Source organism: Actinomycetota bacterium (genome assembly GCA_012837825.1).
Classification (GTDB): Bacteria; Actinomycetota; Humimicrobiia; order Humimicrobiales; family Humimicrobiaceae; genus Humimicrobium.
The window spans coordinates 1-49,965 of the sequence record DUQM01000008.1 but is presented as its reverse complement, the minus strand read 5'-3'; the positions used below and the strand labels follow the sequence as shown (position 1 = coordinate 49,965).

The 49,965-nt window shown below is 36.2% G+C and carries 39 protein-coding genes and 1 tRNA gene; 7 read left to right on the top strand and 33 right to left on the bottom strand.

Annotated features, from left to right (window positions below):
• From GXZ93_00780 to glgB, 5 genes are all read right to left on the bottom strand, one after another.
• Positions 1-790 (bottom strand): DUF362 domain-containing protein (locus GXZ93_00780; protein HHT78330.1); only part of this gene is annotated, 790 nt, incomplete at its 3' end.
• 182 nt (positions 791-972) lie between these two features.
• Positions 973-2,238 (bottom strand): glucose-1-phosphate adenylyltransferase, encoded by a 1,266-nt coding sequence (gene glgC / locus GXZ93_00775; GenBank protein HHT78329.1) that lies wholly within the window; start codon positions 2,236-2,238, stop codon positions 973-975.
• A 142-nt stretch (positions 2,239-2,380) separates the two neighbouring features.
• Positions 2,381-3,916, bottom strand: a complete 1,536-nt coding sequence (malQ, locus tag GXZ93_00770) for a 4-alpha-glucanotransferase (GenBank protein HHT78328.1) — start codon at positions 3,914-3,916, stop codon at positions 2,381-2,383.
• Positions 3,903-6,602, bottom strand: a complete 2,700-nt coding sequence (locus tag GXZ93_00765; protein HHT78327.1) for a DUF3536 domain-containing protein — start codon at positions 6,600-6,602, stop codon at positions 3,903-3,905. Before GXZ93_00765 ends, malQ begins: the two co-directional genes overlap by 14 nt.
• A gap of 33 nt (positions 6,603-6,635) precedes the next feature.
• Entirely contained in the window at positions 6,636-8,555 is a 1,920-nt protein-coding gene (gene glgB / locus GXZ93_00760) for a 1,4-alpha-glucan branching protein GlgB (protein ID HHT78326.1), read from the bottom strand.
• Positions 8,556-8,701: 146 nt separating this feature from the next.
• On the opposite strand from glgB, the gene glgA reads away from it, so the two are divergent.
• The 3 genes from glgA (at position 8,702) to GXZ93_00745 (ending at position 12,076) form a co-directional block, all read left to right on the top strand.
• On the top strand, positions 8,702-10,168 hold the full coding sequence (gene glgA, locus GXZ93_00755; protein HHT78325.1) for a glycogen synthase GlgA: 1,467 nt from the start codon (positions 8,702-8,704) through the stop codon (positions 10,166-10,168).
• 490 nt (positions 10,169-10,658) lie between these two features.
• Positions 10,659-11,018 (top strand): response regulator, encoded by a 360-nt coding sequence (locus tag GXZ93_00750; GenBank protein ID HHT78324.1) that lies wholly within the window; start codon positions 10,659-10,661, stop codon positions 11,016-11,018.
• A gap of 65 nt (positions 11,019-11,083) precedes the next feature.
• A complete protein-coding gene (locus tag GXZ93_00745) occupies positions 11,084-12,076 on the top strand; it encodes a flippase-like domain-containing protein (protein ID HHT78323.1) in 993 nt (330 codons plus the stop codon).
• Positions 12,077-12,122: 46 nt separating this feature from the next.
• Here GXZ93_00745 and GXZ93_00740 read toward each other — a convergent pair whose 3' ends face one another.
• Together GXZ93_00740 and GXZ93_00735 are read right to left on the bottom strand one after the other, a co-directional pair.
• Complete coding sequence (locus tag GXZ93_00740) at positions 12,123-13,403, bottom strand: ABC transporter ATP-binding protein (protein HHT78322.1); 1,281 nt, start codon at positions 13,401-13,403, stop codon at positions 12,123-12,125.
• Positions 13,404-14,441, bottom strand: a complete 1,038-nt coding sequence (locus GXZ93_00735; GenBank protein ID HHT78321.1) for an iron chelate uptake ABC transporter family permease subunit — start codon at positions 14,439-14,441, stop codon at positions 13,404-13,406.
• Between the two features lie 153 nt (positions 14,442-14,594).
• On the opposite strand from GXZ93_00735, the gene GXZ93_00730 reads away from it, so the two are divergent.
• Positions 14,595-15,785: an anaerobic nitric oxide reductase flavorubredoxin gene (locus tag GXZ93_00730; GenBank protein ID HHT78320.1), complete on the top strand. Its 1,191-nt coding sequence runs from the start codon at positions 14,595-14,597 to the stop codon at positions 15,783-15,785.
• 94 nt (positions 15,786-15,879) lie between these two features.
• Here GXZ93_00730 and GXZ93_00725 read toward each other — a convergent pair whose 3' ends face one another.
• The 8 genes from GXZ93_00725 to GXZ93_00690 all read right to left on the bottom strand — a co-directional run bounded on the left by GXZ93_00725 (position 15,880) and on the right by GXZ93_00690 (position 25,540).
• Positions 15,880-16,881, bottom strand: coding sequence for a dihydroxyacetone kinase subunit DhaK (locus GXZ93_00725; protein ID HHT78319.1), 1,002 nt, complete (start codon positions 16,879-16,881; stop codon positions 15,880-15,882).
• Positions 16,882-16,897: 16 nt separating this feature from the next.
• The gene (gene dhaL / locus GXZ93_00720) at positions 16,898-17,548 is read right to left on the bottom strand and encodes a dihydroxyacetone kinase subunit L (GenBank protein HHT78318.1); all 651 of its coding nucleotides are present in this window, start codon (positions 17,546-17,548) and stop codon (positions 16,898-16,900) included.
• A gap of 283 nt (positions 17,549-17,831) precedes the next feature.
• Positions 17,832-19,247, bottom strand: coding sequence for an AMP-binding protein (locus tag GXZ93_00715; protein HHT78317.1), 1,416 nt, complete (start codon positions 19,245-19,247; stop codon positions 17,832-17,834).
• A gap of 69 nt (positions 19,248-19,316) precedes the next feature.
• Positions 19,317-20,510, bottom strand: coding sequence for a hypothetical protein (locus tag GXZ93_00710; protein HHT78316.1), 1,194 nt, complete (start codon positions 20,508-20,510; stop codon positions 19,317-19,319).
• On the bottom strand, positions 20,507-21,409 hold the full coding sequence (locus GXZ93_00705; GenBank protein HHT78315.1) for a 1,4-dihydroxy-2-naphthoate polyprenyltransferase: 903 nt from the start codon (positions 21,407-21,409) through the stop codon (positions 20,507-20,509). The genes GXZ93_00710 and GXZ93_00705 overlap by 4 nt, the downstream gene beginning before the upstream one ends.
• Before the next feature lie 4 nt (positions 21,410-21,413).
• Positions 21,414-22,244 carry a 1,4-dihydroxy-2-naphthoyl-CoA synthase gene (gene menB, locus GXZ93_00700; GenBank protein HHT78314.1) on the bottom strand — a complete coding sequence of 277 codons (831 nt, stop codon included), beginning with the start codon at positions 22,242-22,244 and terminating at the stop codon, positions 21,414-21,416.
• A 51-nt stretch (positions 22,245-22,295) separates the two neighbouring features.
• Positions 22,296-24,080 (bottom strand): 2-succinyl-5-enolpyruvyl-6-hydroxy-3-cyclohexene-1-carboxylic-acid synthase, encoded by a 1,785-nt coding sequence (gene menD / locus GXZ93_00695; protein HHT78313.1) that lies wholly within the window; start codon positions 24,078-24,080, stop codon positions 22,296-22,298.
• Positions 24,081-24,103: 23 nt separating this feature from the next.
• A complete protein-coding gene (locus GXZ93_00690; protein HHT78312.1) occupies positions 24,104-25,540 on the bottom strand; it encodes an isochorismate synthase in 1,437 nt (478 codons plus the stop codon).
• A gap of 297 nt (positions 25,541-25,837) precedes the next feature.
• Between GXZ93_00690 and GXZ93_00685 the strand changes: the two genes are divergently transcribed.
• Positions 25,838-26,947, top strand: coding sequence for a hypothetical protein (locus GXZ93_00685; GenBank protein HHT78311.1), 1,110 nt, complete (start codon positions 25,838-25,840; stop codon positions 26,945-26,947).
• A gap of 29 nt (positions 26,948-26,976) precedes the next feature.
• Here the strand turns inward: GXZ93_00685 and GXZ93_00680 are convergent, their stop codons facing one another.
• The 7 genes from GXZ93_00680 to GXZ93_00650 all read right to left on the bottom strand — a co-directional run bounded on the left by GXZ93_00680 (position 26,977) and on the right by GXZ93_00650 (position 34,025).
• Positions 26,977-29,538 carry a hypothetical protein gene (locus GXZ93_00680; protein HHT78310.1) on the bottom strand — a complete coding sequence of 854 codons (2,562 nt, stop codon included), beginning with the start codon at positions 29,536-29,538 and terminating at the stop codon, positions 26,977-26,979.
• 102 nt (positions 29,539-29,640) lie between these two features.
• Complete coding sequence (locus GXZ93_00675) at positions 29,641-30,366, bottom strand: amino acid ABC transporter ATP-binding protein (protein HHT78309.1); 726 nt, start codon at positions 30,364-30,366, stop codon at positions 29,641-29,643.
• 1 nt (position 30,367) lies between these two features.
• Positions 30,368-31,051 carry an amino acid ABC transporter permease gene (locus tag GXZ93_00670; GenBank protein HHT78308.1) on the bottom strand — a complete coding sequence of 228 codons (684 nt, stop codon included), beginning with the start codon at positions 31,049-31,051 and terminating at the stop codon, positions 30,368-30,370.
• 9 nt (positions 31,052-31,060) lie between these two features.
• Positions 31,061-31,858 (bottom strand): basic amino acid ABC transporter substrate-binding protein, encoded by a 798-nt coding sequence (locus tag GXZ93_00665; GenBank protein HHT78307.1) that lies wholly within the window; start codon positions 31,856-31,858, stop codon positions 31,061-31,063.
• A gap of 388 nt (positions 31,859-32,246) precedes the next feature.
• Complete coding sequence (locus GXZ93_00660) at positions 32,247-32,609, bottom strand: P-II family nitrogen regulator (protein ID HHT78306.1); 363 nt, start codon at positions 32,607-32,609, stop codon at positions 32,247-32,249.
• Positions 32,602-33,333 carry a DUF1538 domain-containing protein gene (locus tag GXZ93_00655; protein ID HHT78305.1) on the bottom strand — a complete coding sequence of 244 codons (732 nt, stop codon included), beginning with the start codon at positions 33,331-33,333 and terminating at the stop codon, positions 32,602-32,604. Before GXZ93_00655 ends, GXZ93_00660 begins: the two co-directional genes overlap by 8 nt.
• Complete coding sequence (locus GXZ93_00650; GenBank protein ID HHT78304.1) at positions 33,330-34,025, bottom strand: DUF1538 domain-containing protein; 696 nt, start codon at positions 34,023-34,025, stop codon at positions 33,330-33,332. Before GXZ93_00650 ends, GXZ93_00655 begins: the two co-directional genes overlap by 4 nt.
• A 606-nt stretch (positions 34,026-34,631) precedes the next feature.
• Between GXZ93_00650 and GXZ93_00645 the strand changes: the two genes are divergently transcribed.
• Positions 34,632-35,411 (top strand): NAD-dependent deacetylase, encoded by a 780-nt coding sequence (locus GXZ93_00645; protein ID HHT78303.1) that lies wholly within the window; start codon positions 34,632-34,634, stop codon positions 35,409-35,411.
• A gap of 207 nt (positions 35,412-35,618) precedes the next feature.
• Here the strand turns inward: GXZ93_00645 and GXZ93_00640 are convergent, their stop codons facing one another.
• The 4 genes from GXZ93_00640 to glgP all read right to left on the bottom strand — a co-directional run bounded on the left by GXZ93_00640 (position 35,619) and on the right by glgP (position 41,137).
• Complete coding sequence (locus GXZ93_00640) at positions 35,619-37,253, bottom strand: DUF2779 domain-containing protein (GenBank protein HHT78302.1); 1,635 nt, start codon at positions 37,251-37,253, stop codon at positions 35,619-35,621.
• Complete coding sequence (locus tag GXZ93_00635; protein HHT78301.1) at positions 37,240-37,881, bottom strand: MBL fold metallo-hydrolase; 642 nt, start codon at positions 37,879-37,881, stop codon at positions 37,240-37,242. The genes GXZ93_00640 and GXZ93_00635 overlap by 14 nt, the downstream gene beginning before the upstream one ends.
• 32 nt (positions 37,882-37,913) lie before the next feature.
• Entirely contained in the window at positions 37,914-38,942 is a 1,029-nt protein-coding gene (locus GXZ93_00630; GenBank protein HHT78300.1) for a Gfo/Idh/MocA family oxidoreductase, read from the bottom strand.
• 482 nt (positions 38,943-39,424) lie between these two features.
• On the bottom strand, positions 39,425-41,137 hold the full coding sequence (glgP, locus tag GXZ93_00625; GenBank protein ID HHT78299.1) for an alpha-glucan family phosphorylase: 1,713 nt from the start codon (positions 41,135-41,137) through the stop codon (positions 39,425-39,427).
• Positions 41,138-42,198: 1,061 nt separating this feature from the next.
• Between glgP and GXZ93_00620 the strand changes: the two genes are divergently transcribed.
• Entirely contained in the window at positions 42,199-42,768 is a 570-nt protein-coding gene (locus GXZ93_00620) for a DUF21 domain-containing protein (GenBank protein HHT78298.1), read from the top strand.
• Positions 42,769-42,850: 82 nt separating this feature from the next.
• Here GXZ93_00620 and GXZ93_00615 read toward each other — a convergent pair.
• The 7 genes from GXZ93_00615 to GXZ93_00585 form a co-directional block, all read right to left on the bottom strand.
• A tRNA-Ala gene (locus GXZ93_00615) sits at positions 42,851-42,925 on the bottom strand.
• 97 nt (positions 42,926-43,022) lie between these two features.
• A complete protein-coding gene (locus tag GXZ93_00610) occupies positions 43,023-43,682 on the bottom strand; it encodes an HAD-IA family hydrolase (protein HHT78297.1) in 660 nt (219 codons plus the stop codon).
• Between the two features lie 306 nt (positions 43,683-43,988).
• Positions 43,989-44,864 (bottom strand): DegV family protein, encoded by an 876-nt coding sequence (locus tag GXZ93_00605; GenBank protein ID HHT78296.1) that lies wholly within the window; start codon positions 44,862-44,864, stop codon positions 43,989-43,991.
• Positions 44,865-44,941: 77 nt separating this feature from the next.
• On the bottom strand, positions 44,942-46,612 hold the full coding sequence (locus GXZ93_00600) for an MBL fold metallo-hydrolase (GenBank protein HHT78295.1): 1,671 nt from the start codon (positions 46,610-46,612) through the stop codon (positions 44,942-44,944).
• A 219-nt stretch (positions 46,613-46,831) separates the two neighbouring features.
• Positions 46,832-47,626 (bottom strand): ABC transporter ATP-binding protein, encoded by a 795-nt coding sequence (locus GXZ93_00595; GenBank protein HHT78294.1) that lies wholly within the window; start codon positions 47,624-47,626, stop codon positions 46,832-46,834.
• A complete protein-coding gene (locus GXZ93_00590) occupies positions 47,627-48,520 on the bottom strand; it encodes an ABC transporter permease (GenBank protein HHT78293.1) in 894 nt (297 codons plus the stop codon). It lies immediately after the preceding gene.
• 120 nt (positions 48,521-48,640) lie between these two features.
• Entirely contained in the window at positions 48,641-49,585 is a 945-nt protein-coding gene (locus tag GXZ93_00585) for an ABC transporter substrate-binding protein (protein HHT78292.1), read from the bottom strand.
• Positions 49,586-49,965 lie beyond the last annotated feature (380 nt).

Here is a 49,965-nt window from a genome sequence, read left to right as displayed (position 1 = left end):
CAAGATAATTTCTGGACTCAAGGGAAAGGGCGGAATTCGGACATATCTCAATGCAATGCTGGCAGTAGGTACAGTTATGAAGTGTGACTTCATATTCGTTTTCATCATTGAAGAAATTTGCTTTATATCTGCATTCTTCCACACATTTATTGCAGTGATCGCATAGATCCCTATCCCAGACAATACCGCTTCCTCCTGAGTGAAGACTATGCATATCTCTTCTTGTTTTCGCAGTCACACAGCCCATCGCAATATTTTTCAGAGCGCCGCCATAGCTGCTCACTCCATGACCTTTAAAATGAGACAGATCTATCATGGCTTCTGCATCATGTATATGACCGGCTATCTGTATTTCCTTCAGGGTTTTAAAATCTACTTCTTTTGAATAATAATACTTGTCAAACACTCCGGACACAGGATATATCGGAGCTCCGAGAACATCTTCCGAATATCCTCTGTCTCTTGAAGTCAGGCCGCCAAAACCATCGCCACGATGACTGGGGCCGACATCTGTTATAAAAACCTCTCCTCCTGCTTCTTTAATATGTCTGATAAGCATCCTTACAAAAAGAGGGTGTATGGTGGTGTAGCCTAATCCCTTGCCCATATGCATCTTTAAGGCTACCATTTTCCCGCCTGCAATTCTTTTCAGTTCAATCGTCTTTAGAAGTCTGTCAAATTTGGCAGGCAGAGTGGCATCAGGATCTATTTTATTAAACTCGACTGATGCAAATCTGACCGGAGATTTTTTCAAAGTCCCGTGTCTATGGTCTGATTTATCAGGTTTCAATTATTTTCCCCTCTTCTTTAATTGTTAATTACAATAGTTACAATAGATTTTAAACTATTTTACTTAAAAAGGACAAACACACACTTCTCTGTTTTACCTAAAAACATGTATGATGAACAGGGACTATATGGGTATATAAAGAAATTATTGGAATACTTTTACCTGCCTGCCGGATTGCAGAGTTATAATTTAAATCTTCTCGGAACTATCACGACACCATTGTCTGAAATTGTAAGTTTTCTTTTCAGGTCTTCCTCCCTGTCAAAACCTATTCTGGTATTATCAGGAATATAGGTATTGGTATCTATTATGGCATTTTTGATTTTTACATTTTTGCCTACATAATTATATCCCATTAAAAAGGAGTCAGATATATTCGTATTTTCAGAAACTTCTATATGATATGATAATATCGAATTGCTGATTTCAGACCCGTTCACTATGCATCCGTTAGAGATGATGGATTTTGAAATCGCTGATTTTTCTCCTATCAGCGGCGATCTGAGACATGCCGCCCTGGTGAATATCTCCCATCTTTCATTATGCAGGTTTATTTCTTTTTCATCTTTAAGCAGATCCATGTTTGCCTGATAAAACTCATCAAGATCACCGATGTCCCTCCAGTAAGATTTTTCGTGCTGGTCAGTGCTGATGATATAGTTCTCACTAAAATTATAAACGTATATTTTCCTTCCTCTTTTAAGCATTGCCGGAATGACGTCAAAACCGAAATCATGTGAAGAATATCTGTCAGGATTCTGCATAATAATACTTTTGTCTCTCTGTGTTTTTTTGTGCTGGTCAATTATCAGTTCCTCTATAAGAACCTGAGGTTTAAAGGCATAGTTTCCCATTGATGCCAGACAGTAGTCTTTTGAGCCGGGCATCGGAGTGGGATTTTCAGGTTTCTCTTCAAAACCGATAAGTTTCCAGTCATCATCCACTACCAGGACACCATACTTTTTTGATGCAGTTTTACACTTTACGGGAAGCGCAGAGATTGTAAGATCAGCTTTTTTTTCATAATGGAAATCATTCATTATTGAAATATCCATTATATAAATATGGTCTGCACTGAATATATCTATAATATCGGGGTTGTTCTCCCATGCATAGTTCTTATTCTGATTTACGGCATCAGCTGTTCCATTATACCAGCCGCTGTCAGAACCCTGTTTGGGAGGAAGCATCCTTATAAAGCTATACCGGCCTACACCAAAAATCGGAGTCCAGCCTTCATAAATATGTCTTTCAAGTGAACGCGGTTCATATTGCGTAAGAATGTATATTCTTCTAATCCTTGAATGAATAAGATTGCTCAGGACAAAATCAATTACTCTGTAGCTTCCCCCGAAAGGCATTGCCGGTTTTACCCTGTCCTTTGTCAGAGGCATAAGCCTCTCGCCTTTTCCTCCGCTTAAAACAAATGCTACTACTTCTATACGCATTTAAAATCCACCAGAGTAAAAAATTATTAATAATCCTTAACTATGTATCTATTATAGAATAATTGTTACTATTTAGTAAATATTTAAGTCTGGTTTCAAATCAAAAAAATTAATTTAAAATTTAATATACATCAAAACAAGTTTAATTTCTTTTATTCTTTTTAGTCAAATTTCCCAGCTCTTTAAATTTTTCAGGATTCATATCCGAGAACTTCATCTTCCACCTCCAGTTATTTCTTTTAGTTGAAGGTTTATTCATTCTTGCCCGATAATCAAGGTTTAGTATATCCTGGACAGGAAAAACAGTCAGATCCGCAATGGAGCCTGATATTCTCTTTATTAATTCCATGCTTATTTTATCCGATTCGGTTTCCGGCCCGAGATATTTATTCATATTTTCCCTTTCAGTCTTTTTTGCTTCCTTTTGAAGATACCCGCAAACTGTGTTATTGTCATGAGTTCCGGTATACGCTACACAGCTGTCATTATAATTTTCAGGCAGATGAATGCTATGTGGAAAATCTCTGCCGAAAGCAAACAGTATTACTCTTATGCCCGGAAACTTGTTCTCCTTAATAATCTTTATCACATCAGGAGTAATAAATCCCAGATCTTCGGCAATGATAGGAATATAATTATATTTTTTACAAATTTCTCTTTTAAGGAGATTGAAAAATTCTTCGGGTTCTGCCTTTTTCCACTTTCCGTTTTTTGCAGTTTTTTCTTTTGCGCTCACTTCCCAGTATTTTACAAAACCTCTGAAATGATCCAGTCTTGCATAATCAAAAAGATCAAGATTATGCATTATTCTTTTAAGCCACCACTGAAAATTCTGTTTTTTTAAGTTTTTCCAGTTATACACAGGATTATTCCACAACTGGCCTGTAGAACTGTAATAATCCGGCGGCACTCCTGAAACAAATTCCGGTTTTTTATTTTTATCAAGCTTGAAGATATCCTGATTTGACCAGACATCACTGCTTTCATAATCCATATAAATAGGTATGTCGCCAATGATTTTTAATCCTATGCTATTACAGTAATTTTTTAATCTTAACCACTGCTTTAAAAAAATAAACTGAAAAAATTTTTCTTTAATAATCTCCTCTCCTGCTTCCCTCTTGCAGATATCTCCGGCCTTTTTCCCTTTTTTCAATTCTTCAGGCCATCTGCTCCAGGAGATATTCTTAAATCTGTTTTTAATCACATTAAAAAAAGAAAATGAATCAAGCCATTCCTTTCCATGCTGAAAACAGAATTTCCGGAAATCATCTTCTTTCTCATGATGCGCATTGTAAAAATTCAGAAATGCCTTGTTTAAAAGAACTTTTTTACTTTTTACTACATTTCCAAAATCAATACTGCTGCTTTCAGGTTTGTTTTTAAATTTTTCTGCATACGCTGAAAGATCATCTTTTTTCAGATATCCTTCCTCATATAAAAGAACCGGACTTATCAGCATTGTGTTGCCGGCAAATGCGGAAACAGATGCATAGGGAGAATAATGCTTGGTGCTGCTTGTAGGCGCAAGAGGGAGAACCTGCCAGAAACTCTGACTGCAATCCTTTATCATCCTGGCAAACCTGTATGCTTCCGGCCCAAAATCTCCAATACCATATTCTGATGGCAGTGACGTTATATGAAGCAAAATTCCGCTTTTATTATTAAAAAGCTTCATCTTCTGAAGAATATTCTATATTAAAAAAATCAAATAAAAATCTTACACCGTCTTTAATTTCTTTATTTAAATTATCTTTTTTATTCTTTGCCGAATCATTAATGATGGTCTTAATTTCAAAAACAATATTCTGCATTTTGGAAAAATCAATATCCGGTTCCAGCTTTTTGCAAACCTTAACAAGCCTTATTATAGTCTTCAGCATCTCTGCATCATGAATATTGTTTAGATATTTCCTTATCATTACCATTAATAATTCCTCTGCGCCGGATTTTAAAAATCCGGTTCGTCCATGTCTTTTATCCGTCTGAATGTGCTTTCCCGGTATTGATGAATCCTTTTCCTCTGCAAGAGACTCCAGTTCTGCAACCTCGTCTTCGCTTATTTTATCTTTATTCAGAATGATCAGAGTTCTTGATTTTTTAGCTGCATTAAAAACAGAATCCTCGTTTTTATTAATAAAATAAGCATCTATCCATTTTTTTATATCTTCCTCAATACTATCAACATAAAGCCTGTAACTATTTAATCCCCTGTAAAGCTCCTTGATCTTCTTAAGCGAATACTTTTCAAAAAATTTAATTTTTATTCTTTTACTAATATTATTAAGATCAAAATATTTAAATCCCGGCTTTCTCTTTAATTTGCAAAAAACTTCTTCAATATTATTTCCCTTAAAATAATGTTTTATTATTTCATTAAAAAATATTGTTTCAGGTGAACATCTGTAATTATTTCTGATACCTGCCGTTTTTTTTCTTATTAAAATTTTTAAGACTTCATTGCTTTCATTTTTCTGCATACAGGCATGTTTATCAGTAACCAGCAGAAACAGACAAAATTCTTTCCTGAGGGTCGTTTTTGAAATAATATAAAAGCCGCCTGATTTTCCTGAAAGCATTTCATCTTCAAAATCAAAAATATGGGTAAGTGCAAATTCGTGGTTGCAAAAATCAAATATTTCTCCATTATTACAGAAAGGAGAACTATCTTTAAAACTTTGTATTACCAGAAAATTCGTTATAAAATCAGCAGCGATTTTTTCAGTTGAATATTCTCTACCGGCAGCATCTTTCAGATAAATATCTGAACCGGTCACTCCTTTTAGAATATTGCTTTTTGCATACTTCAGGATATTTGTAAATTCTTCTTCAGCTCTTCTGGTTTTTACAGGATCAGCATAACTTCCGAGCCTGACTGCCATTAATACATGAGTTAATATCTGCACTGCTTCAATTCTGGAAATATCATCAAAAAACCATGCATCGCTTGACTGCATTAGCATAGCCTGCCTCTGCATCTCAAGCAATGAAAGCAGCAGGCTTTCACTGGCACTATAATCATCCTGAATGATATTAAAACCGGAAGAATTGTCTGCTTTGTCTTTTTTATTTTTATCTGAATATTTATTTAAAAATATTCTTATATTTTCATGATCTCTCTGCTCTGCGACAGCTATGTAATCTTTTATTATCTGTAGCGGATCTTTAATTTCTGATTTGATATATTTTTTTATATTTTCATGAAATATTTTATCGATTTCTGTCCTTATTTTATTTATTGCCTGCCTAAGGTGCACACGCCATTCCTGGCTCCATTCTGCTTCACCACGATTATCGGGAATTCCACAGGTACAGCCTCCCTCCCATCTGGACAAAGAATGGCTGCAGCTCCAGGCGGTATTCTCAACTATCTCCACTTCATATTCCACAGGAAACAATTCAAGATATTCTCCAAACACCGTGAGAGCCACATCCTTATTATCCAGCACTGTTTTCAGACAATAAGCAAGAGCCATGTCTCCGAATTTCTTATGATGACCATATGCTTCACCATCTGAAGCTATTATGATTATCTCTCTTCTGTTTTCATCAGTATGCGGAGCGTTTATAATGCTTTGGGCAAACGCTTCACCGTTTTTCAGAAGATCTCCAAAGGAAAGTTCGGTCGAGATTTCTTTATCATAAAAGAAAACAGAGATATGCCTGCCGGATGGCAGAATACAGATATAGGGCCTTCTTGTGTTTATACTTCCGTTTTCTGCCATAATCCATCCTTTTGAATCAGGTTTCCTGCCGGACAGATTTTTACTTTCATTCAGATTTTTTTCATGCTTCCTGAACCGGAAAGCCTGATATGGAGAAAGAATGGTATATTTAATGCCGTATTCAGCCAGAACTTCAAGCGTTTCATAATCAACAGCAGTCTCTGCCAGCCACATTCCCTCGGGTTTTCTTTTAAAATTTTTTTCAAAATCATATATTGCCCAGCAGACCTGTAGAATTTTATCCTGTCTGTTAGCCAGAGGCATTATCAGATGATTATAGTTCTGCGCTATAGCCGTACCATGACCTGAAAAAAAATCTCTGCTCCGGAAGTCGCCTTTTATTATCTGCTTATGTGTAACCGGATCATTTTTTTTAATCCATTCAAGCAGTGTGGGGCCGAAATTAAAGCTTATCATGGAATAGTTATTATAAATGTCTGTCAGCTTATTGTCTTTTCCAAGAATTCGGGCAAAAGCATTTGCCCGGTAGCATTCAGCATTTATTCTTTCATTCCAGTCTTTGTAGGGATAGGCACTTTCCTGAATATCTATTTCTTCGGTCCAGGGATTTTTCCTGAAAGGCTGATAAAAATGGCCGTGTATGCACACAAATCTTCTTGCTGTTTTTTTATCTTTCATAATTTATATCAGTTTCTAAATATAAAAATAAAATTATTTGCCCTTTTCTGCTTTTTTAAAAAATAATGCCCCCAGTGGTGGAAGTGTGCCAATTATCGAGCAGTCGTATCCGTGGCAGGGAAACTTCTGAGCGATTAATTCTCCAAAATTACCGTGCCCGCTTCCTCCGTATATTTCCGAGTCGCTATTGAATAATTCCTTCCAGACACCCTCAGACGGAACTCCTATTCTGTATTCATATCTGGGAACAGGAGTAAAGTTAAAACATGCAAGTATCGCTACCTCATTTTTATATGTTCTTAAAAATGAAATTATGCTATTATCATGATCTTTAAAATCCACCCACTTGAAACTTTCACCATTAAAATCATTCACATAAAAAGCTTTTTCTTTTCTGTAAATCCTGTTCAGATCCATCAAAACTCTTTTAATATCCCTGTGCCCCTCTCTTTCAGCAAAATGCCACTGCAACACAGAATCGTGATCCCATTCACCCGGCTGCGCAAACTCTGTTCCCATAAAAATCAGCTTCTTGCCGGGATAGGCAAACATATAGCTTAACAGAAGGCGGAGATTTGCAAATTTTTTCCAAATGTCGCCGGGCATTTTTCCAAGCAGCGATTTTTTGCCATGTACGACTTCGTCATGAGAAATCGGTAAAACAAAGTTTTCATTAAAAGCATACCAGAAAGTGAAATTCAGTTCATTCTGATGATATTTTCTGTAAACCGGGTCTTTGGAAAAGTAATTCAGCGTATCATGCATCCAGCCCATATTCCACTTCATTCCAAATCCAAGCCCGCCTGAATATACCGGTTTTGTGACCATGGGCCATGCGGTTGATTCTTCCGCCATTGTCTGCACATCAGGAAAATTTTTATAAACTTCAGTATTTAGCTGTTTAATAAACTCTATTGCTTCAAGATTTTCTCTACCGCCGTATTTATTTGGAATCCATTGCCCTTCTTTTCTTGAATAGTCAAGATACAGCATTGAAGCAACAGCATCTATTCTTATTCCATCAATATGATATTTGTCAAGCCAGAATAATGCACTGTTTATTAAAAACTGCCTTACTTCATATCGTCCATAATTGAAGATCCGGCTCTTCCAGTCAGGATGATACCCGAGTTTTTTGTCAGCATGCTCATAAAGATGGGTGCCGTCAAAAAGATAAAGTCCGTGCAGATCGTCAGGAAAATGTGAAGGAACCCAGTCAAGTATAACTCCTATGTTTTTCTGATGAAAATAATCAACGAAATACATAAAATCCTGCGGATTTCCATATCTGGAAGTAGGAGCAAAAAATCCTGTGATCTGATAGCCCCAGGAGCCATAGAACGGATGCTCCATTATGGGAAGCAGCTCCACATGTGTATAGCCGTTTTCTTTCACATATTCTGCCAGTTCCTTTGCAATCTGTCTGTAGCCAAGAAAATTGTTTTCACTGTCTCTTCTCCAGGAACCGAGATGCACCTCATAAATCGAGAAAGGCGCATCGTTTTTGTTATAGCCGGCTCTTTTTCGCATCCATTTCTCATCCTTCCAGTCGTATTCAAGATTCCTTACAATTGATGCTGTCTTTGGAGGAATCTCGCAATAAAATGAAAAAGGATCGGCTTTTTCAGTATATCCTGTTTTAAAACCTGATTTTATTTTATATTTATATAAAGAATCTTCCTTCAGTCCGGGAATAAAGGTTTCCCATATTCCCGATCCATCTTTCCTGCTGACAAGTCTGTTGTTTTCGCTCCATCCGTTAAAATCTCCTGCTACACATACATCGGTGGCATTCGGCGCCCAGACAGCAAAATATATTCCCTCTTCTCCGTCGATTTTTCTCCGATGCGCCCCCATTTTTTCATAGAGCCTGAAATGATTGCCATTCTTGAAAAGATAAATATCATATTCTGAAAACTGATTAAAATTTTTATAGTTGTTATTGCCTATCATAAAATCAATTATACAGATCGATCTTCAAATATTAAATTTATAACTTTGCATTTTAATAATTAATATAATATAAATATTAAATATGCAATGACATTAGTCAAAAAGATTTATTTCTTTCAGGTAATAAACTGACAAAAGAGCTTGAAATGTTTAAACTTGCCATATGCTCCGCCGAGGCTGTTCCTTTTGCAAAAACAGGAGGACTTGCCGATGTAACAGGTTCGCTTCCCGGCGCATTAAAACAGGCCGGTAATAATACCATCGTGATAATGCCGGGTTATGAGTATATTTTTTCAAACTTCAGAAATGTTATAAGAATCGCAGAAAATATAAAAGTAAGAATCAGCGCAGTAAAAGAAGATTGTTTTGATATTTATAAAATAAACGAAAAAGGAATTGATTATTTCTTTATAAGAAATCCTTTCTACTTCGGAAGGGAAAATCTGTATGGCACTCCCCGCGGTGATTATGAAGATAATAATTTAAGATTTGGATTTTTTTCCAGGTCGATATTAGAACTTCTTCAGTCAATAGATTTCAAGCCCGATGTTCTGCATCTGCATGATTATCACACGGGATTATGTTCATTTTTTCTTTTTATTAAAAAAAATATAAGTAAAAACTGCTACTTTAAAAATACAAAAACAGTATTCACTATACATAATATCGCATACCAGGGCATATTCGGACAGGAAACGCTGGAACTTCTTGATATTGACAGAAGACATTTCAATATGAACGAACTGGAGTTTTACGGAAAGATCAATTATATGAAAAGCGGAATTGTATATTCTGACAAAATAACCACCGTCAGTCCCACTTACTCCAGAGAAATCCTTACTCCCGAGTTCGGATGCAGGCTTGAAGGGATATTGCATACCAGGAAAGAGGATCTTTCCGGAATAATAAATGGCATTGATTATGAGTTGTGGAATCCTGAAAAGGACAGAGAAATTACGGAAAACTACAACTCTGACAGCTTTTCAGGCAAAAAGATGTGCAAGAAAGCTTTACTGGATAAATTGTTTAGGAAGCCTGAATACAGCAGACCTGTTCTGGGAATTGTCTCAAGATTATCAGAGCAAAAAGGAATTGATATACTTATAAAAGTTATGAAAGAAATTTTAAAAGAAGACATTTATATTATCATTCTTGGAACAGGTGATGAAAAATATATGAATATGCTGAAGGATATTCAGAAGATTTTCGGCGACAAAATAAGTCTGAATATTGCTTTTTCAGACAGCCTTGCAAGAAAGATTTATGCCGGTTCAGATATTTTCCTTATGCCTTCAAAATATGAACCCTGCGGTCTTGGACAGCTGATAAGCCTGAAATATGGGACAATACCTGTCGCAAGAAGAACGGGCGGTCTTGCCGATACCATTATTGACATTATGTCGGAAAAAGATGTCGGAAAAGGCGGTCAGGGATTTTTATTTGATGATTATGACTGGAAAAACCTTTATTGCTGTATTAAACGATCACTATTATTTTTTAAAGACAGTACAATCTGGAGTAAAATAATTAATAATGCAATGAAATGTGATTATTCATGGGAATATTCCGCAGAGATGTATAATGATCTTTTTAAATCTGTGGTATGCAGATAATGACTTCGATATTTTATTTTAAATCCTCTGATTTCCATAGAAGAATATGCAGACAGGGTCGGGAAGAAATATTTCCGGAATAATGAATTCGACATAAGCAATATGAAACCGTGGTCAGCAAAATTTACAGCTATAGAAGGTCTTGAATGATATTATTTATTATGGCCCTGAGAAGAAAGCGGTTCATGAAAACATAGATCCTGCCTTTTATTAAAAGATTGCATAAATATTGCTCGGGTATCAGGTGAGATGAATAATATTTCAATCACTCTTGTATTGGAGCAGAATTATGTTAATAATGCGAAAATCATTGAAAAACATCATGAATTTATATCTGTTGAAAGTAATTTTGAAAATGTAGCAACTTTTAGTGTAAAATTACCATTAGCCAGAAACAATCATTTTATTACTTGAAAAAAAACTTATTTTCATGTAATTATATACTTTTTAAACCTATACGGACGTAAATTTTTATTGGAGGATTTAACTTATGAAAAAAATACTGGTTGTTGAAGATGAAAAGACAATTAAATGTTTATATAAAGAAAAGCTGATAGATGAAGGATATGAAGTAATAACCGCCGGAGACAGTGCTGCGGGTTATGAGCTGTTTAAAAAGGAAAATCCGGATCTGATAACCATTGATCTGAAAATGCCGAATATGAAAGGCATGGAGCTCCTGGATAAAATAAGAAGAGAAAATAAAGATATACCGATTATAATTTATTCTGCTTATAACGAATTTACACAAAATTTTTCAACCTGGGCTGCAAATGAATATCTTGTCAAATCTTCAGATCTTACAGAATTCAAAAGCAAAGTAAAGGAACTTCTTTCCAGCCGTAATTAATATAGGTTGTGCTTTTTTAATTACATCAATATTATGCGGGAGTTCATTTTATATTAAACAATAATATGGCTGATAAAAGAAAAAAAGATTCCTTTAAAAAAATAATTAAAGCAATATTAAGGATAACAATCAGTTTCGGGCTTCTGGCAATACTTATTTTAATAAATTACAAGCACCTTGAGCATGTCCCTGAACTTCTTAAAAATCTGAATATATTGTTTCTTGTCTTAAGTATAATTTTTTATTTTGCAAGTATCATGATTGAAGCTCCGAGATGGAGGATCCTGCTTCTTACACATAAAATTAATATACCTATTTTTTATCTGCTTAATTCGGTACTGATAGGAGGATTTTACAATACCCTGCTTCCAACCAGTGTGGGCGGTGACGCATATAGAGGAATAGATCTTCACAGAAAATTTAAAGTCTCGGTACATGAAAATATTCTTTCACTTTTACTTGGCAGATTCCTGGGTATAATAAGCGGCATAGTTTTTCTTTTAATATCATTCTGTTTTAAAATGTACAAACATCTTAGCATGCCTTTTGCCATAGGGCTTGCAATATTCTTCCCTATTGTTATTTTTCTCGTAATCCTTCTTGTTATCCCCAAAAAATTTAAACTTGACGTATTGTTTGGAAGGATAAAACTCTTAAGAAGATTTAAAAAAAGTGTTCTTGAGTTTTCGGAACTGCTTGACAGTTTCAAGCGTAAAGGCAGGTATGTGTTTGTCAGTTTTCTATACAGCATGATAAGCAATTTATTTTCATTTGCCAGTTTTTACTTTATTGGTCTTTCCATTAATATAAAACTTGGATTTATTCCTTTTATGTTTATCATTCCTGTCACATGGACGATTTCAAATATTCCTATTACTCTGGGCGGGTTCGGGCTAAGGGAAAACACCCTTGTCATACTGCTTAAGGAGTTCGGGGTTAGCTCTTCTTCCGCTCTGACTTTTTCACTTATTGTTCTTGTAATAAATATTTTTATGGCAATTATCGGCGCAATTATGCTGATTATAAGAAACGCTATTAACAGAAATAAAGAAATCTGAACAGCGGAAAAAAACTTGTTTAACTTAAAAATAATTTCCATGAAAATCATGGAAACAATTCGGAAATAGCTTTTATGATATCTTCATCTGTTTTTATTTTACAGACACCTGAACCAATTATCTTATTGTATAAATCGGTCGCCTTTCCATCAATATAATCCCTTCTGCTGATATCTACATCATCCACTACAATAATCTTTTTTTTCATTTTTACAGCCTCATAAACTGCTTCAAGATTCAAAATATTGCCATTGCCGAACTCTATGCCGGGGAGTATGACCATGTCGGCATTACCGATAAGTTCAAGGTTTTTTAAATATGCTTCTTTGGATATCGGAGAAAAAGGTGCCTCATTTATAAAAATAATCCCCAGCTCCCGGGAAGTATTTGTATCCGTATCAAGATTGTTTATAACTCCTGCTGATAATATATAACCATAATTATGCAGAATATTTAAAATATGTGAAGCTGCACCCCCGCCTCCTATAACATGGATTTTTATTTCCTTTTTGCTGATCTTTCTTTCTTTATCTGTTCTTAAATTAAAATTCGGACTGACATAAAGCTTACCCGTAAAAGGATTTTTGGTAACATGAACATCGCTGTTGAATACAGCCATAATATTTGATCTGTTTATTACGTCCGCTGTTCTGCCGCTTGCAAATATCTTTCCTTCCTTGATCATAATTATTTTTTCAGAATACTGTAGCGCCAGATTGATATCATGGAAAATACCAATGATTGTTTTGCCAAAATCCTTATTTAAATTATAAAACAATTCCATGAATTCTATCTGAAAATTTATATCAAGATGGCTCGTAGGTTCATCAAGAATAATAATGGGGGTATCCTGAGCAAGAGTCTGGGCGATTATTACTCTTTGTTTTTCGCCGCCGGAAAGTTCATTATATTTTCTTGAACCGAATTCCTCGGTCTTTGTGAGACGCATTGCCTTGCTGCACATATCGTAATCGTTTCTGCTTTCTCCTTTAAACCTTTTTATATGCGGATATCTTCCCATGAGTATTATTTCGGAGACCGTAAAATTAAAACCCATATTCGTATACTGGGGGACGACTGCTATTTTTTTTGCAACTTCAGAACTTCCAAGCCTTTTAATGCTTTTCCCTTCTATTTTCAGGTCTCCTTCAAAAGGAAAAAGAACTTTACTTATAATATTTACAAGCGTGCTCTTGCCCGCCCCGTTGGGACCGATGATTGAAAGAAAGCAGCCTTTTTCAATTGCAAAGTCAATTTCCTTTAGTACAGGAATTTTATTATATGCAAAAGAGAGTTTTTGTGCCTGCAGAGAAATGCCGTCTTTCAATTAAAACACCTGCCTTTTTGACCTTATAAGAAGGTATATGAAAAACGGCACACCTATTATTGAAGTTATTATGCCTACCGGTATTTCTCTGGGAGCAAGAATAGTCCTGGCTATCGTGTCAGAAAAAAGCAGCACTATACCTCCGGATAATGCAGCAGTAGGGTATAATATTTTATGGTCCGGACCTACAATAAGCCGCATTATGTGCGGAGTTATAAGACCGACAAATCCGATTATTCCACTCACGGAAACTGCAGCCGCCGCAATTAATGAAGCCAGAATCAGGAGAATGAGTTTCAATTTTTCCGTCTGCATGCCTAACTGATTTGCCCTTTCCTCTCCAAGCGAAAGAACATTTAAGTCTTTGGTATAAAAGAAAATAATAACTGATATAAAAACAACTGCAGGAGTAATTATTGAAAGATTGAGCCATGATGCATTTGTAAGTCCGCCCATTATCCAGAAATATACTCTTGAAAGATCATGCGTCCTGTAAATCATTAAAAAAGAAATTATTGATGTCAGCAGAGAGCTTAGTGCAACTCCCGAAAGCAACAGTGTAAGTATTGATATTTTGCCTTTTATTTTTGCGATATTATAAATAAGCAATGTAGCCAGTATTGCTCCTGCAAAAGCAAAAAGGCTAATAAGCGAAAGATTAAAAAATTTCAGGCCTTTTGTAAACATTATGGCAATTGTTGCCCCAAATGCGGCACCCGAAGAAACACCGATTATATAAGGATCAGCCATGGGATTCCTGAATATCCCCTGGAATATTACTCCTGATCCTGACAATGCAATCCCGACCATGACAGCCATGAGTATTCTTGGAAGCCTTATATCAAATACAATCTTCATATCCTGTATGCTTATTGAGGAAATGTCTATAAAATTTCTTATTCCCCATACCCTGCTGAAAATTATTCTGACCGTCGATCCGACGGAAAGATTTGCCGCTCCTATGGAGGCTGCTATCATTATAAGCATTATCATGACAACAATCAGGATTATGATAATATTTATTGATTTTCTGTTCATATTGAAAATTTAATATCTCTTTAAAATTATTTAGTATTTTAGCTTAAAAGGATAAATTATAAAAATATTAAAATAATACGATTTTTTTGACTTTTATTTTTTATAAAGTTACTCTAAAGTTTATAAAATTTAAATAATCAGACAGGAGGGCAAATGTCTTTCAATATCAACGAAAATATAAAATGGGTCGGTAAAACAGACTGGGAATTAAGAAAATTCCATGGAGAAGAATTGTCGACATTCAGAGGTTCTTCCTATAATTCATATCTTATAAGAGATGAAAAAACCGTTCTGATAGACACTGTGTGGACCCCCTTTGCTGAAGAATTCATTTCCAATCTGGAAGACGAGATAGGACTTGATAAAATTGATTACATTATAGCAAATCACGGTGAAACTGATCATAGCGGAGCTCTTCCTCTGCTGGCTGAGAAAATTCCCGACACCCCTATTTATTGTTCCGGAAACGCCGTCAAATCTTTAAGAGGACAGTTCCATAAAGATTTTAATCTTGTTACCGTAAAAACCGGCGACAAATTAAGTATCGGTAAAAAAGATCTGATTTTTATTGAAGCAAGAATGCTGCATTGGCCAGACAGCATGTTTGCCTACCTGACAGGAGATGAGATTTTATTTTCAAATGATGCTTTTGGACAGCACTATGCAAATGAGTTCATGTTTAATGATCTTGTACCGGAAAATGAATTATATGAAGAGGCAATCAAGTATTATGCAAACATATTGGCTCCTTTCAGCAGCCTGGTTGCAAAAAAGATACAGGAAGTATTGTCCTTTAACCTGCCTGTAAAGACGATATGTCCCAGCCATGGCGTTATATGGAGAAAGAATCCGGAGCAGATAATTGAAAAATATTTAAGCTGGGCAGATGCTTATCAGGAAAACCAGGTAACTATCGTATATGATACCATGTGGAATGGAACCAGAAGAATGGCTGAGGAAATCGCAGAAGGCATCAAACTGGATGACAAAAATATTTCCATAAAGCTTTTTAACAGCGCAAGGCATGACATAAATACGATAGCAACTGAGATCTTCAAGTCAAAGGCAGTAATTGCCGGTTCCCCTACTGTAAATAAAGGATTTCTGGCATCTCTTGCTGCATTACTTGAATTTGTAAAAGGTCTCGGGTTTAAAAACAAAAAGGCTGCATCTTTCGGTTGTTACGGCTGGAGCGGAGAGTCGGTAAAGATAATTAATGATGAGCTCAGAAAAGCAGGTTTTGAAATTATTGACGAAGGCATGAGGACTATGTGGCACCCTGGAAAAGAAGATATTGCCGGAATTCATGAGTTCGGCAGAAAAATATCGCAGGCAATAAAATAACTTTCCGGACGGTGTCTTTAAAGCCTGTTTTTTAAAAAAAACTGTTTTGTTTAACTGTAAAATTCCGGCAATATAAAATTTATATTTAAAAGATTCATGGTTTTATATAACCGGGGCTGTATGCCGGCTTGTCGTAATATTTTTTCATCTCATCGTCAAGTCTTATAAGCGTAACGGATATTCCCGCCATTTCCTGGGAAGTGCAGAACTCCCCGATTTCTCCTGAATATATATTTATTTTCTTTTCTGAAAGATATTCATAGATACTTTTTGCCACAATAAGCATTTCCATCCTTGTGGTTGAACCATAACCATTGATTATCAGCATAACCTCATCATCTTCTCTAAAAGGAAGGTCTGCAAGAATATAGTCTATTAAAGTTCTTGCCGTTTCATCGGCAGTCATCACATCAACTTTTTTTACTCCTGCCTCGCCGTGAAGTCCCATGCCAAATTCCATTTTTCCTTCTTCAAGAGTAAAAGTAGCCAGACCTGTTTGTGGCAGCGTACATGCCGACAAAGAAACTCCGAGCGATCTGGAATTATAAACTGCTTTATTGAGAAATTTTACCAGGGTGTCCAGATCCATCCCGGTTTTCGAAGCTGCGCCGGCCAGTTTTATTATAAAGTGATCAGCGGTAGTTCCGCGCCTGTCTTCCATTCTTTCAGGAGGAGCAGAAGATATTTCATCATTAATAAGTACTGTCCGGACATTTATTCCCTGTTCTCTTGCCATGTCCTGAGCAATATTAAAATTTAAAACATCTCCGGCATAATTATTGTAAAGAAGCAGTACCCCTTTTCCTCCATCTGCGGCATTGATTGCTTTTAATATATGGTCTGGGGACGGAGCTGCAAAAATCTGACCATGCGCAGCTGCATCAGCCATCCCGTCACCTATGAACTCAAGGAATAAAGGTTCATGACCCGCGCCTCCTCCGATTACAATGCCCACCTTATCTTTTATGGGAGACTCTTTTCTTGCAACTGCATTGGAATCCCCTATTCTTTTTACTTTATTCTTATTTATAAGTATGAAACCTTCTATGAGCTCATTTACTATATCATCCGGATTATTAATAAGTTTTTTTACCATCTTTTTCAATATCCTTTCACTGATTATTTTGCAGATATATATTAAATGCATTTAAAATAATAGAAACAGATGTCGCTCCGGCGTCCTGATATCCCAGAGACCTCTCACCCAGATACCTTGCCCTGCCTTTTACGGCAATCATATTTTTTGTGGATTCAGCTCCTTTTTGTGCTTCAGCTGCCATAGCTTTTATTCCTTCAGTCATATCCATATTTTTTTCAACAGATTCTTTAAGGGATAGGACAGCTGCATTTAATGTGTCAACAAGCGTCTTGTCTCCGGGACTGGCCTTCCCTATGGCAGTAACTTTCTGAAAGGCGGAGGAAAGCATATTGTAAAATTCAGAAAGAGTTACCTCATCTTTATTTATGCCGGCAAGCGGAGAAGACATGCCGATAAAAATGTACCCGAATATCGGTCCGGTAGTTCCTCCTGTTGAAGTTATAAACAAATTACCGATAAATTTTAACAAATCAGATATCGAATCAAAGTTTTTTGATGAAATTTCCCTGCTTATTTTTGAAAAAGCTGTAGATATGGTGATTCCATGATCTCCGTCTCCGATAACAGAGTCCAGATTTGACAGATATTCTTTATTTTTGTCTATCTCGGTATTTGCAATATTTATAATCTCAATAAAATCATTCAGCTTAAGAACATTCTGCAATTTTATCTCCTTCATGCTTTTATAAAAAATTTTAAATACTATCGTCAGATAAAAAAGTACCGGTATTTCTCTGCTGTTTAAAAAGATACGTTAAATCTTTTATTTTTTCTATGATAAAAATAAAAATATTCAACAAAATAGCAACTTTTTAAAACAAGAATCGTCTCTTATATTGATGTAGTTTTTTCGTTTTGCATCTCCTTTTTTTTGATTTTGAACCGAAGGCATGCTTGAAAAAGCATGCCTTCCTGTTTTGGTCTCTGAAGAACTTTAAATATTTTTATTATTTTTTCTTAAAATAATCATTGCGTATATAAAAAAATCTTTCTTTAATTTTTTTTTCAATTATTTCCTGTGCTGTTTTCTGCATTTCTTCTCTTGAAGGCTTTAAGACTTCGGAGCAATCCGGCCATTTAAAAAAATAATGCGGAAATTTATATGGCTCTAATTCTTTCTCTGCTTTTCTTTTTATATGTGCCATACCGTATTTGTCAATATTATCGGTTTTTATAAAAATAACCGGTATTTTTTCATAATCATTTTTCTTGTAAGGTACAACAACCGCTTCTTTTATCCCCTTTATTTTTAAAAATACCTTTTCTATTTCTTCAGGATATATTTTTTCTGCTTTATATCTGAATGAAATATCTCTTCTGCCTTCAACATGAAGATATCCTTCATCATCCAGATAGCCATAATCGCCTGTATCGAAATACCCTTCTCCGTCAAGCTTCTTTTCAAGTGACAGCCTTCCGCCGTCTTTATTTTTAAGCAAATAGCCCGCAAACAGCGTCTGCCCTTTTGCAAGTATGTTTTTCTTTTCATTTACCTTGATCTCCCTGTGTCTGAGCAGACGTCCGGACGTCTTGAGATGCTTAAGCGAATCTTTATCTCTTGTACAGGTTATCTGGGAGCACATCTCTGTACTTCCATAAGAAACAAATAAATTAAGTCCATATTCGTATGCCTGCTCTGCCAAAGATTCAGGCATGCTTGCTCCGCCAATCAGAACAGCTTTTAATCTTCTCAGGGAATCTATGCTTTTCCCGTCATTTAAAAGCTCCCTGAGCTGATGCGGAACTAATGAAACATGAGAGGGCCTGTTTGCTTCCAAAGCTTCAGAAATTCCCATTCCGGGCTCTTTTACCGCTATTTCTCCCCCTGACAGGGCGGCTCTGAAAATAACTGATAATCCGCTTATATGATATATCGGCAGGACAATAAGCCATTTGTCTTTTTTACTGAACTTTATATTTGCATTTGAACCCAGTGAACTATAGTAATGATTTCCCAGAGTGTGCATTACAGCTTTAGGCATACCTGAGGAGCCGGAAGTGAATATAATATTTGCATATCTTTTGCAGTCTGACCTGATATTCCTGAAAATATTGCGAATTTCAGAATTATTCTGGAACAATTCTCCGGGTAAAGACATTTCCGTTTTATCAAATATTTTGCATTCATAACTGAAATCAGCAGGCATGCTCCCGTCTGACACGATCTTGCTGCAGCCTACAGCTGAAAGATATTTTCCTATCCTCTCCCCGCCAAGTGCAGGATTTAACGGGACGACAGTAAATCTTTTGTTTATCAGAGACACCGCTATTTTTACCGCTGTCTTCAGATTTCCTGAAAATACAGCAACAAATTCACCGGCATCTATACCGCCTGATATTTTTTTCTTTTCAGCATGTTGCATTTTTTCATCAGTTTTAAAAAATTAATAAACAAAATCATTTTTCCTATCGCTCTCACAAAACAGCCATACTCAGCCGGAACATTTTTTCAGAACAGAATAGTCTGCTTTAAACAAGTTTTCAAAAGCCCTGCACACAGATATCCTGGCATTATTTGTTTTTATTATGACAGTACCTGGATCTTTCAAGAAACTATCCAGCGTATCCAGCCCGGCAGACGTTTCCCGGCTGCCGGTAAGATATATAAAAATGCAAAGGGCTGAAACAGATATGCTTGTCTCAAAAATATTGCTTATAACTGTTCTTATCTTTAAGCTCTCTGCCATTTTCAGCAATCTGAAAGAATCTATAAAGCCTCCTATAACCTGCGGTTTGATTATCAAAGCTTTTATGAATTCACCTGAATTTTTTTTAAAAGACATTTTTTTTAAATCAATAAATTCCTTTATTGATTCATCTGCAGCAATTCCTACTCCCGTTTTTTCATAAAACTCCCGGTAAAAGGACGTGTCGTCAAAAGGATCCTCAATGAAATCTATATACTCTTTGTCGATCTTTTTAAAAAATTCTGTCAGTCGGTTTGCCGGCAGGCTCATATTTGAATCAAGTCTTATAGCCATATTTTTCCTATTGCTCTTTTCAATAATATTAATGATTTTTTTTATTGCACTGATTTCGCATTCGGGCGCCTGCCTGCCAATCTTTATTTTAACAGCATCATATATGCCTGATCTGATTTCTTCTTCCAAAACTCCATAATCAATTTGTCTTATATCAGATATCAGCCTGTATAAAGGGATAAAGCTTTCAGCAGAAATATTGTAGTGCCTGATAAAATCAAAGTTTTTTATAAAAATACATAAATATATCATTTCAAAACAATATCTGACTGATGGAAAAATATTCTCCGGATTTTTCATTGGCTCATGTAATTTTATTCTTTCAAGAAAATTCCGGGTAAAGAAAGTCCGGAAATCTTCCATGTCGTACTTTTTTTCTTCAGGCACTTCAATATAAAATCCATGCGGACTGCCAAGCAGCAGTTCTTTTATTTCTGAAATCTGTTTTATACATTCAGAATAACTTTCCCGATGGAAATGAACAAGAGGACTGGATTCACCATAGTATTTAGCTCCCTGTTCCGTTTCAAATTCTACAAGCGCTCCTTTTCTTGAATCAATAAAAGTGCTCTTTAATACAAATCCTTTTTTTAACGGAAGATCGAATGTGAAAACATTTATATTTTTTATTTTTATTATTTTCATATTTTTATATTCCAGGTGACGCAGAAAACAAGCGCGAATATCAGCATTACATGTCCTGTTTTTTCCAAAACAGAAATCAGGACTGCGGGTGTGTGATTTTTTTTATTTGCAGCCATTTTTAAAGGCCTGATAGCAAAAAAGATACTTGTAAGCGATAAAAGAGAAAAGTAATGATTCCTTAAAACAAAAATAACCACAATAAGAAGCAAGTAAGGCATGATCATGCAAAAAATATACTCACAGACAGCAAATCTGTAACCGAATTTTACTGCAAGTGTATTTTTTCCCGCCTCCTTGTCAGTCTTTATGTCTCTCAGATTATTTGCTGATAAAACAGCTACTGAGAAAAAACCGGGTATTAATCCCATAACAATCAGCATGGGGAAAAAAGCAAGAGTCTGTACATAGTATGTCCCCGAGAAAGCTATTATTCCAAAAAACACAAGTACAAATATCTCTCCCAGTCCCATATACCCTATCGGATGCGGACCCGCAGTGTATAAAAATCCACAGATAATTGAAAGAATGCCGACAATCAGTATAGGCAACCCCCCTCTGATAACAAGAAAAATTCCGCAGACTGAAGCAAGAAAAAAAACAATAAAAATGCCGAGAAACATTTCCTTCTTTGTTACAAACCCTGACTGCATTATTCTTAAAGGGCCCACTCTCTTCTGATTGTCGGCACCTTTTATGTAGTCAAACAGATCGTTTGAAAGATTGGTACCTGCCTGAATCAGAACGGCAGTCAGCAAAGTAAGTATTGCTGATGACAAATGCAAGCTAAAGTGTCTGTCATAAAAAGCTGCGCCAAGACCCATCAATACCGGCGCTATGCTGGCAGCAAGGGTTTTGGGCCTTATTCCGAGAATCCATATTTTCAATTTGGAAGATGCCATTTATTTATAATTCGGAAGGAAAATTATTTATTTTTTTAAAATCAGGTTTTCTTTTCTGGATAAATGAATCTCTTCCTTCCTGCGCCTCTTTTGTCTGGTAAAAAAGCATTGTGGCATACCCTGCCAGCTGCTGCAATCCCGTCTGTCCGTCACAATCCGCATTGAGCGCTGCTTTCAGGCATTTAATTGCGGTAGGTGAGTTCTGTAAAATTTCAAAACACCATCTGACTGTCTCTTCTTCCAGATTTTCAAGAGGGACAATTGCATTTACCATACCCATTTCCAGAGCTTCCCTGGCATTGTATTGCCGACATAAAAACCATATCTCTCTTGCTTTTTTCTGACCGACTATTCGGGAAAGATAGTTTGAACCGAAGCCTCCGTCAAAAGACCCTACCTTGGGCCCTGTCTGTCCGAATATTGCATTTTCAGCTGCAATTGTAAGATCGCAGACAAGAGCAAGTATATTGCCTCCTCCTATCGCATAGCCTGCAACCATCGCTATTACCGGTTTGGGACAGGTTCTTATCTGTCTCTGGAGCTCAAGAACGCCAAGACTTTCGGCGCCATCTTTATCCTTATAGCCTGCATTTCCTCTTATTTTCTGATCTCCTCCGGAACAAAAAGCTTTGTCACCTTTTCCGGTCAGAATAATAACTCCGATTGCTTCATCTGCAGTCGCTTCAGCCAGGGATTCCGAAATTTCCCTGATAGTAAGCGGCCTGAAAGCATTTCTTACTTCCGGCCTGTTTATGGTAATTTTTGCTATACCGGAACTCTTTTCAAATATTATATCTTCATAATTGCCGGCACTGATCCATTTGATTTTTTGCATTTCTTATCCTGTTGTAAAAATAATATATTTTATAAAAATATCATAAATAAATTAAATATGAAGTATGCTGATTATTTCCCTCTTTATCTTTTTTCTCAGCCTGTAATCATGTTCATCATTTGTAACCGCTTCTATTATGCACGATTCTTTTTCATTTTGGGCATTTGATCCGGCATCCTCAAATAATTTTATGAAATCATCTCTTGTAAAGGCATAATTATGTTTTATCTTAAAATTTTCAGCTGCTCCTGAAAACCTGTAGTTGTGAGGAGCAATAAAATATTCCTTGAATATCTCACTGCATTCTGAAACCGGAAGAAAATTAAAAATTCCTCCTCCATTGTTATTGATAAGAATTATAATAACCGGAAAACCGCTCTTTTTTATAAGTGACAGGGAATTTATATCGTGAATAAAAGCAATATCCCCGATCACAAGTGTGCATATTTTACGGTTTCCTGCTGCAAAACCCGCAGAGGAAGCTATAATCCCATCAATTCCGCTTGCTCCTCTGTTTGAGCCTACTTTAATATTCAGATCAGTGCTCTCTGCATATAATTCAAAATCTCTTACAGGCATGCTGTTTGAAAGAAACAGGCAGGAATCGTCCGGAAGATTCCTGGATAAAAATCTTGAAATAAAAACTTCGCTTAATTCTGTATCCTCTCCAAGATTTATATCTATTATTCTCTGGGCTTCTTCAGCTTTTTTTTCATAAAAATCTTTAAAATCTTCCTTCTGTTTTAAATCTTTTATTCTTCCGGCCAGATAGTCGCAAAAAATATTTATTTCAGACTCGACTGTCACCACAGGCAGATGCTCGGGATTGTAGCGAACATTGTCATTTTTTACATTTGCAAAAATCTCAGGGCTGTACAATTTAAAGAATTCAAAGAATCTTTTGGAAGTTATTCTGTTCCCGAAATGAATAACTGCCTCAGGTTTTGCATACAGACAGAAATCAGGCTCAAGAATGGCCGTGTCAAAATGTTTTATAATATTGGTCCCGGCTGATTTATTTAATCTCAGGCCTGAGGTTATATCTGCATACACCGGCCATTTTAAAATACGAATAAGTTTCAGCAGTGATTCTCTGTCGCTGTCAGAAGACAGTTTCCCGACAGAAATCAGTCCTCTGTTATTCCCGGAGATCGTCTTCAGGATAATGTCATCAGGATAATGTCTGCAATTTTTTTCTGTCTTTGTATAGCTGCAGTAAGGTGCGTTCTTTCCGGCCCATGAGTTTGCTTCAAGGATATATTTTTTACAAATATCACCTTGCTCATGCGGTAATGGCGCAAGAGGTTCTCTGAACATAAAATTAAGATGTACCGGACCTTTCGGCTCAGACATACTTGAACTTACTGCATTATCAATATTTGAAAGAACAAATGAAGGATTTATGGCATAATCCGGACAGGGCATGTTGAAAAACCATTTTACATATCTTCCGAAAATATTGTCCTGATTTATAGTCTGGTTTGCACCTGTGTCCTGTAATTCAGGCGGTCTGTCCGCAGTCAGAATTATCATCGGTATTTTTGACAGGAATGCTTCTACCACAGAGGGGAAAAGATTGGAAACGGCAGTCCCTGAAGTAACAATTATAACTGCGGGTTTCTGCAGCGCCTGCCCATATCCCAGCGCATAAAAACCACTTCCTCTTTCATCATAAGCAATAATTTTTTGTGCTCTCCTGTTAAAAGCTGCCGCAGAAGCCAGAGGAGTTGATCTGGAACCCGGGGATATGCAGAAAAAATCAATTTCATGTCTTAGAAGTTCTTCTACCGCCAGGCCTGACCAGATCTGATTTAAATTATTATTTTTTATCACCATATAATTAAATGTAAATTTATTTTTTATTTTATTTTTTTATTAAATAATTTTAAAAACGGAGTGATTTTATTTTCAATTTCGTCCCATTCCATTTCGGGCAGAGACTTTTTCACTATGCCGGCACCTGCAAAGACAGACAGGCTTCTGCGGTCAAGGATTCCCGATCTGATAGCAACGGAAAAACATGATTCATCCCTGCTTATCCATCCTATGGGACCTGAGTAAAAGCCTCTGTAAAAATTCTCATATCTTTTTATAAGTTTATGAATATTTCTGAAAGGATACCCGCCTACAGCCGGAGTCGGGTGAAGACTTTTTAGGATTCTGTAATCACTTATATCATCCTTTAAAACACACTCAAACTGGCTCCTTATATGCTGTGCATAGCTTAAGGAAAGTATTTCTTTCTCTCTTGCTATGGTAATGGATTTACATATCTTTTTTAATTCTTTCTTTATATCATTAAAAACAAATCCGAACTCTTCTGAATCTTTTTTGGATGACATCAGCTCATCTGCGTATGATTTTTCCTCCTTCTTGTTTTTTCCCTTAGGAATTGTCCCTGCAATTGCATCACTGACAAGTTTGTTTCTCTCTCTGTGAAACAGCAGTTCCGGGGAACATCCGAAAAATGCATAATTTTCACCTGTCTGAAAATAAAAATCATAAGTTTTTATATTCTGCTTTTTAAGAAAGTTAAATATTATAAAAGGGTCTATAATATTATTTATTTTAAAGATGCTTTTTCTTGCAAGCACTATTTTGCTTATGCTCTCTATCTGAAAAGTTGCTTTGACATTATTTAAGTTCCTTATCCATTTTTCTTTTTCCGGCACATCCAGTCTTTTCTTTAAGAGAAAATCCCCGCTGCTGCAAACGTCTTCACTTTTGTCCAGATTTGAAATTTCTTCTTCAATTTTTTCATAAATCTGACTTTTGCTTATGCCTTTTTCCGGATTATAATAAAAGTTTACTGCCAGTGTTTTACCATTGCTATTTCCTGTCAGTTCCAGAAGTGGCGCTATAAATAAAATATTTCCCATACCATTCCATACAGAATCCATTGAGTCATTCAGGTCAAATGCATGTCCGCCGTAATATCTCGGCTTCTTATCTGAAAGTCCGATTCTGTCAGCAATAGTTTTAATTGCATTCTCAAGCATAGTGTCTTTATCGCTTCCGGTTCCATAATATTTTGGAGGATACGGCATATAATTAATGATATCGCCCACACCTGTCCCGGCATATTCATTTTTATTTCTGTCAGAAAAATAAATTTTCACAAAATTTTTCTGTGCATTATGCCATGACAGAATATCAATATTATCATGCTGCCTTATATCGAATTCAAACCTGAAAAATCTTTCACTCCCTATGTCTGCATCAAGAAAGGCATCTTTGATTTCTTTAAGGATAGTTTTCTTTTCAGGAAAAACATATGCTTTTCCATTTGATTTCATTGTTTTTTCCTTTTGTTTCAAATATTTATTTGAATTTTTAATTAATATATTTTTATATATTCTTCATTTAAATTATTAAAATGTCAAAAATTATGGAAAAATTTATTTTCCTCATATTTTGTCTTAAAATATAGAAATATAACCTTATTTATAATTAAAAATCTGAAACGAAATTTAAAAATTTTTATGTCTTTTAAAACAAAAAAAACGTCGTTTCTTTTTATTTCTTTTTTTATTATGTTCATCGCCGGCTTTTTAATATCTCTGATTACTCCGAAAATTTTAAATGCCGGGCTTTTGATCCAGCACGAAAAAACTGCCGCAGGGGTTAAAAATGATTATTCAAGGCTTATAAGCGATGTTTATTATTTAAACGAATGCAAACCGGGAAAACCAAAGAAAATAAAGATACTGCCGGGTAGCCAGAAAGGATTATATATGACCGGCTACAGCATGGGTAATGAAAATACAAGAAAACATATATATGACATTATTAAAAAAACTGAGTTAAATTCCATTGTTTTCAATGTCAAAGATGATGAAGGATATATTAATTATGAAACAGCAAATGATTTTGCCGTAAAAAGCGGTGCAAAAAATACTCTGTATGACATAAAGAAGATAATATCTGAAATGGATTCGGAAGGGATCTATTCAATCGCCAGAATTGTAGTCTTCAAAGATCCGCTGATTGCAAAAAAATACCCGGAAATGGCTATAAAGGACAGCAGAAACGGCAACCCTTTATATTCTGAAGGTTCATACTGGCCGGATATTTATTGCCGGGATTACTGGGATTATATTATTGAAATAGCTTTGGAGGTTTCAGAACTGGGAGTCGATGAAATCCAGTTTGATTACATCAGGGGGCCGGCAAGAGGTAATATAAAATATGCAGATTATTCTTTTAATAAAGATAATATGCCAAAAAGTGAAGCCATAAGTAATTTTTTAAAAAAAGCAAAGGACGCCCTCACGGAAACAAATGTCAGAATATCCGCAGATGTTTTTGGATTTGCACTGATTGAAAACAACGACCAGGGAATAGGTCAAATGATTCAGGAAATTGCGCCCTACCTGGATTATTTATACCCAATGGTGTATCCGTCGCACTACTCCAAAGGTTTTATAGGCTTTGACAGTCCTGAAAACCACCCTTTTGAAGTTGTAAAATATACCCTTGAAAAAGGAGCCTCAAAAATAAAAGACACCGATTGCTTAATGATTCCCTGGCTTCAGGCTTTCGGACTGGATGTAAAATATACAAAAGCTGATATTCTTTCCCAGATATCAGCTTCGGAATTGCTGGGAATAAACGGATACCTGTTCTGGAATGCCTCAAACAATTACAGAATTGTTGAAGAAGCCCTTATTGAAAGATATGAACTTGAGACTAATCCTGATTAAAACCTGAAAAAATTCATAATATGGAATTATCAGTAAAAGATCAGGTCTCTGATATCAAGTCCTGATACCCTGAAATTGTATTCCTGTTCAATCCTGGGAGCAATATCGGAATCCCATGAAAATTTAAAACCTTCATAATAGTAGCTTGACCAGTCCATGGTTTCTCTGCTGTACAGCAGCGACATGCCCTTATCTGTTGTAAGATTCAAATAATAGTTCCGGTTCAGAAAGGCATCTTCTGTAGTGGGATCTACAGGAATCCAGCCATAACCCGGTAATTTTACTTCAACCCATTCATGGCCTATGTTTATTTCCTTGTCATCTTCAAGAAGAATGATGGTTACCGGAATTCCACCGGCAAGGCGGGCAGGGATCCCGGCAGCACGCAGCATTGCGGTATAAAGAATGGCATAATCAAGACATACGCCTTTTCCTTCTCCCAAAATCTCGGATGCATACATAAAATCATAATTCTTATCGTTGGCCCTGTAAAAATCATATTCAAGAGTCTTTATTACAAAATTATAGATTTTTTTTGCAATTTCATATGGATTTTTTTCATTTCCCACAACTGATGCCGTTTTCTCGATTATCACGGGATTATCGGAATCAATGAAAAAATCATCACCGGTATACAGGTCCATATCAATATCGTCTTCTTCATAATTCAGCATCCCCTTTTCAGGCGGATTATAATAAAATTCAGGCATTTTAACTTCCACTTCAATTGCAGCAGTTATCTCATTTCCGGGTTTTAATTTATCTTCGGTAAATTCAAAATCAGCAAGCAGATTCCAGTCTTCATCATAATAATAACTGATTTCCGCATCATCTCCCCTGATAGTAAAATTATTTATTTTCTGATAAGGAACAATGTTCTGGGGAATACTTATAAAACATCTCAGATTTTCCAGATCCGTCCGGCCTGTATTTTTTAAAACATATTCTATTTCTATTTTAAAATCATGTGTCTTTTTTATGTCTACAGACGGACTAATATCTTTTATGATTATTTCCTTTTTTATATTGTCAGTACTCTTGCCGTCGTCTGTTTCCAGGCTGACCGAATAACTGCCTTCCTTTTTGAATATGACTCCGATTTTCTCACCTGAATCATCCTCAACAATCGAAAAGGAATCCTTCCGGCTGTTCTCTGCGTTTATATCCCATTTTATTTCTATATCCTCACCTTCAGGGTCGAAAGAATCCCTGGCAGAAAAATAAACAGGATTATTTACCTGAAAGACCGGAATTTCTTCACTTCCCAGGTTATCGCCAAGAATATGTATTACAGATTTCGGAGGCCTGTTTTCTGATTCTGTCCCGGACATTCTGTTTTTTAATTCAATTATCACAAGCCCGCTGAAACCATCAACCAGATACCCGTAAAATCCTGATACTGCTATATCATAAGAACTTCCTCTGGTCTTTATGTTAAATGACGGTTTCGGATTACTTTTATCTTCAGTATCAATAATGCTCATCCCTCCGCTGAGATTTGAAACAAAAACATAACTGTCTTCATAATCAATCTCCCATGCCCCTCCGTAAATTTCGCAATTTGAAATTTCTTTCGGATTTTCTTTATCACTGCTGTCTATTATCATTAATCTGCTGTTCCGGTAATTTCCATTTTCAGGATCAATTCCATTGCTTGAAAGAAAAACGAATTCATCCCTGACATAAACAGCCCATGAATTTGAATAAACACTGCATTGTCCTTCAATCCGGGGACTTGACTTATTTTCAATATTTACTATATATAAAATACTGCCGGGATTTTCTGAATCTGATTGTTCTTCTTCTTCAGGAAAAAAATTGGAATTTATATATGCATAGTCATTCTGAACATATACCGCTGCTGTCAAACCGTTAAGCCTTAATTCTCCTTCCAGCTTAGGATTTCCGGGATTTTTGATATTGACTATCTCTAATTTGCTTGCAGGACTTTCATCTCCGTTATCAAAGTTGCTGTTTACATATGCATAATTTTCATACACATAAAGACCCTGCACCGTTTTATCAGTATCTGAGCCTGATATATATTTGCCGGCATATTCAGGATTCGTTTTATCGCTGACGTCGATAATAATAAAACCACATTCCTTTACAGGTCTTTCTGTCTGAATTCCTTTTTCTTCATCATATTCCTTGTATTCGGTATAAGAAATAAAGACATAATCTCCTTTTACAATAACAATATTTGCACTGTTTAACCTGTTTATCTTTCCGGTTATAACGGGATTTGTCTTATCGCTGACGTTTATCACATAAAGCGTCCCGACATCATTTGTCAGATAAGCCCAGTCACCCTGAACTTTTACATCAATCGCCTGTCCGGCAACTTTTATAGTGCTGAGCTTGAAAGCTTCAGGATTAACAAGATCTACCTCTGGTTCCTGCAGGTATTCAGATTCATCTGTTTTTTCTTTTGTTTCTTCGGGACTTTCTGTGACTGTTACGGAAGTTTCAGACTGTCTGTCTATTGCCTGAAAAGGACTACACAAAAGACAGCAGGAAGTTGTAAACAGTAGCAGTGCTGTCAGGACAGCAATAATCAAAATTACAATTTTTTTTAAAATAAGGAACATTTTTTAATATTATTAAAGACTTGATAAAAAATCTGATAAAAAAATAATCCGCATTTTAATCATAGGTTTTATTATAGGATTAAACAGATTAAATTAAAAATTTTAGCTGAGCACAGCATCAAGAAAAGCTTTTGTCCTGGGATGTTTGGAGTTTTCAAATATTTCATCAGCAAGTCCGATTTCTATTATTTTGCCTTCATCCATAAAAATAACATGGGAACCGACTTCTTTTGCAAAACCCATTTCATGAGTAACAACAAGCATTGTCATACCACTTTTTGCAAGATCCTTCATTACATCAAGAACTTCCTTTACAAGCTCAGGATCAAGCGCAGAAGTTACCTCATCAAAAAGTATGGCTTCAGGATTCATCGCAAGAGCACGCGCAATGGCGACCCTCTGCTTCTGTCCGCCGGATAACTGGTTGGGATATGCATCGATTTTATCTTTCAGGCCTACCCTTGTAAGAAGATCTACTCCGATTTTCTTTGCCTGGGCAGGTTTCATTTTCAGTACTTTTTGAAGAGCCAGTGTAACATTTCCGATAACAGTCATATTGGGAAAAAGGTTAAAGCTTTGAAAAACCATCCCTATTCTCTGCCTGACTTTGTTCTTATCGGTTTTTTTACTTGTTATATCTTCTCCGTCAAGGAATATCTGACCCGATGTCGGTTCTTCAAGCAGGTTTATACATCTCAGCAAAGTACTTTTACCGGAACCGCTCGGACCGATTATTACAAGGACATCTCCTTTTTTAACTTCAAGACTTACACCGTTCAAAACATTTATATTTCCAAATTTTTTATGCAGGTCGACTATTTTAATCAAATCAAACATCCCCCTTCTTCATCTTGTTTTCAAGATAGCTGACAAGCCGTGTCAGAGGTACTGTTATCACCAGATACAGCAGCGCAGCAGCAGTTAGTGAAGATGGATTCAGCTTCCAGGTCATCATTTCCTTTGAAACCCTTAGAAGCTCTGAAATAGCAATTACCGATAGCAGGGATGAGTCTTTAATAAGGGCAACAAATTCATTGGTAAGCGGAGGCAGAACCCTCTTCATGGTCTGCGGAATAACTACATAGCGCATTGCCTGGGCATATGACATGCCCAGAGACCTTGCAGCTTCAATCTGGCCTTTATCTATTGATTCTATTCCTGCCCTGAAAATTTCAGAAACATAGGCTCCGCTGTTTATTGAAAGAGCAACTATTCCTGCAGCCGGGGCAGGCAGATTTATCCCTATATACGGTAGCGCATAATAAACAAATATTATCTGCATCAGAAGCGGTGTACCTCTGAAAATATCCACATATATTGTCGCAAGCTGGCTAAGTACCTTTACTTTGGTAACCCTGATTATAGCGGTAAAAAGACCGACCATTATTCCTACCAGCTCCGACGCTGCTGAAAATATTACCGTATAAAGAGCACCTTTTAATAAAAAAGGGAAAACTTCCTTTATAATACTTATCGAAAAGTACTTCTGGGCTAAACCTGCTAAACCCTCCATATTTTTAAACTATTTTTCTCCAAACCATTTTTCATAAATTTCATCGTATGTGCCGTCTTCCATTATCTCTTTCAGAGCTTTATTGACAGCCTTAACAAGTTCAGGCGTATCTTTTGCAAATCCTATACCAAGCTGTTCATCAGTTGCAATATCAAAACCTACTGTCAGGGCATCGTCTTTTGCTGCATATGCATACCCTACATAAGAGTCAGAAACAACACTGTCTACCCTGCCTGCTTTAAGATCTTCAAAAGCAAGAAGAATATCATCGTAAGTCTTAACAGTAACATCTTTTATGTCCTTTGCAACAAGTTCACCTGTTGTTCCTATCTGAACAGCCGCAGTTTTACCTTCAAATTTATCAATTGAATCAATTCCTGAACCTTTTTTTACAGTCACTGACTGATCCGTTTTATAATACGGGTCAGAAAAATCCATTTCCTTTTTTCTGTCATCAGTAATTGTAATCGAAGAAATTACCATATCATACTTGTGTGCAGAAACAGCGGGGAAAAGTCCGTCCCATGCTGCATTCTGGTAATCCAGCTTAAGGCCGAGCTTGTCTGCTATCGCCTGGGTAAGATCAAAATCAAATCCAACTATCTTATCACCCTCTATGTATTCCATAGGCGGCCATGTGCAATCAGACCCGACGGTAAGAACACCGGGCTTGATTGTTTTAAGCTCAGACGATTGTGCTGCAGCCGCACCATCTTCCTGTACTGACACTTTTTTGGTGCATCCGGACATCAAAAGTCCCGTAATTATAAAAAGTACCGCTAAAATAAAAAAAACTTTCTTTTTCATTAATTATTCTCCTGTTAACCTAAATAATTTTCTTGGTATTATATAACAAACTTTTAAAATGTAATAGAAAAAAATTAAATCAGGAGAAAATCAGTAGAATTATCTGGTTTTTCAGATTTAATTTAATTATAGTCAGGCAGATTAAAAAGGGATTAAAAAAAGGGAATTAAAAAAAACATTAAAATTTTTTAATACTATTTTAATAGTCTTTTAATAAAGCAGCTATATTATCAGAATTGATAAAGTTAAAAGATAAATTTATGTGTCTTTAATCTTCTGTTTTTATATGCCTTTATCTTCTGTTTTGATTAATCGGGGATAACCTTATATCCCCGATTAATATTTTATCAAACTAATTTATTTGGAAGACTGTTGAATATTTTTTTATTTATTCGATTCCGTTAAGATGAGATATGCCAAGAACCTTGCTTAATTCAATTACAAAAGCAATTCCTGTGCCCGGTTTGTCCAGATTGACTGAGCTGACAATGCTGTCTAGAACATTTTTTGTTATTTTCTTTTTGACTACCGTCAGTATTATCTCTTTTTCAGGTTCTATCGGAATACCAAGAAGCCTTGCTTTTTCATGAATGCCTGTTCCTCTGCCGAAAATTATCGTTCCGCCTTCAGCACCAGCACTTCTTGTGGCTTCCATTATCTTTTCAGACAGACCTTTTTTCACAATAGTAATAATAAGATCATGTTTATTTTCAAAAATAGTGTATTGGTTGCATGATTTTTCATCATCCATCAATATCTCCTCCTTTTCTTTTAAAAATAATTCCAAAAACCAAAACTGCTATAATCGGGGCAAGTGCGACAATTGATATAAGCCCGAATCCATGCAGAATCGGATCAGCGCCTTCCGTTATTATTGCCGCTCCAAGTGAAATCGATAAAATAAATGTAACTGACATCGGTCCCGTTGCTACTCCTCCGGAATCGAATGCAATAGATGTGAAAGTAGGACCGGCCATAAAGGCAAAGATAAAAGCGAGCAAATAACCGGGTAACAGTATATATGTAAGTGAAATTGCAAATATCGTTTTTGCCATTGCAAGAGCTACCGCAACCGCAACCCCGAAGGAAAGAGTAAGCAGAATATGCTTTTCCCTGATAAATCCGCTCGAACATTTCTCAATTTCGGTGCACAGTATCCTTACACCGGGTTCCATGAAAGTAACAACAAATCCAAGGGCAAACCCTATCGGGATAAGAAGCCAGTTATATGTGCTGCCGCCTATCGTTTTCCCGATAAAATTCCCCACCGGCACAAAGCCTATCTCAACACCCAGAAGAAACAGAATCAGCCCGAAGAAAACCATCACAAAGCCGGTTAAAATACTCAGAAATCTTTTCGCAGATAATTTGAAAACAAAAATCTGAAAAATAATAAAAATAAAAAAAAGAGGAGCAATTGCCAGAAGTATTTCCAGTACAAGGTTTAAAAAACCTGAAAAAGTAAATTCATTCATCTGTATATCACCCCCAGAATCATTACCGAAATTATCGGTCCGACTGCAGCAAGGCCTATATACCCAAATCCTTCAGAAGTTTTTGACCTTCCGCCAAGGGAAGAAACAAATCCCATCCCCAGAGCCATTACGAAAGGGACTGTAAGAGGTCCGGTTACAACCCCGCCTGCATCAAACCCTATTGGAAGATAATTTTTGCTGGTAAAAAATGAAAGGACAAGTATAACCAGATAGCTCGCAAGCAATATGTATATTATAGGTATTTTAAGAAGAACCCTTAAAAATGAAATGAGTATAAATAGTCCGACTCCTATACCGATAAATGATACGAGCAGCAGTTTGTCTATCTGTCCGGATGACACAGTGTTGACATGATTTGAGAGCACAATGATATTAGGTTCAGCAATAGTTATGGCAAATCCTATCAGAAAGCCGAGAAACAAAATAAGGGTTACTGAGCCTTTTAAAGTTATGGCTGAGCCTATCATTTCCCCAACAGGGATCAGTCCTATTTTTAGACCTCTCAGCAAAAGAGTAAGTCCCAGAATTAACATCAGCGCACCAAGCAGAAACCGCAGATACATAGTCCATGGCATTTTTACAAGAGTAAACTGCAAAATCGTCACGATGAAAATTATGGGTCCTATCGTGACGACTATTTCTCTTAAAAATTCCTTTATTTTCGAAAACAAAACAATACTCCTTAAGGTCTTTATCTTTATCAAAATTAAGATTATTTTGTTTTATAACATATTTACTTTCTTTATGTAAGGAAAATAAGTATTTATTATTAAAAATCGCCTGGATCAAAAGTCTTCAAAAGTAAGTGTTGTCTTCATTAAAACCCTGTATTCAGAAATACTGCCGTTTTTATCAGCACTTACTTTCATATCCTTTACTTATGCCGGTCTGATATTTTTTAATGTTTTGCTGGCTATCTAATGTCTTATTGGCTATCTAATGTTTTATTGGCTACCAATATTCCTGTTCCGACTACATCGTCAAAGCTTTCAGAAGGTGCCTTGATTTCTGTTGCTTTTGCTATTGGCATTTTCTCATTTTACTGCGTTTTTGAAGTCACCGCTTGTTAATAAAATACTATTTTAATTTTACTACTCTTCATTCATATAGTAAGATTTAATAGATTGGCGATATGCCTGCTTTATTATTGCTGCATTCTGCCGGCAGGCATAATTACAGGATTAATTTAAAGCAAACAAGAATCCGGTATTAAGAAATAAAGAGTAATATTCATAATGGTTGATAAGTATTAATAATGCGGTTGATAAGTATTAATAATGGTTGATAACAAATTACAATTAATAGCCAGGGCAATTTTAAATAGTAAAAAAGTTACAGTTCTTACCGGGGCAGGCGTTTCAACGGAAAGCGGCATTCCCGATTTCAGAAGTAAAAAAACAGGACTTTGGAACAGATTCGACTCAAATCTGCTGTCCAGGGAATTTATGTATAAAAATCCTGAAAAATTCTATGAACTTGGAATCAGCCTGCTTTCAATATTAAAAAACGGAAAGAAAATCAAGCCCAATAAGGCTCATTTTATTTTGGCTCAGATGGAAAATGATGGAATCATCAGTTCTTTGATTACCCAGAACATCGACAATCTTCATAGTCTTGCAGGCAGTAAAAATATTTATGAAGTCCATGGCAATATGAAAAAAGCTTATTGTGTCTTCTGCAACAATAAATATTCCTTTAAGGTTTTGTATAGAAAGGTGCTCCGCGATCAGATTCCTCCTTTATGTCCCTCATGCGGAAGCATACTAAGGACAAGCGTTATTTTGTTCGGAGACGAGTTAAATGAAGAATTCTACAATGCAAGAAACGAAGCAGCGGCTTCTGACCTGATGCTGGTCATCGGCTCAAGTCTTGAAGTCGGCCCCGTAAATACCCTCCCGATGTTGTCGGAGAAATTTATTATCATAAATAAGGACAGGACTTTTTTTGACAGCAAAGCCTTTATTGTTCTTAACAAAAGCGCAGGAGTTGCTTTGAGCGAAATATACAGACTGATAAAAGACTCGCTGCTCAATTCAATGGCTGATAAAATTAAGTAACTTTAAAAAAAATATTTTTACAAAAACAGCTAAAAAGTGCCCTGGTAAAAGAAAATCGTATATACCTGCAATCACTAAATAAATATCTTATATGGTTTATTATCAGCCTGCACAAACAGATAGTCTGTTTACCGGCAAAACTCCCTGATTGAAAGTTAATCATCGACCAGCTTATATAACTTTAATCATTGACCAGCTTACATAATTTTAATCATTGACCAGTTTATATAATTCCCTTAAGATGAAAATCATTCCTTCTGTATCGAGCCCGCAGTAGTCCAGCAGGTCCTTTCTGATTTTATCAATATATTCTTTATCAGCTTTATCTTCTGAGTCTTTTAAAAAAGTTATATCAAGGTATCTGACGCTTGCTTCCTGACCATTGCTTATTTCCATCCCGCTGTAACTGATCCCCGTAAGCGCAGGAAGGACATTCTTGAGGGAAGCACTTCCTTTCTGTAAAGGATTGTAATAATAGAACTTTCCAAAAGGCTCGTAAAGATCAATAATTCTTGAAATGGCATGTTCAATCCATGGCGCATGTTCAGGAAATGAACCTGCAAGCTCCCGGAGTATATTCTTTTCAAAGCTTTCATAATAAACAAGTATTGAACCTTCCGGTTGTTTTAAAATACTGCCATCATACAGTTCCTGGCTGCCGCAACCATATCCGAGAGTTTCTCTGAGGCTTTCTATGAACTGCTCTCTTGGATCTGTCCCGTCATTTTCTGCAAGAAAATTAAAGTTTTGCCGACAATTATCGTCAATAGACTGAATTCTGTTGCAGGAGTACTGAAATGGTATATTCTGATAAGGCCTTAAACCATTATATCTCGGAATGGCGGTCGCAAAAGTTTCAAAATCAAGAAAATATAAAGGGTATTTCAGGCGGCTTAAAAATCTTCCGATATTATCTCTGTCTACAAATACTTTTTCCTGATCAGCAGCCATCTGCTGAATTTTCTGGGCTGGACTTAGTATATCCGTTTCATTTATCTGCGATATTTCAATAATCCCTCTGTTGTAAAGCGAAAAAGCCAGACCTTTTCCCCTGTAAAGTTCAAATACATTTCTTTTCGGAAGAAATTCCCAGCATGCTTCTTTTAAAGGGCAGTCATATGGATTATAGCAGTTCGTGCTTATCTTTATCTGAGGACATGATTTTTTGTTTAACATGTCAAGCATTATTCTTATATTGCTCTCCACATCGGGAAGTAAAAAGTCCGCTTTTTCAGTTACATCTTCCATAATAAAAAATTTATGCGGATCTACTGTATCCTGTTCTTTTATATAGTCTTTATTTATATACATCAAATAACATCTGTTTATCTTCAGACCTGCACCTTCGTAACAATATTTCTGAAAAGAGATATCGTGTAAATTGATTTCTTTCAGGGAAGTCGAGCTTTTTACTTCGATTATATCCCAAAGATCAGGTTCTGCCGGTACGAGTATATCTGCCCTGGCAAAGGAATTTTTATATGAAAACGCAGGTTCAAAAAGCGGAATCCTCTCTGTTGCTGAAATCTTCTCTCCGGTTTTGCATAAACCGCTGCTCCCGGATAATTTTTCATGGGAACAAAGACCGGTCATTATTTCAGCAATCTTTAGCTCTGTCCCGATATCATTTCCGTGCTCTATTTCTACTCCTTCAGGGTAAAGCTTTTTTGCAATTTCCCCGACTTCGTGACCCTGCTGAAATCTGAAAAGTGCAGCATCATCATACGGCGGGATTGAATCAGGATCATTTACAAGATACCATAAATACTTAAGACACTGTATGCCGGAAATATATTTTGATTTGGATAATATTGTATCTTTTATTTTATTATCTGATTCCATGCTCTTTTTTATATGATGCCCAGTTGTTTTTAAGCCATAAGAACTGATTGAAATCATTTAGACTTTTTATAAACGGGTTCTCCCTTAGTTCATCATAAATAGTTGAACTTGGTCTTGTTCCACAATCATGTCCCGGCCATATTTCTGTCTCCGGCGGAAGCATAACTATCTTCTTCAGGCTGTCAAATTCTTTTTTTGCATCATCTTCGCTATAAGTACCCCCTATCTTTCCGACAAAAAGAGTATCTCCGGTTATAAGTCTTCTTCCTGCTTTAATACATATAGAATCAGGAGTATGCCCGGGAGTGGGAATAAGCACTATTTCCAAATCGCCTAATCTTATAGTACTTTCACTTTTAATCTCAGTATCTCTGCCACAGTTTACAAACCTGACCGGATTTCCTTCTTTGCCGGTTTTAAAATATCCATTGCCTGACGAATGATCATAATGGGAATGAGTATTTATAAGATATTTTAGTTCAAAATCATATCTTTTGATTGATTCTGACACTGCGCGCGCATCCGGTGAAGGATCTATTAAAACAGCTTCCTTCGTTTCTGCTTCTACTATAAGGTAGGCAAAATTTCTATCTCCTCCCGATTTGATCTGCCTGAATATCGCTGCCATCTTTATTTATATTATTAAATGCTAAATGATATTTAATTTTTATTAATATACACTATTTTATTTTGCTCGGATGAATCCATGGAAGCTAAAGCTAATTCCAATGATCTTTTTCCGTCTTCAAAAGTAGAATTCTCAACTTCTTTGTCATTATTAATACAATGTATGAAATATTTCCATTGAGAAAAAAACGGATCAATTTCTTCAGAGGTTTCCTTGATTATTTCTCCATTGTCTTTATAAACAATAACTTCATTTTTTTGTACTTTTCCATCCAGAGTTTCTGATATATTTGCACTTGCTCTGGAAACCCATTCAATGGTTCCCTTTTCGCATATTATCCTTAACAACATGGTAAAAGGGAATTTTCCTTTAACTGCCCACCCTGCATTTACACAGCCATATTGTCCGCCTGCAAATTTAACAATTGTCGACATATGAGCCCATCCTCCAAGATTTTCATCATATATTCCCTGGGATGCAACCGACAAAGGATCGCCAAAAACGGATATCATATAATCCAAATCATGTATTTGTAAATCTAAAGCAGCGCCTCCGCCAAGGTTTTTATCTTTATTCCATTCACCTTCTGCCCATTCCGGTATCACTCCCAATCTTTCACAATACATATTTTTAGGACATCCTAAAAAATTATCTTTTATTATTCTTTTTGCTGTTTCATATTCTGGCCAAAATCTTAAAACATGTCCAACCATGGATTTAACTTTATATTTTTTTATTGCCTGAATCATTCTGTTCACTTCTTCAATGCTTAATGCAACTGGTTTTTCACAAAAAATATGTTTGCTTGCCTTGGCACATTTTTCAACCATATCCGCATGTAAAAAGGTAGGGGTACAAATACCTACAACATCAATCTCTTTTTTTATAAGTATCTCTTCCAGGGAATTATATGGTTCGGCATTTATTTTTTGTGCTAACAGTTTTGCTTTTTGAAAATCCTTATCAACTACTGCAACCACTTTTGCATCTTCTGTCTTATCACAGGCATTGGCATTGACTCCGCCTATATACCCGGCTCCAATTATTGCGACTTTTATCATATCAACCTCTTTTTTTATATTTCATTAAAAAGTAATGAAATTTTTGATAATTTTCAAATAAATTTTACTAAAATAAAATACCTTTATATAGTTGTTTTAAGATGTGAACGAATGTTAATTGATATTGCTGTTAAAAGTATAATACCTCTGAAAAACATTTGTTGAGAAACATCAAGCCCCATTAAAATTAGATCATTATTTATGATTCCAATAACAATAGTATCAAATAAAGAGCCTGTAGCGGAAGCCTTTTCGCCAAAAAGACTTGCACCCTCAAGCACTGGTTTAATTCAGCCATTCATTATCCCGTCTTTAAGCATTCCATTAATCCCATATTAAACCATCTTCTGTTTCATAAAACCCTGCTTTGCACAAATCCTCAGCTACAAACGGACCTAGCAATACCTTCAGTCCTTTTGACGCTTCTTCCAAATTTTTAACTTTGAAAGCTATATGAAATTTTTCTCTTACAGGGCCTTTATTTATTTGAAATAGGCATTAAGCACATATTGCTGAACCATTCTGTTGGTGTTGAAGAAAGAACCGTTTATGGCAATACATCTGCGCATAATCTTTACCCAGCTGTCTCTGTTGTTATAAAATTTCGGTATTATTTTGTTTTCAAGTTTATTGTATAAGTCTTTGCTGTCAACCTCATAATCAGAAGGTTGATTGTCCTCAATGTTTATTGGCCCGATCGACCATCCGGTAATATTTTCTATACATCCCTCAATCCACCATCCGTCAAGTGTGCCAAGTTGCGGGACTCCGTTACATGCAGCTTTCATCCCTGATGTGCCTGATGCTTCATTGGGTCTTTGGGGGGTATTCAGCCACAGGTCTACACCTGAAACCATCATCTTTGCAATTGAGATGTCATAATTAGGGACAAAATACATTTTTATGTCTTTGTTTAATTCCTTTGTTAATCCACATATCTTTTTTATGGCTTCTTTTCCTGAATAATCTCTCGGATGAGCTTTGCCGGAATAGATTATCTGGATGGGGCCAACTTTTTTTGATATTTCAATAAGTTTGTCCGGATTGGATATTAAAAGATCCGGTCTTTTATAAGCTGTCTGCCTTCTTGCAAAACCTATGGTAAAATCCTCGGTATTCATATCGCAGGCACCTGAATAATTAATAAAATCAATTAATGTCTTCTTTGATTCCATGTGGGCATTCCATATTTCATCAGGATTAATGCTGAAAGCCGATCTTAGCATAAAAGTATCAGATCTCCATCCCGGTATATACTTGTCAAACAATTTTTTAAATGAAGAACATGTCCAGGTTGCTGCATGCACTCCGTTTGTTATGGAATCTATAGAGTATCCCGGAAACATCATTCTTGAAATCTCGCCATGTTTTTTTGCAACCCCGTTTATGTAGTGGCTGAAAAACAGAGCAAGCTTTGTCATATTAAGTTTGCCGTATAAAGTTATCTCATCAAGAATTGAATCAGGCAGAATATCCCCTATCATGGATTTTGCCATTGGAATTTCAAACTGGTCATGCCCCGCTGCCACAGGAGTATGGGTGGTAAAAACACATTTTTCCCTGACTTTTTCAATATCTTTAAACCGGGAAAATAATTCAATTGTGCTAAGCGCTGCATGCCCCTCATTCATATGAAAAATACCTATTTCCTTGTATCCGAGCATGTCCAGCATCCTTATTCCACCAATCCCAAGCACTATCTCCTGAGCCAGTCTGTAACGCTCATCACCGCCATAAAGGAATTTGGTTATTTCCCTGTCCCACTGTGAATTTGATTCAATATTCGTATCAAGAAAAATAATAGGTACTTTATAATTATTTATCCCTTCATACTGATAGAGCCAGGCGCGTATTTTTACCTCTCTGTTCTCAATATAAACTGTTACAAATTTGGGCAGGGACTTCAGGACATCTTCAACAGTAAAGCTGACAGGAAGTTCTATCTGGTTGCCATGTTCATCTATTTTTTGGTGGAAATAACCTTTTTCTGAAAGAAGAGTGACTCCCACTACAGGAATACTGAGATCTGCGCAGGATTTAAGCGTATCTCCGGCCAATATCCCAAGGCCGCCGCTATAAGTCGGTATATTCTCTTCAATGCCTATTTCCATGGAAAAATAAGCTATTTTTGCTTTTGTATTCAGTATAATATTTTCTGTTTCTTCATCTCTTCTAATTTTATCTGTATTATCCATTTGTCTTTTCAATCCTTTATTTTTTAGCCGGTTAATATTTAAGCTTAAGCTGACATTTTATATATCGTAATCAAGTAATATACTATTTATTTTTAAAAAATACTAAATTTTTGAAAAATTAAATATTAAATTTACAAGCTTCAGAATAAATTTCACACTTTTATCAATAAATTTGACAATTAGTTATTAATAAAGAATATATTTGACCGTTATCAATAAATTTGACAATTAGTTATTAATAAAGAATATATTTGACTGGCATTTCGTTTATAGTAATTTTGTCGAAGATTCACTAACAGTAATGCCTTCTGATTTAATTACCTCTATCATGCTTCAAAAAAACATAAATAAAACTTTAAGCAATTTTCATAATGCATATTTTGTTTTAAATAATAAAAAAAATATATGATATAATATGTACTTGTAGTAACAATCAGGAAATGGATAAAGTTAATTTGATAATTTAAGAGATGGCGCAGTATCCTAGTCAGTGCTTGCTGTCATAAAGACGGGGCTAAAAATCCGTTGAGGGCGTACATGTGAAGTCCCTGGGATTGGCTGCTGACGCCCAGTCGGGGGTTGATCCTGGGGGTTAAGGAAAGTGGGCGATCCATAATGGCATATGGGCGTGGACCCATTTTCCGCGGAAGCTTCAGATATATACGAAAGTGACATCTGAAGTTAACCTGCAAATGCTGAAAGGCATTGCAGCGTAGCCTGCCTTGCGTGATTCAGGGGGAAGGTCTCTTTATAGAGTTACAAGAATGCCAGAGCTCGGCAACTTTGTAATGTGTAAGACCTGAAACTTGTAATTGCAAAAGAGGCTAGTGGCTGTAAAACTGTCGAGGAAAGCTCCTAGGCTGTTCTTAATGAGATGCGGTGGGGATTATAGTGTGGTTTTAGTGGCAATCCAGTCCTATAAGCGGCAACGCTATAGAAACTGTTTAAAGGGAAACCGCTGTTGTGGTAACACTCAGTACAAGTTTGGGAAATCCTACTGGACCTTAAACTGCAAAGTTTACTTATCGCATTGCCATCTCTTTTTTTTGGAGGAACTTTACTTGACAAAGTTAAAAAAATCCAGGGGCAAATTAAGGCACTGGATCATAGCCATTACTTTATGGACTCTTCTTTTAGCCGTTACTTTAAGTTTTGTTTCAGAAACTTTAATAATCAAAGCCAATACAATAGCAGTATTAATCATACTTATTGTAATTATATTTATTGGCGTATTGTTTGATATTATCGGAGTGGCCATTACCGCATGTCCCGAGGTGCCCATGAACAGCATGGCCGCAGGCAAGATAAGAGGCGCAAGAGAAGCTGTCGGACTTTTAAAGAATGCTGAAAAAGTATCAAGTTTCTGTAATGACGTTATCGGTGATATCTGCGGGATCATCAGCGGGGCAATCGGGGCTACAATAGTTTTCAGAATACTTGCCTACAATCCTAACCTTGAGAAAGCCCTGATGGGCGCAGTGATTGCCGGGTTCATCTCTTCTGTTACTGTAGGAGGAAAGGCAATAGGTAAAAATATAGCAATAAAGAACAGTAAATCAATAGTGCTTAAGACCGGTTATGTAGTTTACGTTTTCAATTTTATATTCAGAAGAAAGAGAATAAAGCACTGAATATGTTGGTGCGGCTATATAACACCGCCAGGGGCCCATACTTTATTTGTTTTGCTTTATGGTAAAATAAGTTCTAGCGGTATGGTGGAGATGAGCGGAGTTGAACCGCCGACTTCTTGTCTGCCAGACAAGCGTTCTCCCACTGAACTACATCCCCACAAAAAAATTCTTCCAACAATACAGGATAACAGATTTATCTCTGTAAGAATAAATTTATTATTAAAATTTTTCAATACTAATTATCTTAAAATAGTTTAAACTAAAGCCTGCTTCTTATCGCCGATCAGACATTTATACAGGTCTTCGATAGAGGTGCACAGATGATCAGCATTATATTCCTTCAGAACTTCTAAAGAATCGTGACCCCATGAAACCGATATTATTTTTAACCCGATTCTCCGGCAGGCAAAAATATCCTGCACTTCATCCCCCACATATATTGCATTTTCTTTTTCAATTCTGTATTTTTTAAGCAGTTTTAAAATTTCGACATCTTTTTTAAGAATATTTCTGGAAGAGCAGACTGCTTTAAAAAATGAAATATTATTAAGATTTAAGAACTTATTTATATTCTTAGCTGTATTTGAAGAAAGAATAAACATATCAGCTTTTCTTTCGCTAAGACCTTTTAAAATATCGATCATTCCTTCCTTAAGTTTAATCTCAGAAATAAACGAAGCATACATACTCTTGGCTTCCATGGACATTGCAATAAGTTTCCGCATGGGTACTCCTAATTTTTTCATTTTTTCCATAAGCGGCAGTGATTTTATTGTCGCAAGAGTTTCAGGACTGCTTATAGAGGATATGTTGTATTTTTTTGCAAAATAATCATAAAGTTTATTTACGGCTACGCTTGAATCAACCAGAGTTCCGTCAAAATCAAAAATAATGTTTTCTTCCAGCTTGCTCACCTTCACAACCTTTAAATACAATCTTCAATATCTGCAGTCTGATTAAATGATAAATTTTTTCTGACATTGAATATTTTAGGAAAATCTATATCCTGTAATTTATTCTGTAACTTTATTTTTAATAATACACTTTATTTAAACAGATTGAAAATTATTGACCATACTCAGCCTGCTGGAAAAACTCAAAAACAAGTTATAAATCTTATATATCTATACAGATTATAGAAATATTTTTAAGACTATTTTTCATAGACATTTAAAAAACTATGGATTTCTGCTTATGCTAAGAACTGTTTGACCGGTTTTTTAAACAGTTCTTGCTTTACCGTAAAAGAAAGCTGCAATAAGCCCCGGTCCGGAATGAGACCCTATTGTAGGACCGATATAACTTATAAATGAATCTTTAAAACCTATTTTCTTAATCAGTTCTTTTGATAATGCCCCGGCTTCATCAAGACAATCAGAATGACAGATATAAACTGTCTGATTATGGGGCTCTATTACAAGTTCTTCTATTATTTCAAAGATTCGATTAAATGCTTTTTTGCGGCCCCTGACCTTCTCACGCACTATCAGATGTCCGTCTTTATCGAGATTAAGTATTGGGTTAATATTTAATGCAGTTCCAAGTATTGCTCCTGTTCTGCTGACTCGGCCGCTACGGTAAAGATATTTCAAATCATCAGTCGAATAATAAGTGTTTATAAAAATTTTATTATTATCCAGCCACTCCACACATTCTTCCGGAGATTTTCCCTCATCGCGAAGCCTTGCCGCTTCAACAGCAAGGATCCCGTATCCGATTGATGCAAGCGTGGAGTCAACTATAAAAACACTTGCTTCTTTATTTTTCTCAAGAAAAAGATTTTTTGCCATCAGGGAATTGGAATAAGTGCCGGAAATGCCGCTGCCAAGGGCAATATGGACTATAGGAAGCTTATATTTTTCCCACAAATCCGTCCAGTAAGTTACAAATTCATAAGGAGTCATCTGGCTTGTTTTAGGAACTGAACCATTGCGCATTTTTTTATAGAATTCACGGCATTCGTCAGGATTCATGGAATCACTCACCTCCGCTTCATCAATAATATATTTCATATGATATGCGGATATGTTTCTTTCTTTACAAAACCAGGCAGGCAGATCGCATCCTGAATCAGTTGAAACACAGAACTTTTCCATAAAAATCTCGCTCCTTTCATTAAAATAAATTTATTTATTATTAAAAAATATCAGACCCGGCCGAATTATAAAAACTTTTAATTCAGATCACCGGCAATTATTTTATTTTCCTTAATCACTGCCGAAGCAAGACTCATTGTATCTTTTTCAATTTCCATTACTATATTATTTATTTCAGTTACCTGCTCAGCTGTCAGATTTTTTTCCGAAGATAAATGGATTTTCGTCAAAATCGTTTCCAGGTCATCTTTTAATGAAGATATTTTATTTTTAATTTTTTGAATTACTTCCGGAGAAGCAATAGCTTTTCTTAATTCTTCTTCACTTATCAGACCTTCCCCGGAAAGCAAAAACTCGGAAACTCCCGTTATAATTTTACAGTCATACCCAAATCTTTCCTTAATGTAATCTGCAAGCTCTTCTTTTGATTTTTTTTCTCCGTGTACAATAAATATTTCTTTTGGTTTTTCCTGAAATCCGGAAAGCCAGTCAAGAAGCCCTTCCCTGTCTGCATGGCCGGAAAATCCTTCAAGATCGTATATTTCTGCCTGAACCTTTATCCTTTCACCAAATATTGATACGTATTTGTCGCCGTTTAATATTGAACGTCCGAGAGTTCCCTCCGCCTGATAGCCTACAAATACAATGCTTGACTTTGGATTCCAGAGATTATGTTTAAGGTGATGTTTGATTCTTCCTGCTTCACACATTCCACTGGTTGAAATAATTATTTTAGGCTCGGTATTTAGATTTAATTCCTTTGATTCTTCAACTGTCCTTGTAAACCTGAGATTTTTAAAATCAAGAGGATCATTTCTCTGTAAAATATAGTCTTTTGTTTCTTCGTCGAAAATATGGGCATTATTTCTGAATACCTTTGTTGCTGTGGTTGCCATAGGGCTGTCTACATAAACCATAATTCCACTTAATTCTTTTTTATAATCAGGATGATCCTCGTAAAAACGGTTAAATTCAAAGATGAGTTCCTGTGTCCTCCCTACGGCAAAAGAAGGAATAACTACAGTTCCGCCCCGTCTGATGGTTTTAAGCACTATGTCTATGAGTCTTTTAATGCCGGCAGAATTTTTTTCATGTATCCTGTTGCCGTAAGTGGCTTCCATGATAAGGAAATCCGCCTTTTTTATCATAGTCGGGTCTTTCAGAATAGGCTTGTTTTTCATACCTATGTCTCCTGAAAATACAATCTTGGATATCTCCTCATCTTCTTTTATAAAAATTTCAATAATAGATGAGCCGAGTATGTGGCCGGCATCATTAAATACTACCTTTATGTCCTCATTAATTTCAAGCAGCTGATTATAAAGAACCGGTTTTATCTGCTTTAATGCGGTTACAGCATCATCAAGTGTATAAAGAGGTTCCCTGTACGGCTTTCCGGCACGCCTATTTTTCCTGTTTTTCCATTCAGCTTCTTTTTCATGAATATAGGCACTGTCCTTCAGCATTACATCCAGAAGATCGGCAGTTGCATCAGTACAGTAAACAGGCCCTTTAAATCCCCGTTTGACAAGCAATGGAATCCTTCCGCTGTGATCTATGTGTGTATGGCTCAGAAGAACGAAATCTATTTCCCCGGGGTTGAAGTCAAACTCCTCCCTGTTAAGATCATCCGTTTCATCGCTTCCCTGAAACTGTCCGCAGTCAAGAAGAAACTTGTTTGCACCGGTTGTCACCAAATGGCATGATCCGGTTACTGAAGTCACCGCACCTAAAAATTTAATCTTCATATTCTCCCTCGGAGGGATATATAATTTGGCACTATATTGCAGATTTATTTATACATAAATTTATTTAAAAAATTCAAAAATCTTTCAATCATCCTATTTGGATATCCAAGCTTTCAATAAAGCTAAAAAATTAAAAACAGACATAATAATAAACTCAATTCAAGAAATCCTGGCGCTATAACAACGGGTTCAAATTATGCACCCCCCCTTTTTTTTCTCTTACCCAAGAAGAGCACGGTCGCTTGCAAATTCTTCACCGCTTACATTGCCAAACCTTACAAGAAGATCTTCCACCGTAAGTTTTTTCTTTTCCTCACCTTTTATATCAAGGATTATCCGGCCTTCATACATCATCATCAGTCTGTTCCCATGCTTTATTGCATCTTTCATATTATGAGTAACCATAAGAGTCGTCAGATTCTCATTCTGGATTATCCTATCGCTTATATTCAGCACTTTTTGTGCGGTTTTGGGATCAAGCGCTGCAGTATGTTCATCAAGAAGCAGAAGTTTCGGCCTTTTTAAAGTTGCCATTATCAGGGTAAGCGCCTGCCTCTGACCTCCTGAAAGAAGACCTACTTTTGCACCAAGACGGTCTTCAAGCCCCAGCTCAAGAGTGCTTAATATTTCCCTGTAATGCTCCCGCTCTTTATTTGTAATTCCCCAGGAAAGCCCTCTTCTCTGGCCACGCCTGTATGCAAGCGCAAGATTTTCCTCAATCCCCATATTTGCGGCAGTCCCCATTATGGGGTTCTGAAATACACGTCCCAGAAGAGTGGCTCTTTTATGCTCACAAAGATTTGTGACATTTATTTCATCTATAAAAATATCACCATTATCAACCGGATAAACTCCGGCCACACAATTCAGCAATGTTGATTTCCCTGAACCATTGCCGCCTATAAGGGTTACAAAATCACCTTCTCTAAGAGTAAAACTCACATTATGAAGCGCAACCTTTTCATTGATAGTCCGTGGATTAAAAATCTTTGTAATCTTTTTTACAACAAGCATTTACTTCGCCTTCTTCACTGATTTTTTAATCGGCTTCAGATATGAACGAAAAACAGGGAGAGCAAGAGCAATGGCTACAGTTATTGCAGTAAAAAGTTTTAAATCATTTGCAGGCATGCCAAGTTTTAATACAAGAGCAATAATAATACGATAAGTTATGGCACCAAGAACAAGAGAAACGAGTCTGCTGAAAAAATTTCTTTTTCCAAAAAGAACTTCCCCAATGATTACCGAGGCCAGGCCTATTACAATAGAGCCTATTCCCATCTGAACATCTGCAAAACTCTGGCTCTGGGCAATCAGCGCTCCTGCAACCGCTACCAGTCCGTTGCTTATCATAAGTCCTAAAATTATTGTCGTATTGGTATTTATGCCCTGGGCTCTTACCATCTGGGGATTATCTCCGGTTGCTCTTATTGCACAACCTATCTCAGTTCCAAAAAACCAGTAAAGTGTTCCGATTATGCATCCGACAAAAATAATACCCAATATTGCCACCGCTCCGTTATGATTTAATCCGAGATTTTCAAATGCACTATATACAGTATGCATCCTCAAAAGAGAGATGTTCGCTTTCCCCATTATCCTGAGATTAATGGAATAAAGCGCAATCATTGTAAGAATTCCCGAGAGAAGAGAAGGAATTTTTAGTTTCGTATGAAGAAGACCGGTTACCAGTCCGGCAAGAAGTCCCCCCGCAAATGCCATTCCTATTGAAAGATAAGGGTTGATTCCTCTTACAATTGCTGACGCAGTAATTGCTGCCCCCATTACAATGCTTCCTTCAACAGTCAGGTCTGCAATCTCAAGGATTCTGTAAGTTATATAAACTCCTATGGTGGCAATAGCCCAGAGAAGACCAAGTGAAATTGCCCCCATAAATATCTGTAACATGGAAACCCGGCTACCTTACTTTTTTAAATAAAAATCAAAATTATAAATAAAGGGGCTAAACAATTAAAGCCCCTTTATACTCTTAAGTATTATAAATAATTTTTTTTATTGTTCAATAGTCTATTTATCAATCAAATACTCGGCAAGATCTGCAGGGATTTCCAGACCTATTTCATCTGCAACGGCACCGCTTATTGCAAAATCAAAATCTGTAGCAGATTCAATAGGCATTTCTGCAGGTTTTGCTTCACCTTTTAAAATCTTTACACCCATAAGTCCTGCCTGATAGCCCAGATCATAGTAGTTGATTCCAAGTGTTGCAAGACAGCCGTTTTCCACCATGCCTGCTTCTCCGCAAATAACAGGAGTCTTTGATTCTACAGTCACTCCATAAATAACAGGTGTTGAAGATGCCAGAACATTGTCAGTAGGCAGATACATTGCATCACATTTTTCAACTAAGGACTGCGTTGCCTGCTGAACATCATTTGAATTTGTTATGGTAACCTCAACATATGTGAGTCCAAGAGCTTCTATAGCTTCTTTTGCAATTTTTGCCTGTATAACAGAGTTATCTTCACTTGATGTATACATCACGCCAACCGTTTTTGCATCCGGAACCAGCTTTACAAGAAGATCTATCTGCTCTTTGATAGGATTCATGTCTGTCGTACCGGTTACATTGCCTCCGGGAGCTTCGTTTGAGCTGACAAGTTTTGCAGCAACAAAATCAGTAATCGCTGTTCCCACAATAGGTATTTCAGTTGTTTTTCCGGCAATTGACTGTGCTGCAGGTGTTGCAATTGCAAGAACAAGATCTACCTTATTGCTTACAAAACGGTCGCTGATAGTGGAAAGATTGCTCTGGTCTGCCTGCGCATTCTGCACATCAATCGTTATATTGTCGCCATCAGTAAAACCGTTGTCGCTAAGCGCTTTTATAAATCCCTCTCTGGCTGAATCAAGCGCTACATGTTCAACGTATTGTATTATGCCAACACTCTTTTTTTCAACAACTTTGGTAGTACATCCTGCCATTGCAAGAACTGCTACAATAACAAGCATAATAATCGCAGTTTTTTTCAATTTTTCCTCCCGATAGTAAATATTTATTAAATTTGTTTAATTATCGTTTTAAATAATCAAAGCATCAGAAACAGAAAGACCCTGTTTCTTAATCGTTGAATTATAACATGATTTACAATCTAAAAAAATAAAAAAATAAAAGTATAATCAGGCATAAATTATAATAAAAAGAAAAATTTTAATTTTCGGGACACAAAACTTACGTTTCCTGTCTCATCTGCCATGCTTTTATTTAATTTAAATTTTATTTATATGATCAGTTAGAAAACAATATTTTAATCTTGTGATATTTTGCCAGAAATTTCTTTTTACAAAATGCCGCAAGACCCCGGAACAAATAAGCAGTCTTTAAAGAATTT

Bases quoted from the DNA above. Each gene is read 5' to 3' on its own strand.
- glgC (HHT78329.1), bottom strand. From the start codon at position 2,238: ATGCGTATAGAAGTAGTAGCATTTGTTTTAAGCGGAGGAAAAGGCGAG.
- malQ (HHT78328.1), bottom strand. From the start codon at position 3,916: ATGAAGCTTTTTAATAATAAAAGCGGAATTTTGCTTCATATAACGTCA.
- GXZ93_00765 (HHT78327.1), bottom strand. From the start codon at position 6,602: ATGAAAGATAAAAAAACAGCAAGAAGATTTGTGTGCATACACGGCCAT.
- glgB (HHT78326.1), bottom strand. From the start codon at position 8,555: ATGATAGGCAATAACAACTATAAAAATTTTAATCAGTTTTCAGAATAT.
- glgA (HHT78325.1), top strand. From the start codon at position 8,702: ATGTTTAAACTTGCCATATGCTCCGCCGAGGCTGTTCCTTTTGCAAAA.
- GXZ93_00750 (HHT78324.1), top strand. From the start codon at position 10,659: ATGAAAAAAATACTGGTTGTTGAAGATGAAAAGACAATTAAATGTTTA.
- GXZ93_00745 (HHT78323.1), top strand. From the start codon at position 11,084: ATGGCTGATAAAAGAAAAAAAGATTCCTTTAAAAAAATAATTAAAGCA.
- GXZ93_00735 (HHT78321.1), bottom strand. From the start codon at position 14,441: ATGAACAGAAAATCAATAAATATTATCATAATCCTGATTGTTGTCATG.
- GXZ93_00730 (HHT78320.1), top strand. From the start codon at position 14,595: ATGTCTTTCAATATCAACGAAAATATAAAATGGGTCGGTAAAACAGAC.
- GXZ93_00725 (HHT78319.1), bottom strand. From the start codon at position 16,881: ATGGTAAAAAAACTTATTAATAATCCGGATGATATAGTAAATGAGCTC.
- GXZ93_00715 (HHT78317.1), bottom strand. From the start codon at position 19,247: ATGCAACATGCTGAAAAGAAAAAAATATCAGGCGGTATAGATGCCGGT.
- GXZ93_00710 (HHT78316.1), bottom strand. From the start codon at position 20,510: ATGAAAATAATAAAAATAAAAAATATAAATGTTTTCACATTCGATCTT.
- GXZ93_00705 (HHT78315.1), bottom strand. From the start codon at position 21,409: ATGGCATCTTCCAAATTGAAAATATGGATTCTCGGAATAAGGCCCAAA.
- menB (HHT78314.1), bottom strand. From the start codon at position 22,244: ATGCAAAAAATCAAATGGATCAGTGCCGGCAATTATGAAGATATAATA.
- menD (HHT78313.1), bottom strand. From the start codon at position 24,080: ATGGTGATAAAAAATAATAATTTAAATCAGATCTGGTCAGGCCTGGCG.
- GXZ93_00690 (HHT78312.1), bottom strand. From the start codon at position 25,540: ATGAAATCAAATGGAAAAGCATATGTTTTTCCTGAAAAGAAAACTATC.
- GXZ93_00680 (HHT78310.1), bottom strand. From the start codon at position 29,538: ATGTTCCTTATTTTAAAAAAAATTGTAATTTTGATTATTGCTGTCCTG.
- GXZ93_00670 (HHT78308.1), bottom strand. From the start codon at position 31,051: ATGGAGGGTTTAGCAGGTTTAGCCCAGAAGTACTTTTCGATAAGTATT.
- GXZ93_00665 (HHT78307.1), bottom strand. From the start codon at position 31,858: ATGAAAAAGAAAGTTTTTTTTATTTTAGCGGTACTTTTTATAATTACG.
- GXZ93_00660 (HHT78306.1), bottom strand. From the start codon at position 32,609: ATGGATGATGAAAAATCATGCAACCAATACACTATTTTTGAAAATAAA.
- GXZ93_00655 (HHT78305.1), bottom strand. From the start codon at position 33,333: ATGAATGAATTTACTTTTTCAGGTTTTTTAAACCTTGTACTGGAAATA.
- GXZ93_00645 (HHT78303.1), top strand. From the start codon at position 34,632: ATGGTTGATAACAAATTACAATTAATAGCCAGGGCAATTTTAAATAGT.
- GXZ93_00640 (HHT78302.1), bottom strand. From the start codon at position 37,253: ATGGAATCAGATAATAAAATAAAAGATACAATATTATCCAAATCAAAA.
- GXZ93_00635 (HHT78301.1), bottom strand. From the start codon at position 37,881: ATGGCAGCGATATTCAGGCAGATCAAATCGGGAGGAGATAGAAATTTT.
- GXZ93_00630 (HHT78300.1), bottom strand. From the start codon at position 38,942: ATGATAAAAGTCGCAATAATTGGAGCCGGGTATATAGGCGGAGTCAAT.
- glgP (HHT78299.1), bottom strand. From the start codon at position 41,137: ATGGATAATACAGATAAAATTAGAAGAGATGAAGAAACAGAAAATATT.
- GXZ93_00605 (HHT78296.1), bottom strand. From the start codon at position 44,864: ATGGAAAAGTTCTGTGTTTCAACTGATTCAGGATGCGATCTGCCTGCC.
- GXZ93_00600 (HHT78295.1), bottom strand. From the start codon at position 46,612: ATGAAGATTAAATTTTTAGGTGCGGTGACTTCAGTAACCGGATCATGC.
- GXZ93_00595 (HHT78294.1), bottom strand. From the start codon at position 47,626: ATGCTTGTTGTAAAAAAGATTACAAAGATTTTTAATCCACGGACTATC.
- GXZ93_00590 (HHT78293.1), bottom strand. From the start codon at position 48,520: ATGTTACAGATATTTATGGGGGCAATTTCACTTGGTCTTCTCTGGGCT.
- GXZ93_00585 (HHT78292.1), bottom strand. From the start codon at position 49,585: ATGCTTGTTATTGTAGCAGTTCTTGCAATGGCAGGATGTACTACCAAA.